This is a genomic window from Opitutia bacterium, assembly GCA_016217545.1.
In the GTDB taxonomy this organism is placed as follows: domain Bacteria; phylum Verrucomicrobiota; class Verrucomicrobiia; order Opitutales; family Opitutaceae; genus Didemnitutus.
Genome location: JACRHT010000012.1, coordinates 288,358 through 343,828 on the forward strand (window position 1 = coordinate 288,358; position 55,471 = coordinate 343,828).

Annotated in this window: 57 protein-coding genes and 1 other RNA gene (2 of these 58 running past the window's edge); 32 read left to right on the top strand and 26 right to left on the bottom strand. The window is 67.5% G+C overall.

Annotation, left to right across the window (positions count from 1 at the left end):
- The 6 genes from HZA32_08215 to HZA32_08240 form a co-directional block, all read left to right on the top strand.
- Positions 1-245, top strand: the 3' end of a protein-coding gene (locus tag HZA32_08215) for an RNA methyltransferase (GenBank protein MBI5424059.1). Its footprint begins 532 nt before the window's first position; only the last 245 of its 777 coding nucleotides appear in the window; its start codon lies beyond the left edge, outside the window; its stop codon occupies positions 243-245.
- Positions 246-306: 61 nt separating this feature from the next.
- Positions 307-705 (top strand): hypothetical protein, encoded by a 399-nt coding sequence (locus tag HZA32_08220; GenBank protein ID MBI5424060.1) that lies wholly within the window; start codon positions 307-309, stop codon positions 703-705.
- Between the two features lie 122 nt (positions 706-827).
- Positions 828-2,093: a TolC family protein gene (locus HZA32_08225; GenBank protein MBI5424061.1), complete on the top strand. Its 1,266-nt coding sequence runs from the start codon at positions 828-830 to the stop codon at positions 2,091-2,093.
- The gene (locus HZA32_08230) at positions 2,090-2,800 is read left to right on the top strand and encodes a hypothetical protein (GenBank protein ID MBI5424062.1); all 711 of its coding nucleotides are present in this window, start codon (positions 2,090-2,092) and stop codon (positions 2,798-2,800) included. The genes HZA32_08225 and HZA32_08230 overlap by 4 nt, the downstream gene beginning before the upstream one ends.
- 19 nt (positions 2,801-2,819) lie before the next feature.
- A complete protein-coding gene (locus tag HZA32_08235; protein MBI5424063.1) occupies positions 2,820-5,972 on the top strand; it encodes an efflux RND transporter permease subunit in 3,153 nt (1,050 codons plus the stop codon).
- Positions 5,969-6,403 carry a hypothetical protein gene (locus HZA32_08240; GenBank protein MBI5424064.1) on the top strand — a complete coding sequence of 145 codons (435 nt, stop codon included), beginning with the start codon at positions 5,969-5,971 and terminating at the stop codon, positions 6,401-6,403. The genes HZA32_08235 and HZA32_08240 overlap by 4 nt, the downstream gene beginning before the upstream one ends.
- Positions 6,404-6,554: 151 nt before the next feature.
- Here the strand turns inward: HZA32_08240 and HZA32_08245 are convergent, their stop codons facing one another.
- The 5 genes from HZA32_08245 to HZA32_08265 form a co-directional block, all read right to left on the bottom strand.
- Positions 6,555-8,360, bottom strand: a complete 1,806-nt coding sequence (locus tag HZA32_08245; GenBank protein ID MBI5424065.1) for a DUF885 domain-containing protein — start codon at positions 8,358-8,360, stop codon at positions 6,555-6,557.
- A gap of 52 nt (positions 8,361-8,412) precedes the next feature.
- A complete protein-coding gene (locus HZA32_08250; protein MBI5424066.1) occupies positions 8,413-9,459 on the bottom strand; it encodes a Gfo/Idh/MocA family oxidoreductase in 1,047 nt (348 codons plus the stop codon).
- Positions 9,456-10,064, bottom strand: coding sequence for a hypothetical protein (locus HZA32_08255; GenBank protein ID MBI5424067.1), 609 nt, complete (start codon positions 10,062-10,064; stop codon positions 9,456-9,458). The genes HZA32_08250 and HZA32_08255 overlap by 4 nt, the downstream gene beginning before the upstream one ends.
- An 8-nt stretch (positions 10,065-10,072) precedes the next feature.
- A complete protein-coding gene (locus tag HZA32_08260) occupies positions 10,073-11,077 on the bottom strand; it encodes an ATP-binding protein (protein MBI5424068.1) in 1,005 nt (334 codons plus the stop codon).
- 83 nt (positions 11,078-11,160) lie between these two features.
- Entirely contained in the window at positions 11,161-11,664 is a 504-nt protein-coding gene (locus HZA32_08265) for a thioredoxin family protein (GenBank protein MBI5424069.1), read from the bottom strand.
- A gap of 191 nt (positions 11,665-11,855) precedes the next feature.
- Here HZA32_08265 and raiA point away from each other — a divergent pair, with 191 nt between their 5' ends.
- Complete coding sequence (gene raiA / locus HZA32_08270) at positions 11,856-12,212, top strand: ribosome-associated translation inhibitor RaiA (protein ID MBI5424070.1); 357 nt, start codon at positions 11,856-11,858, stop codon at positions 12,210-12,212.
- 109 nt (positions 12,213-12,321) lie between these two features.
- Here raiA and HZA32_08275 read toward each other — a convergent pair whose 3' ends face one another.
- From HZA32_08275 to HZA32_08305, 7 genes are all read right to left on the bottom strand, one after another.
- Positions 12,322-13,059 carry a TerC family protein gene (locus tag HZA32_08275; protein MBI5424071.1) on the bottom strand — a complete coding sequence of 246 codons (738 nt, stop codon included), beginning with the start codon at positions 13,057-13,059 and terminating at the stop codon, positions 12,322-12,324.
- A 103-nt stretch (positions 13,060-13,162) separates the two neighbouring features.
- Positions 13,163-13,678 carry a hypothetical protein gene (locus HZA32_08280; GenBank protein MBI5424072.1) on the bottom strand — a complete coding sequence of 172 codons (516 nt, stop codon included), beginning with the start codon at positions 13,676-13,678 and terminating at the stop codon, positions 13,163-13,165.
- A 169-nt stretch (positions 13,679-13,847) separates the two neighbouring features.
- A complete protein-coding gene (locus tag HZA32_08285) occupies positions 13,848-14,396 on the bottom strand; it encodes a hypothetical protein (protein MBI5424073.1) in 549 nt (182 codons plus the stop codon).
- A gap of 17 nt (positions 14,397-14,413) precedes the next feature.
- A complete protein-coding gene (locus tag HZA32_08290) occupies positions 14,414-14,881 on the bottom strand; it encodes a hypothetical protein (GenBank protein MBI5424074.1) in 468 nt (155 codons plus the stop codon).
- A gap of 64 nt (positions 14,882-14,945) precedes the next feature.
- Positions 14,946-15,896 carry an AEC family transporter gene (locus tag HZA32_08295; GenBank protein ID MBI5424075.1) on the bottom strand — a complete coding sequence of 317 codons (951 nt, stop codon included), beginning with the start codon at positions 15,894-15,896 and terminating at the stop codon, positions 14,946-14,948.
- A gap of 228 nt (positions 15,897-16,124) precedes the next feature.
- Positions 16,125-17,354, bottom strand: coding sequence for an NAD(P)/FAD-dependent oxidoreductase (locus tag HZA32_08300; GenBank protein ID MBI5424076.1), 1,230 nt, complete (start codon positions 17,352-17,354; stop codon positions 16,125-16,127).
- A gap of 146 nt (positions 17,355-17,500) precedes the next feature.
- Positions 17,501-17,938, bottom strand: a complete 438-nt coding sequence (locus tag HZA32_08305) for a hypothetical protein (GenBank protein ID MBI5424077.1) — start codon at positions 17,936-17,938, stop codon at positions 17,501-17,503.
- A 179-nt stretch (positions 17,939-18,117) separates the two neighbouring features.
- Here HZA32_08305 and HZA32_08310 point away from each other — a divergent pair, with 179 nt between their 5' ends.
- Positions 18,118-18,492 (top strand): metallopeptidase family protein, encoded by a 375-nt coding sequence (locus HZA32_08310; protein MBI5424078.1) that lies wholly within the window; start codon positions 18,118-18,120, stop codon positions 18,490-18,492.
- A 102-nt stretch (positions 18,493-18,594) separates the two neighbouring features.
- Positions 18,595-19,287 carry a lipid-binding SYLF domain-containing protein gene (locus tag HZA32_08315; GenBank protein ID MBI5424079.1) on the top strand — a complete coding sequence of 231 codons (693 nt, stop codon included), beginning with the start codon at positions 18,595-18,597 and terminating at the stop codon, positions 19,285-19,287.
- Between the two features lie 104 nt (positions 19,288-19,391).
- On the opposite strand, the gene HZA32_08320 is transcribed toward HZA32_08315, so the two are convergent.
- Genes HZA32_08320 through xth form a run of 3 tightly spaced genes read right to left on the bottom strand, consistent with a single transcriptional unit; the run spans position 19,392 to position 21,216 of the window.
- Positions 19,392-19,901 (bottom strand): CinA family protein, encoded by a 510-nt coding sequence (locus HZA32_08320; protein MBI5424080.1) that lies wholly within the window; start codon positions 19,899-19,901, stop codon positions 19,392-19,394.
- A 44-nt stretch (positions 19,902-19,945) separates the two neighbouring features.
- On the bottom strand, positions 19,946-20,461 hold the full coding sequence (locus HZA32_08325; protein ID MBI5424081.1) for an SET domain-containing protein-lysine N-methyltransferase: 516 nt from the start codon (positions 20,459-20,461) through the stop codon (positions 19,946-19,948).
- Positions 20,458-21,216 (bottom strand): exodeoxyribonuclease III, encoded by a 759-nt coding sequence (xth, locus tag HZA32_08330; protein ID MBI5424082.1) that lies wholly within the window; start codon positions 21,214-21,216, stop codon positions 20,458-20,460. The genes HZA32_08325 and xth overlap by 4 nt, the downstream gene beginning before the upstream one ends.
- A gap of 129 nt (positions 21,217-21,345) precedes the next feature.
- On the opposite strand from xth, the gene HZA32_08335 reads away from it, so the two are divergent.
- The gene (locus tag HZA32_08335; GenBank protein MBI5424083.1) at positions 21,346-22,209 is read left to right on the top strand and encodes a hypothetical protein; all 864 of its coding nucleotides are present in this window, start codon (positions 21,346-21,348) and stop codon (positions 22,207-22,209) included.
- A gap of 88 nt (positions 22,210-22,297) precedes the next feature.
- On the opposite strand, the gene HZA32_08340 is transcribed toward HZA32_08335, so the two are convergent.
- A complete protein-coding gene (locus tag HZA32_08340) occupies positions 22,298-22,681 on the bottom strand; it encodes a hypothetical protein (GenBank protein MBI5424084.1) in 384 nt (127 codons plus the stop codon).
- A 381-nt stretch (positions 22,682-23,062) separates the two neighbouring features.
- On the opposite strand from HZA32_08340, the gene HZA32_08345 reads away from it, so the two are divergent.
- On the top strand, positions 23,063-23,356 hold the full coding sequence (locus HZA32_08345) for a DUF167 domain-containing protein (protein ID MBI5424085.1): 294 nt from the start codon (positions 23,063-23,065) through the stop codon (positions 23,354-23,356).
- A gap of 102 nt (positions 23,357-23,458) precedes the next feature.
- On the opposite strand, the gene HZA32_08350 is transcribed toward HZA32_08345, so the two are convergent.
- Positions 23,459-24,532: an alkene reductase gene (locus HZA32_08350; protein MBI5424086.1), complete on the bottom strand. Its 1,074-nt coding sequence runs from the start codon at positions 24,530-24,532 to the stop codon at positions 23,459-23,461.
- A gap of 161 nt (positions 24,533-24,693) precedes the next feature.
- Between HZA32_08350 and HZA32_08355 the strand changes: the two genes are divergently transcribed.
- On the top strand, positions 24,694-26,826 hold the full coding sequence (locus HZA32_08355) for a M48 family metalloprotease (protein MBI5424087.1): 2,133 nt from the start codon (positions 24,694-24,696) through the stop codon (positions 26,824-26,826).
- Here the strand turns inward: HZA32_08355 and HZA32_08360 are convergent.
- Positions 26,813-28,144: an MATE family efflux transporter gene (locus HZA32_08360; protein ID MBI5424088.1), complete on the bottom strand. Its 1,332-nt coding sequence runs from the start codon at positions 28,142-28,144 to the stop codon at positions 26,813-26,815. The genes HZA32_08355 and HZA32_08360 overlap by 14 nt on opposite strands.
- An 88-nt stretch (positions 28,145-28,232) precedes the next feature.
- Here HZA32_08360 and HZA32_08365 point away from each other — a divergent pair, with 88 nt between their 5' ends.
- The 3 genes from HZA32_08365 to HZA32_08375 all read left to right on the top strand — a co-directional run bounded on the left by HZA32_08365 (position 28,233) and on the right by HZA32_08375 (position 29,909).
- On the top strand, positions 28,233-29,099 hold the full coding sequence (locus HZA32_08365; GenBank protein ID MBI5424089.1) for an EamA family transporter: 867 nt from the start codon (positions 28,233-28,235) through the stop codon (positions 29,097-29,099).
- A 20-nt stretch (positions 29,100-29,119) separates the two neighbouring features.
- The gene (locus HZA32_08370; GenBank protein MBI5424090.1) at positions 29,120-29,446 is read left to right on the top strand and encodes a hypothetical protein; all 327 of its coding nucleotides are present in this window, start codon (positions 29,120-29,122) and stop codon (positions 29,444-29,446) included.
- A gap of 106 nt (positions 29,447-29,552) precedes the next feature.
- Positions 29,553-29,909: a hypothetical protein gene (locus HZA32_08375; GenBank protein ID MBI5424091.1), complete on the top strand. Its 357-nt coding sequence runs from the start codon at positions 29,553-29,555 to the stop codon at positions 29,907-29,909.
- Between the two features lie 211 nt (positions 29,910-30,120).
- On the opposite strand, the gene HZA32_08380 is transcribed toward HZA32_08375, so the two are convergent.
- Positions 30,121-32,022, bottom strand: a complete 1,902-nt coding sequence (locus HZA32_08380; protein ID MBI5424092.1) for an acyl-CoA dehydrogenase family protein — start codon at positions 32,020-32,022, stop codon at positions 30,121-30,123.
- 236 nt (positions 32,023-32,258) lie between these two features.
- On the opposite strand from HZA32_08380, the gene HZA32_08385 reads away from it, so the two are divergent.
- The 13 genes from HZA32_08385 to sixA all read left to right on the top strand — a co-directional run bounded on the left by HZA32_08385 (position 32,259) and on the right by sixA (position 46,858).
- On the top strand, positions 32,259-33,137 hold the full coding sequence (locus HZA32_08385; GenBank protein MBI5424093.1) for a DUF2911 domain-containing protein: 879 nt from the start codon (positions 32,259-32,261) through the stop codon (positions 33,135-33,137).
- 147 nt (positions 33,138-33,284) lie between these two features.
- Positions 33,285-35,807 carry a PIG-L family deacetylase gene (locus HZA32_08390; GenBank protein MBI5424094.1) on the top strand — a complete coding sequence of 841 codons (2,523 nt, stop codon included), beginning with the start codon at positions 33,285-33,287 and terminating at the stop codon, positions 35,805-35,807.
- 143 nt (positions 35,808-35,950) lie between these two features.
- The gene (locus HZA32_08395; protein MBI5424095.1) at positions 35,951-36,106 is read left to right on the top strand and encodes a hypothetical protein; all 156 of its coding nucleotides are present in this window, start codon (positions 35,951-35,953) and stop codon (positions 36,104-36,106) included.
- A complete protein-coding gene (locus HZA32_08400) occupies positions 36,103-37,809 on the top strand; it encodes a sodium:solute symporter (GenBank protein MBI5424096.1) in 1,707 nt (568 codons plus the stop codon). Before HZA32_08395 ends, HZA32_08400 begins: the two co-directional genes overlap by 4 nt.
- 19 nt (positions 37,810-37,828) lie before the next feature.
- Positions 37,829-38,605 carry a hypothetical protein gene (locus HZA32_08405; protein MBI5424097.1) on the top strand — a complete coding sequence of 259 codons (777 nt, stop codon included), beginning with the start codon at positions 37,829-37,831 and terminating at the stop codon, positions 38,603-38,605.
- 100 nt (positions 38,606-38,705) lie between these two features.
- Entirely contained in the window at positions 38,706-39,425 is a 720-nt protein-coding gene (locus HZA32_08410) for a PIG-L family deacetylase (protein ID MBI5424098.1), read from the top strand.
- Positions 39,426-39,619: 194 nt separating this feature from the next.
- Positions 39,620-40,753: an N-acetyl-alpha-D-glucosaminyl L-malate synthase BshA gene (gene bshA, locus HZA32_08415; protein ID MBI5424099.1), complete on the top strand. Its 1,134-nt coding sequence runs from the start codon at positions 39,620-39,622 to the stop codon at positions 40,751-40,753.
- Between the two features lie 83 nt (positions 40,754-40,836).
- A complete protein-coding gene (locus HZA32_08420; protein MBI5424100.1) occupies positions 40,837-41,193 on the top strand; it encodes a hypothetical protein in 357 nt (118 codons plus the stop codon).
- A gap of 8 nt (positions 41,194-41,201) precedes the next feature.
- Positions 41,202-42,683 (top strand): polyphosphate:AMP phosphotransferase, encoded by a 1,482-nt coding sequence (gene pap / locus HZA32_08425; GenBank protein MBI5424101.1) that lies wholly within the window; start codon positions 41,202-41,204, stop codon positions 42,681-42,683.
- A gap of 79 nt (positions 42,684-42,762) precedes the next feature.
- Positions 42,763-43,560, top strand: a complete 798-nt coding sequence (locus tag HZA32_08430) for a tetratricopeptide repeat protein (protein ID MBI5424102.1) — start codon at positions 42,763-42,765, stop codon at positions 43,558-43,560.
- Positions 43,561-43,687: 127 nt separating this feature from the next.
- The gene (locus HZA32_08435; protein ID MBI5424103.1) at positions 43,688-44,782 is read left to right on the top strand and encodes an alpha/beta hydrolase; all 1,095 of its coding nucleotides are present in this window, start codon (positions 43,688-43,690) and stop codon (positions 44,780-44,782) included.
- A gap of 2 nt (positions 44,783-44,784) precedes the next feature.
- Positions 44,785-46,392, top strand: coding sequence for a GH3 auxin-responsive promoter family protein (locus HZA32_08440; protein MBI5424104.1), 1,608 nt, complete (start codon positions 44,785-44,787; stop codon positions 46,390-46,392).
- A 4-nt stretch (positions 46,393-46,396) separates the two neighbouring features.
- Positions 46,397-46,858, top strand: coding sequence for a phosphohistidine phosphatase SixA (gene sixA, locus HZA32_08445; GenBank protein MBI5424105.1), 462 nt, complete (start codon positions 46,397-46,399; stop codon positions 46,856-46,858).
- Positions 46,859-46,885: 27 nt separating this feature from the next.
- Here sixA and HZA32_08450 read toward each other — a convergent pair whose 3' ends face one another.
- From HZA32_08450 to HZA32_08465, 4 genes are all read right to left on the bottom strand, one after another.
- Positions 46,886-47,038 carry a hypothetical protein gene (locus HZA32_08450; GenBank protein MBI5424106.1) on the bottom strand — a complete coding sequence of 51 codons (153 nt, stop codon included), beginning with the start codon at positions 47,036-47,038 and terminating at the stop codon, positions 46,886-46,888.
- A 12-nt stretch (positions 47,039-47,050) separates the two neighbouring features.
- Positions 47,051-47,728, bottom strand: a complete 678-nt coding sequence (locus tag HZA32_08455; protein MBI5424107.1) for a hypothetical protein — start codon at positions 47,726-47,728, stop codon at positions 47,051-47,053.
- Positions 47,725-48,114, bottom strand: coding sequence for a hypothetical protein (locus tag HZA32_08460; GenBank protein ID MBI5424108.1), 390 nt, complete (start codon positions 48,112-48,114; stop codon positions 47,725-47,727). The genes HZA32_08455 and HZA32_08460 overlap by 4 nt, the downstream gene beginning before the upstream one ends.
- Positions 48,115-48,206: 92 nt before the next feature.
- Positions 48,207-48,995 (bottom strand): caspase family protein, encoded by a 789-nt coding sequence (locus HZA32_08465; GenBank protein ID MBI5424109.1) that lies wholly within the window; start codon positions 48,993-48,995, stop codon positions 48,207-48,209.
- A gap of 109 nt (positions 48,996-49,104) precedes the next feature.
- Here HZA32_08465 and HZA32_08470 point away from each other — a divergent pair, with 109 nt between their 5' ends.
- Together HZA32_08470 and HZA32_08475 are read left to right on the top strand one after the other, a co-directional pair.
- Positions 49,105-49,737: a sigma-70 family RNA polymerase sigma factor gene (locus HZA32_08470; protein ID MBI5424110.1), complete on the top strand. Its 633-nt coding sequence runs from the start codon at positions 49,105-49,107 to the stop codon at positions 49,735-49,737.
- A gap of 71 nt (positions 49,738-49,808) precedes the next feature.
- The gene (locus HZA32_08475) at positions 49,809-52,796 is read left to right on the top strand and encodes a hypothetical protein (GenBank protein MBI5424111.1); all 2,988 of its coding nucleotides are present in this window, start codon (positions 49,809-49,811) and stop codon (positions 52,794-52,796) included.
- A 144-nt stretch (positions 52,797-52,940) separates the two neighbouring features.
- Here the strand turns inward: HZA32_08475 and HZA32_08480 are convergent, their stop codons facing one another.
- Positions 52,941-53,552: a hypothetical protein gene (locus HZA32_08480; protein ID MBI5424112.1), complete on the bottom strand. Its 612-nt coding sequence runs from the start codon at positions 53,550-53,552 to the stop codon at positions 52,941-52,943.
- A 226-nt stretch (positions 53,553-53,778) separates the two neighbouring features.
- On the opposite strand from HZA32_08480, the gene ssrA reads away from it, so the two are divergent.
- Positions 53,779-54,133, top strand: a transfer-messenger RNA (tmRNA) gene (ssrA, locus tag HZA32_08485).
- Here the strand turns inward: ssrA and HZA32_08490 are convergent.
- Positions 54,122-54,457, bottom strand: coding sequence for a hypothetical protein (locus tag HZA32_08490; protein MBI5424113.1), 336 nt, complete (start codon positions 54,455-54,457; stop codon positions 54,122-54,124). The two genes, ssrA and HZA32_08490, sit on opposite strands and share 12 nt — an antisense overlap.
- A gap of 262 nt (positions 54,458-54,719) precedes the next feature.
- Between HZA32_08490 and HZA32_08495 the strand changes: the two genes are divergently transcribed.
- Positions 54,720-54,920: a hypothetical protein gene (locus HZA32_08495; GenBank protein ID MBI5424114.1), complete on the top strand. Its 201-nt coding sequence runs from the start codon at positions 54,720-54,722 to the stop codon at positions 54,918-54,920.
- 344 nt (positions 54,921-55,264) lie between these two features.
- On the opposite strand, the gene HZA32_08500 is transcribed toward HZA32_08495, so the two are convergent.
- Positions 55,265-55,471: the end of a glycosyltransferase family 4 protein gene (locus tag HZA32_08500; GenBank protein MBI5424115.1), read on the bottom strand. It continues 882 nt past the right edge of the window; the window shows 207 of its 1,089 coding nt (coding positions 883-1,089); its start codon lies off the right edge, out of view — the gene reads right to left on this strand; its stop codon occupies positions 55,265-55,267.

Here is a 55,471-nt window from a genome sequence, read left to right on the forward strand (position 1 = left end):
CGCTCGCCGGCTGCGCTGCGCCCGTGCTGGGCTGCGACCTCGCGGGCGACGACGTGCATGCGTTGCCGCCGCTGCGCGACGCCGTCGTGGTGATCGGCAGCGAAGGCCGTGGACTTTCGCCGGCCGTGGCGGCGTGCGTGACGCGCCGCGTGACGATCCCGAAATTCGGCGGCGCCGAATCGCTCAACGCCGCCGTCGCCGCCGCCATCGTGTGCGACAATCTGCGGCGCGGCGCCCGCGCCTGAGCCGAAAGCGCCAAGCTGCGCGCCTTGACTTTCGCCGGCGCGCGCGAATCTTCCCGCGGCAGTGCGCCGCGTCCGTCAATTCTCGCTCGCCTGTCTCGCCCTCGTCTTGTGGCTGTGGGGCACGCAGCATTGCACGCTCGAAGCCGCGGGCATCCTCGACGGCGTCGGCCTCACGGCGCCGTGCCAATCCGATGAAAGCGGTCATTGCGCGGGCGACGGCTGCGACACGCTCGAGAACGGCGCCTATCGCACCGCAGAGGCGTCGATCTGCGTCCCCGCGCCCGAGGCCGTCGGCCCGGACTGCTGCCTCTGCCTCGCGCTTCTCGCCCCGCGCGCCGAGGATACGGTTTGCTTCGCGACGGCTGAGCCCGTCGTTTCCGACCTGAGCTGGGTGCCCGTGTGGCATTTCGCGCGCCGGATGGCCCCGCCCTCGCGCGCCCCTTCCCTGCGGCTCGCCTGATCCGTTCCGTCGCGAACGGATAGGCTGAACCTCGCGCCCGCGCTGCGGGCTTTCACTTCCACCGCTTGGCTGGGCCGTGCCCGCATGCCGCGGTCCATCCCTCACGTCCCTGCATTCCTTTCATGAAAAACTCTTTTCTCCTGTTCGCTCTCTTCGTCGCGTCCGCCGTCGCGCGCGCCGAATCGACTCCGCCGCGCACGGTCGGCGATCTCGTGACCGAGATTCTCGACCGCAATCCCGAACTCGCGATCTACACCGCCGAGATCGACGCTGCGCGCGCCACCGCCGCCGCGGCCGACACCCGGGACAATCCCGTCCTCTCCCTCGAAACCGGACGCAAGCGCGTGCACGACTCCGCCGGCCTTCTCGCCGGCGAAGGCGCCGTGTGGTCCGCGTCCATCGCACAAACTTTCGAATGGCCCGGCCGCCTCGCGCTGCGCAAGGCCGTCGCCAACCGCCACGTCGCACTCGCCGAGCTCGGCCTCGCGCGTTTCCGCGCCGCCCTCGCGCAACGCGCCCGCGTGCTGACGTTCTCCCTCCACGCCGCCCAGGAACGCGCCGCCGCCACGGCGGAAGTCGCCGCGCGTTACCGGGCACTGCGCGATCTCTTCCTCGCGCGCGATCCCGGCGGCATCACTCCGCTCCTGGAAACACACGTCATCGAAGCGCAGGAGATTGCCCTGCAGCGTCGCGCGACAGACGCGCAACTGGCGCTCCACGCGGCCCTCGCCGAACTGAACCAGTTGCGCGGCCAACCCGCCGACGCCCCGCTCACGATCGCGACCAACCCGCAACACTTCACCGCCGCGCCGGAGACAGACGCTCTGCTCTCCGCCGCGCGGGAGAACAACTTCGAGTTCCGCTCCGCCAAACTCGAACTGGAGCAGCAAGGCTTCGCCGTCTCGCTCGCACGCCACGAGCGCCGCCCGAGCTTCACCGTCAGCCCCTACATCACGCAGGAAAGCGCCGGCGACCGCGAGCGCACCGTGGGCATCGGCCTCTCGCTGCCGTTGCCCGCGAGCCGCCGCGCCACCGCCGGAGTGGCCGCCGCCGAGGCGCGGCGCCGCCAGGCGGAAGCGGCCGTGCTCGTCGCGCAGCGCAACCTTGAGCGCGAGGTCCTCACTGCCGCGCGACGCTACGCCGCCAAGACCGCCGAGGCGGCCGACTGGACGCCCGACGCCGCCAATAAATTTCGCGACGCCGCCGATCTCGCTGATCGCCACTACCGGCTCGGCGCCGTGCCGATCGCGACCTATGTCGAGCTGCAGAATTCCTACCTCGAGGCGATCGACGCGCTTTGCCAGACGCGGCTCGACGCGCTCGAAGCCGCCGGCGCGCTCGAATTGCTCACCGGCACGCCGTTGGTCGACGCGGAGGCCCGCCCGTGAACGCGCCTCTGCGACTCCTGCCGCTCCTCGCTCTGGCCGGCGTTCTCACGCTGTCCGGCTGCGGAAAGAAAGACCACGGCGCCACCGAAACCGCCGAATCCGGCCACGCGCACGACCATGACCACGACCACGAGCACGACGACGATGCCGCCGCCCGCTTCGAGGAAGGACACGGACTCACGCTCGCATCGGAAACCGTCGCCGCCATCGGCCTGACGACCACGCCGGTGGAGCGGCGCGCGCTTTCCGCGACGACCAACGTCACCGCCACGGTTTTCGAGGCCGGATCCGACGCGAAGGCGAGCACGCTCGTGCCTGTCGCGGTCGCCGACGCGTTCGCGTCCGATCCGCGAGTGCTCGCGATTCGCCGCGACACGCTGAACGCGCTCGGCCAAGTCGAACTCATCGTGAGTGTTCCCGGCCACGCTGTCGCCGGTGCGACGCTGGAGCTCACGCTGCGCGCGCCACCGCGCGACACGCTGTGCGTGCCGAGCGGCGCCGTCCTACGCACCGCCACCGGCGTCTTCGTCTATGTGCAGCGCGGCGAACACTGGTCGCGCACCGCGGTGACCACGGGCGCCAACGCGGACGGTTTCACGGCCATCACCGCCGGACTCAGCGCCGGCGACACCATCGCGACGTCCGCCGTCGAACATCTCTGGCTCACCGAACTGCGCCTGACCAAGGGCGGCGGGCACAGCCACTAAAACCCTCTCACCCTTCTCCATGATCGACCGCATTCTGAATTTTTCCCTGCGGCAGCGCGTGTTCGTGCTGCTCGGGGCGCTCGCGCTGCTCGGCGCGGGTCTTTGGGCCGCGTTCCACCTGCCGGTGGACGCCACGCCCGACGTCACCAACGTGCAGGTGCAAGTGAACACCGAGGTCAAAGGCCTCGCGCCCGAGGAAATCGAAAAACTCGTCACCTTCCCGCTCGAGATGGAAATGAGCGGCGTGCCCGGCATGACCGAGCTGCGCTCGCTCTCGAAGACCGGCCTCTCACAGCTCACGCTGGTCTTCGCCGACGGCACCGACATCTACCGCGCGCGCCAGCTCGTCAGCGAACGCCTGCAAAACGCCGCCGAGGAACTGCCCGCCGGGCTCGCGCCCAAGCTCGCGCCGATCACGACCGGCCTCGGCGAGATTTTCTACTACGTCATCGACTACGCTCCCGACGCCGCAGCAAAACCTGCGACGCGCGCCGAGCAATTGATGGAGCTGAAGCTCCTCCACGACTTCGTGGTGAAGCCCGCGCTCCGCACCGTGCCCGGACTCGCCGAGGTCAACGCCTCCGGCGGCTATGAAAAGCAGATCGTCGTGCTACCGCGTCCCGACGCGCTGCTCGCCACCGGCATCACGTTTAACGATCTCGCCGACGTCATCGCGGAGAACGTCGAGAACGCCGGCGGCGGCGCCGTGCAGATCGGTGGCGAGCAGATCGCGATCCGCGCCGACAGCCGCGTGCAAACCGCGGACGAAATCGCGAATCTCCCGCTGAAATTCCGCGGCGCCGCCGCGGCGCCGTTGCTCGTGCGCGATGTCGCCGAAGTCGGCATCGGCTCCAGCCTGCGCACCGGCTCCGCCACGCACAACGGCCGCGAGGCCGTGCTCGGCGCGGCGCTCATGCTCTCCGGCGAGAACTCCCGCATCGTCGCCCGGCGCGTCGCGGAGAAATTGGCCGAGATCAAACCGCGCCTACCCGCGGGCGTGACGCTCGAAACGGTCTATGACCGCACCGATCTCGTCGACCGCACCATCGCCACGGTGGAGAAAAACCTCTTCGAGGGCGCGATCTTCGTCGTCGTCGTGCTCCTCGCGCTGCTCGGCAACTGGCGCGCGGCGCTGATCGTGTCGCTCGCGATCCCGCTGTCGTTCCTCTTCGCGATCACCGGCATGGTGCGCTTCGGCGTTTCGGGCAATCTGATGAGCCTCGGCGCGGTGGACTTCGGCCTGATCATCGACGGCGCCGTGGTGATGGTGGAGAACATCGTGCGCCGTCTCGGCGAGCGCCAGCACGGCGCCGGTCGGCTCCTGAGTTTCAGCGAGCGACTCGAGACGGTGCTCGCCGCGGCAAAGGAAGTCGGTCGGCCGACCTTCTTCGGCGTGTTCATCATCACCATCGTCTACGTCCCGATCCTCAGTCTCACCGGCATCGAGGGGAAAATGTTCCAGCCGATGGCGCTCACGGTGATCTTCGCCCTCGTCGGCGCACTCATTCTGGCACTCACGCTCATGCCCGTGCTCTGCGCCTACCTGCTGCGCGGTCGCATCGCGGAGCACGACAACTTCGCGATTCGCGGCGCCAAGGCCGTCTATCGTCCCGTGCTGGCGTTCGCGTTGCGCGCGCGCTGGTTCGTCGCCGGCGGCGCCGTGGCGCTGTTCGCACTCGCGGTCGTGGTCTTCACGCGCCTCGGCGCGGAGTTTGTGCCGCAACTCGACGAGGGCTCGTTCGCCGCGCACATGATCCGCACGACCAGCATCGGCCTCGATGCCGCCGTCACGATGCAGGAGCAAACCGAGCGCGTGCTGCGCGAGAAATTCCCCCAGATCACGCACACGTTCTCGCGCATCGGCACCGCCGAAGTCGCAACCGACCCGATGGGCGTGAACGTCGCCGACACTTACATCTTCTACCGCCCGCTCGCCGAGTGGCCGAAAGACGAACACGGTCACACCCCGACGAAGGACGAGCTCGCGACGCGCATGGCGCTCGAACTGGGCAAGCGCTTCCCGGCGCAGGCCTACCTGTTTTCCCAGCCGATCGAGATGCGCTTCAACGAAATCCTCGAAGGCACGCGCGCCGACATCGCCGTGAAGGTCTTCGGCGACGACTACACCGAAATCGAACGCATCGCCTCCGAAGCGCGCGAAATCCTCGAGCGCGTGCCCGGCGCGGCCGACGTCGAGTTCGATGCGTTGGGCAAGGCGCCGATGCTGGAAATCAAACTCCGCCGCGACGCCATGACGCGCTACAACGTCCACGCCAGCGAAGTGAACGCGACGGTCGCTGCCGCGCTCGCCGGTCACGAGTCAGGCGTGATCGTCGACGGCAACCGCCGTTACCCGATCGTCGTGCGGTTGCCCGAGCATTTGCGCGCGGCCTTCGACGAGCTGAAGCACCTGCCGCTGCGCTCGCTGCACGCCGAGGGTGTGATCACGCTCGGTCAGGTCGCGGACTTCGTGATCACCGAGAAAGTGAACTCCATCTCGCGCGAGTCCGGCCAGCGCCGCGCCGCGATCATGGTCAACCTGCGCGGGCGCGATGTGGAGAGCTTCGTGAACGAGGCGAAGGCCAAGGTCGCCGCGGAGATCAAGCTTCCGCCGGGCTACACGATCGAATTCGGCGGGCAGTTCAAGAACCTGCAGGAAGCCCGCGCGCGCCTCGCCGTCATCGTGCCGGCCGCACTCGCGGTGATCTTCCTGCTGATCTTTGCCGCCTTCGGCAGCCTGCGGCAGGCGCTGCTGATCTTCACGGGCATCCCGCTCGCGGTGACGGGCGGCGTCTTCGCGCTGTGGGCGCGCGATCTACCGTTCTCGATCTCGGCCGGCATCGGCTTCATCGCGCTCAGCGGTGTGGCCGTGCTCAACGGCCTGATGCTCGTCAGCACGTTCAACCAGCTGTGCGAAGCCGGCCACAGCGTCCACGATGCCGTCGTCGAAGGCGCGCTGACGCGGCTGCGTCCGGTGCTGATGACCGCGCTCGTTGCCTCGCTCGGCTTCCTGCCGATGGCACTCGCCAGCGGCGCGGGCGCCGAAGTGCAGCGCCCGCTGGCAACGGTCGTCATCGGCGGAATCGTCAGCGCCACCTTCCTCACCCTCGTGCTCCTGCCTGCGCTCTACGAGCGGCTCGAGCGCAACCAGGCCCAAGAACCCTCCGCATGAAAACGCTTCGGCTCTCCCTGCTCTCGCTCGGACTCGCGCTGCTGGCCGGCTGCGCCACGCCGTTCCGCGCGCCGTCCGACGTCGCCCACCTGAAACTCGCACGCGCCGATTCCGAGTCCGTGCTGATCGACAAGATCTGGCTCGAACGCGACGCCGGCGCGCTCGTCGTGCGCGGCTACGTGCACCGCAAACTCGACGCCACCACCACCGCTGCCACGCATCTCGACGTGACGCTGCGCGACGGCGCGGGACGCATCCTGCGCACGCAAGCCGCGGGCTTCACGCCGGGCGAGATTCCGCTGCACAACCGGCCGCCGGCAGCCGCGAGTTACCGCGTGCCGCTCGATCCGCTGCCGCCGACCACGGCGCAGGTCGAGGTTCGCGCGCACGACGGCGCGTGCCCGCACTGGCCGCAGCACGGCGCCTCGTAGCCATGCGCACATTCTGACGCTTCAGGTAGCCCGCGACCTCCGGGCGCGCGCGGGTGCATTGAACCCGTCCTCGGAGAGGTCGGGCTACCTGCGATTTCAAAGCAAGACTGTGCGCCGCATCGTGGCGTTTTGGGGCCGGCGCCGGCCGACCCTACTTCTGGCGTGCGATCCAGGCGCGGACGTTTTCCTCGAGGAGGTCCATCGGCAGCGCGCCGTCTTTCAGCACGAGGTCGTGGTAGTCACGCAGGCTGAATTTCGGACCGAGTTCCTTTTTCGCGAGTTCGCGCAGCTCGAGGATCTTCAGCATGCCGACCTTGTAGGCAGTGGCCTGGCCGGGCCAGACGATGTAGCGGTTGGTCTCGGTGAAGATGTCGCGCTCGGGATTCGGCGTGTTCTGCCGGAAGTAGTCCATCACCTGTTCGCGCGTCCAGTGCTTCGCGTGCAGGCCGGTGTCGACCACGAGGCGCACGGCGCGCAGCAGCTCGTCGTAGAGGCGGCCGAAGTCCATCATCGGGTCCTGGTAGAAGCCGAACTCCTTCGGAAAATATTCCGCGTAGAGCGCCCAGCCCTCGGCGTAGGCGGTGTTGCCGCCGAAGCGACGGAAACGCGGGATGCCGTCCAGCTCCTGCGCGATGGCGATCTGCATGTGGTGGCCGGGAATCGCCTCGTGGTGCGCCAGCGTCTCCATCTCGAAGATCGGCACGCCGCGCATGTCGATCGTGTTGACGTAATAGACGCCGGGGCGCGAACCGTCGGGCGCGGGCTCCTCATAGAAGGCGCCGGCCGAGCCTTTTTCGCGGAAAGGCTCGACGACCTTCACGAGGAGCGGAGCCTTCGGCTTCACGCCGAAGAATTCGTCGAGGCGCGCGCGCATGGCGTCGATGATCTCGTTGGCGCGTTTCATGTAGGCGGCTTTGCCCTCGGGCGTGGTCGGATAGTAATACTGGTCGTCGCTGCGGAGGTGCGCGAAGAAGGCCTGCAAATCGCCTTGGAAGCCGACGCGCTGCATGATCGCGCGCATCTCGCCGTGGATGCGCGCCACCTCGCGGAGGCCGAGTTCGTGCACCTGCTCGGGCGTCATGCGCGTGGTCGTCGATTGCCGCAGCATGAAGGCGTAGTATTCGCCGCCGTCGGGCAGCTTCCACACGCCGTCGTCGGTCGTGGCGATTTTCTCGTGTCGCTCGAGCAGCGCGATGAGCTTGGCGTAGGCGGGTTGAACGGATTCGAGGAGCGCCGCGCGCGCCTCGGCGACGAGCTGGTCCTTGGTCGCGGTGTCGGCGTTCTTCAACGCGCCGATCTTCGCCTGCGCGTCTTCCCACAGCGCGCTGGCCTGGGCCGAGCCATCGAAGGGCGCGCCGTGGATCACCTCGCGGCAGGACTCGATGACGAGACCGAAGACGAATTTCGGCGGCATGATGCCTTTGGCCGCGCGCGTCTCGACGTTGGCAGCGAGCTGGTCGAGGAGTTTCGCCATGCCGCGCAGGCGCGCGATGTAGGCGCGCGCGTCGGCGACCGAGTCGACGCGGTGGAAATTGATCAGAAACGCCGGCGCGCCCGAGTGGAGGCCCGACATTTGGTTAAGCGGATAGCCGTGGTAACGCCAGCGCCAGCCCTCGATCGCGTCCTCCGCCTGCCGCACGTAGAGGCGGTAGCTGGTCTTCGTTTGGTCGTCGAGCGACTCGAAATCGACCGAGCGTTTCAGCTCCGCCAGCTGCTGCACGCCGAGCAGGAAATCCTCCAGCGCCTTCTGCTCCGAGAGGTCGTCCCACTGGTCGTAGTTGGTCTTGAGGCCGAGCTGCGTGGCCATCATCGGGCTGCGCGCGACGCCTTCGTCGAAGAAGCGCTCGAACAGCGCGTTGGCCTTGGCCGACTCGGCCTTGATCTGCTCGGGCGTGGGGGCGGCGGTCGCGCTCGTGGCGGTCAGCGCGGCGGCCAGGAGGATCGTGGGGATTCGCATCCCGCGACCGTGTCGCGCGGGGCCGCGCTCGGCAAGCGCGCGTCGACCAACCTCAATCGTAGCTCACGCCGACCTGCGCGAGCCAGTCGTCGAGCACCGCGGCGTTGCCGAGACTGTCGGCGTGCGACATGGCGGGCACTTCCCGCGCGCCGGCGGCGATGGCGGCCGCCACCGCATCGGCTTCGAGCGCGTAGAGTTTTTGCGTCGTCTCCGAGCGGACGACCTCCGGATCGCGCCCGGCGCGGTGCAGCGTGAACGTGTCCGCGCCTTCCCAGCCGCCGGGATGATACGGCGCCGGCACGTCGATCCAGCCGGCTTCGCCGTGGAGGCGCACGGCGACTTCGCGGCGCAGCGTCGTGCCGCAGCAGAGTTCCGCCACGACGTCGCCCGGGAAAGTCGCGACCGCGGTCGCGTAGTCGTCCACACCGGTCGCCGCGAGACGGTGGCCGACGGCCTTGAATTGCTCCGGTTCGGCGAAGTGCCGGCCGAGCGCCGCGCCGGCCATGCGCCGCGAGTAGGAAACCGGGTAGCAACCGATGTCGAGGATGCCGCCGCCGCCGAGCGCCCGATTGAAAAGCCGGTGGGCCGGATCGAACGCGCGGTCGAAGCAGAACGCCGCCCGAATGAGCCGCAACCGGCCGATGGCTCCGTCGGCGAGCAGCGCCGCGATCCGGTCGGTCTGCGGGTGACAGCGATACATGAACGCCTCCATCAGGCACACGCCGCCGGCGCGCGCCGCGGCGATCGCGCGCTGCGTGTCGGCGAGGCGCAGCGTGAGCGGTTTTTCGCACAGGATGTGTTTGCCGGTCGCCGCCGCGCGCTCGACCCACTCGAGATGCGCCGGGTGCGGCGGACTGATGTAGACGGCCTGCACCTCCGGATCGGCGAGCAGCGCGTCGTAGCTGCCGTGGGCGCGCACGCCGCCGAAGTCCGCGGCGAATTTCTCCGCCGCCGCCGGCGTGCGACTGCCGACCGCGACGAGTTCGCCCGTGCGCGAGGCGGGCAGTTGCTCGGCGAATTTGCGGGCGATGCCGCCCGTGGCGATGAGTCCCCAGCGGAGTTTCGCGGGCTGTGCAGATGTGGGCGCCGCCGGGCTCATTCCAGCTCGGAAACAAAGGCCCGCAACGACGCGAACGTGGGCGAGGCCCAGTCGAAGTAGCTCTGGCGGGCAGCGGCACCGACTTGCGGGTTGCCCACCCCGGCGATGGCGAGCAGCGCCTGCATCGTTTCCTTGTCGCCCGCCGCTGGTGCACCTTGGGCGGCCATGCAGGCGGCAAATTGCCCGACGCATCCACGGTGGGCGGCGGTTTCCGCAGAAAGGCACAGAGTTTCGATCATACCGGGAGCGAGATTGTCGGGCAGTATGAAGACGCCGATGGACAGCGCGCCCCCGGTCCATGAGCCCGGCGCGGCCGGCGCAGTGAGCCCCGATTTCTCCAACGCGTGAGCAACGCTCTGAAAGGCGCCCGTCGCATCTGTCTCCGCATCGCGGACGACAGCGAGTCGGCGACCAGTTTGACGGAAGCGCGGATCGGTGCCCACACGAACGATCATGCCGGCGAGCTGGGAAACACCACCGAAGTCCACGATTTGCGTGCCATTGCGCCCGAGATGTCCGAGCAGGCTCTGGAAGAACCATTCGCCGGTCTTCCCTTCTACGAGCAAAACGGAGGGGCGGTCGATGGATTTGAGCAGACCGGCCATGCGCAGGATCAACGGACGTCGATGAGCCCCTTGATGGACGCTTCCAAGGCTTCTTTGCCCAAGGTCTGGACGGACACATCGCCCTCGACTTCGACCATCCGGTGCAGCGCAAAATCGTAATCTAGTGTCTCGGCGTAGGTCTCGTGCGCAGCGACCACGCATTCCCAACTGTGTGTCGTGGCGAACACCTGGATGTTTTCGGATTCGGCGAGTTCGCGGATGCCCTTCCACACGTCGGGCAGGATCTCGTGGTGAATGCCGTTCTCGATCTCGTCAATCAGCAGCACGTTGCTGCCGGAGGCGAGAATCTCGGAGTAGATCGCGAGCAAGCGGTTGAAGCCCTGGCCGAGGTGCACAGCGGGGATTTTCTCGTCGAGACCGAGATCGACGTAGATGAGCGACGCGCCGTGGGGCTTGATCGAGCGGACGGAGAGCAGGCGCGGCTCGAGTTTGCGGAGGAGCTTTTCGAGACGGGCCTCGGCGCCTTTTTTCAGGACGACGCGGTCGTAGTTGGCGGCGTCTTGCTGCGGGTCGCTCGGGCGGGTGGAGAGGGCGGAAACGCGGTGGCCGGAGTCGGGAAGATGAAAGGATGGGACTCCGGAAACCTCCTGTTGCGCGATTTGAAATTCAATGGAACCATTGCTGCTCGCGCGATCGAAAATTCTGAATGTGTCTCTCTCTGGCCACAAAAACTTGGAGCCGAGCAACCCAACCTCATATGGCTCAGAAAATCCGTCCAGTTGCCCTCCAAGGATTGCACCCAAACTGAGATTCTTGTCCGGCAACAACCACCGCCAGAAATTCTCGTTGGCGTTTCCCAACTCACCGCCCATGCGGAAAATATTCGGCAGATTGCTGAACTTGTTCTGCCCATCCAGCAGCAGCATGATCGCCTCGAGCAGCGCGGTCTTGCCGGTGTTATTTCGGCCGGAAATGAGATTCACCCGCTTGAGTTGCGGGATATCGAGTGAGCGGAAGCGCTTGAAATTCTCGATGCGGAGCGACCGGAGCATGGCGCGGGATTGTCACGATAGGCCGAGCGAAGTAAATGGCGGAAACCGCGAGTGGTCCCTTCATCGCGCTACGCTCGGATAGCTCAGCGGTCCCATTTTTCGTTCGTGTCGTTCACGAGCGTCTGCAGCACGTCGAAGCGAACTTCGCCGTAGTTGAGCGCGTAACGGAGCTTGCCGGCGCGGAACACCCACGTCGTCGGCAGCCACGTGACGGGCAAACCGAGAAAGGTGTTCATGCGCTCCGGACCGGATTTGGACGTCGCGTTGGGATGAGTGAGCAGCGTGAGGTTCGGCTGCGCGCCGAGTCCGCCGGCGGCGAGCGCGGGCGCGGGGTCTTTGCCGCGACTCCACACGTTGAGGAAGACGAACTTCACGCTGGGGTTCGCACCGATGAATTTCGCCCAGCCATCCGGCACCATCTCCGCGCGGCAATTCGGGCACCACGGGGCCCAAAAATGCACGACGGTGACCTGCGGCCCGGCCACGATCTCGCCGACTTCCTTCTCGAGCGGCGGCGACGGAGCGGTTTCGGCGCGGAGCAGCGCGGCCACGGAGAGGAACAGGCAGGTGATCAGGGGGCGGATCATGCGGCCAAGATGCGCGAGCGGCCCGTTTCCGCCAGCGTCGAGTTAAGCCCGAATTTGCCACAAACCCCGACTAGCAGAGGCTCCGCTTTTCGGCATCAGCGAGCCTTGAATCACCGGGCGACCTTGTAATTTCGTGCCCGTGCGAACGTGAGTAGTGTCTAATCCCTTCACTCCCCCCCAACCCAAAAATCATGAACGACAAAATCCACGTTCGCGGAATCCACCTCACGCTCACCCCCGCCCTCACCCAGGCGATGCACGAAAAGGCCGAGCGTCTCCTTCGCCACAACTCGCACATCATCCGCATCCGGCTCGACCTCGAGTTTCACGATACGAAGACGCCCGAGCAACGCTTCATCGCGAAGGCCCAGGTGGAAATCGACGGCCCGGATCTGGTCGCCTCCGCCACGAGCGAGGACGGCTACAAGTCCGTCGACCTGCTCGTCGACAAGCTCGACAAACTCCTGCGCGAGCGTCACGCGAAGCGCGTCCATGTCCGCAACGACGCCGGCCGCCAGGCGCCCGACGTGTTGCACGGCAAGGTCTGAGCGCACCGCAGCGAGCGGTGCTCGCCCGAAAAAACGAAGCGCGGCCCACGGCCGCGCTTTTTGTTTGGCTGGCTGCCTACGCCTCCAGCGGTGAGACTCGCCGCGCACCTCAGCGATACGGCTGATGCAGCGCGACCGGCTGCGCCTTCTTGCGCAGCTTGAGGTTCAACATCTCCACGCCGAACGAGAACGCCATGGCGAAATAGACGTAGCCCTTCGGGATGTGGAAGCCCATGCCCTCGGCGATGAGCGTCGTGCCGATCAACAGCAGGAACGACAGCGCGAGGATCTTCAGCGTCGGATGCTTGTTCACGAAATCGCTGATCGAGCCCGCCGCGAGCAGCATCACGCCCATCGCGAGAATGACCGCCGCGATCATGACCGTGAGGTGCTGCGCCATGCCCACGGCCGTGATGACCGAGTCGAGCGAGAACACGACGTCGAGCAGCATGATCTGCACGATCACCTTGGCGAATGAGGCCGCGACCTTGGCGGACGCGTGGCCTTCCTCGCCCTCGAGCTTCTCATGGATCTCGTGCGTGCTTTTGAAAATCAGGAACAGGCCGCCGATGATCAAAATCAGGTCGCGGCCCGAAATGCCGTGTCCCAACAGACTGAAAAGCGGATTCGTGAGCTTCGCGATCCAGGCGATGCTCGCGAGCAGGGCGATGCGGGTGAGGAGCGCGAGGCTCAAGCCGAGCTTGCGCGCCTTCGGCTGTTGCTCGACCGGCAATTTGCCGGCGAGGATCGAGATGAAGATTACGTTGTCGATACCGAGCACGATCTCGAGCCCGGTCAAGGTGAGCAGGCTGATCCACGCCTGCGGGTCGCTGAGCCATTCGAACATAGTGCCGGCGAGTCAGCCGCACGGCACCCCGCGCGTCAACGCGACACCCGGCGGAAGGATCGACTCGTTCGCCGCCGGCGCCAGCGCCCGCCGCCGCGAGGCCTCAGGCTTTCGGCGCGCGCAGAGCCGACACGATCAGCGCCAGCGCGACCACGATGAGCGCGTAGGGCCAGAAATGCTGCATGTTCCGCAGGAATTCGCGCATCTCCGGGCCGCCGCCCACGACGAGGCCGGCGAAGATCAGGCCGCCGGCCGGGAACACGGTCCAGCCGTTGCGGGTTTTCGGCCCGAAGATCAGCACCGATAGCAGCGAAATCAGCAGGAAGCCGCCCGCGAGCGAGAACAGGAATGCCGCCGGGCCGTAGCTCGCCTGCAGCCAGGCGCCGATGCCCACGCCCAGCAACACGCCGCCCGGGACCAGCAGCCCGCATTTGCGCGAGAGAGCCGCCCAGAGGATGAAGGCCACGCCGAGGAACGGCACGAACGCGCGGCCCGCGAAACCCGGCGGCAGATACGGCGCCGCGAGCGCGGCCAGCGCCACCGCGAGCAACACGCCGCCGGCCACCAAGCGACCGCGGCGGATTTCACCGGAGGAGGAAGTCGGAGCGCTTTCGTTCATGGTGCCTCAGCCTACACAGCCACGCGCATCCCGACCAGTGTCGAAAGTCATGGCCGAAGTCACGGCCCCCCTCCGGACACTGCATGTTCCAGCCGACCACACACCAAGGCGCCGCGGCACCACACCCGACGCAGGGGCATGGTCCCTTCAGGATGAGCGCGCTCCCAACCTATCCGCGCACTAACACCAAAGCGGCCGCCATCGCCGGCCCGAAATCCGTGCGCGAGCCGCTGAAATTAGTCACAAAAAAGTGCCTCGGACGCACCACCGGTCCCACATTGTTTTCCAGCTGAAGCCCTAGCACCGATTCCGTCGAAGGTTTGATCAGCGAAATCCGACCCACATAGCGCACTGCACTCGGATTGTTTTCCACCGGCTGAGCTGTCAGACGAACCACCAAGGTGCCTAGCTCAGATTCTTCCTGAAGATCCAACCCCGCTGCCAGCTGCTGCTCACTCCACGTTTTCAGCACCACGACAAACGGCTTCTCGCCGCGCAACAGCGAGACGAAGAGCAACCGGACTTCACCCGCCTTGCGATGCTCGCGGATCGAACGAAGGAACGGACCGACCGCCGCGGCGATATCTTTCTCTTCGAACATACCGAGGGTTTCCGCGGCACGGGGATCGTTGCTCGGGGCATCCGTCGGCACGCCTTGAAGTGCCGAGGCTAACGCCATCGTCAGGACGGTGCAAATCACAGCATGGGTCGTTTTCATATGGAAAGAATGGGAGGCTATTCCGGAGGGATTGGGATCTCTGAGCCACCGCTACTGACGACATTTAGCACAAATCCCCACAGGGCTGGTGCCACTTCGGTTCCGCTCGACATAAGGCTGCCACGCACCGAATTCGTGGTCGTGCCGGAATCCGAATGGGTCGTCTTGACCGTCTCTTGGATGGTTTTTGTCTGACCAGCTTGCAGCGCTACCTGTTGAGAACTCGCGCTAGTCACCGTGTGGCCGGTTTCGCTGCGTGTGACTTGCACTCGGATGGAGACCCATTGTTGAGTTTGCGTATTGTTCGTGACGGTGAAGCTAACGGTGTGATTGAGCACTACACCGTCTGCGCCCGTGGTGGCCTGCACGATCAACGTGGCGCCCATTGTGTTGTTTGTTTGCTGCGCGGACACTTGCGCCACGGACTGCGCAGTGAAGGCTAACGAGGCGACAACCAGACTGAGCTTGAGCACCACGAATTTCACCGGCTGAAACTATCCGTGCTTTCATCATCAAACTCGCAGAAAAACCACCTAAATTCAGGTGGTCCTATTGCACGCCGACCCACGCCAGCCCGGTCTGAATCCAGAAGGGAATCGTGAACAGCCCCACCGCCGTCGTTCCGAGCACGATCTGCACCGCGACGAGCGGCTGCCCGCCGTAGACCCGCGCAATGATGATCGGAATCACCGCCGAGGGCATGGCCGCCTGGATGACGAGGATGCGCTTCAGCTCCGGCGAAAACGGCCCGAACTTCGCCACCGCGAAAAACAACAGCGGCAAGACCAGCAAGCGCACCGCCGCCGCGCCGAGCAGCACGCGCGGCGCGACGAGCTTCCCCAGCTCGCCCACGTGCGGCTGGATGCTGACGCCGGTCATGATCAACCCGAGCGGAATCATGATCAACCCGACCGCGTGCACCGCGCTCATCACCGGCCCCGGGATCAGCGGACCGAGACCCGTGAGATTCACCGTGAGCGCCGTGAGCAACGCGAACAGCGGCACGTTCAGAATCCGCCGCCAACCCTCGCGCAAGCCGAGGCCGCTCACGATCAGCACGCCACCCGTCCAGATCGCGGCCTCCACGCCCATGTTGTGCGTCAGCAGCAAGCCGCGCGCTTCGCCGCCCCACATCGCATCGACGATCGGCAGCGGCAGGTAACCGTAGTTCGCCAGCCCCGCCGTGATCGCGAACGTGCGCAATCCGGTGCCGACGTGCAGGCCGATCGCCCGCGCTGCGAGCAGCGCGAGGCCGAAGCTCGCCAGCGTCAGGGCAAAACCCGCAAGCGGCGCGAGCAGGAGATTGCCCGGCTCGCGCAGCGCGGCGTTGCCCACGACCGAATCGAAAATCAGGCACGGCGTCGCGACCTTGATCACGAGGTTGAACAAACTCTCCTCCGCCTCCGCCTTCACCCACCCTGCGCGCCGCAGCCCGATGCCGAGCAACACGACCAGGAACACCGGCAGCACGGTCGCGAAAAGTTGGGCGTAGCTGGTCATGGCGGAGGACTGAGGACGGAATACTGGAGGACAGAGAACGAGGGATGGGAATTCAATCGCGCTGTGCGTGCAGTAGCCGAAAGCGGTTCGTCGGTAAGGCGAGACCGCTGGGCTCGCCGCGGGCGCGGCATCACGTTCTCGGCGGACCCAGCGGTCCCGCCCTACCTCACGCAACGCCGCTCCGTGCTCGGGGCTCCGTCCTCAGTTCTCGGTCCTCCGTCCTCCGATTCACTCCGCCATCGCGCGGCCGGCGAGCCAGCCGGTGGTCCACGCGGCTTGGAAATTAAAACCGCCCGTCACGCCGTCGATGTCGAGCATCTCGCCGGCGAAATGCAGGCCGGGCACGAGGCGGCTCTCCATGCGCTTGAAATCCACCTCGCTCAACTTCACGCCGCCGCAGGTGACGAACTCGTCCTTGAACAAACTTTTCCCCTTCACCGCGAATTCCGCCTCGGTGACCTGCGCCGCGAGCGCGCGCAGCGCGGGATTGCCGACGGTGGTCCACGGCGCGTTGGCCGCGATGCCAGCCGCAACGACGAGCCGTTCCCACAGGCGCAGCGGCACGCCGAGCGGGCTCCACGTCGTGACCTGCTTGCGCGGCTCGGCGCCGCGCGCGCGCTCGAGCTCGGCGCGTGCGGTCTCGGCGTTGAACTTCGGCGCCCAGTTCACGCGCAACGCGAACTGGTATTCGCGCTCCGCGAGCAGCCGCGCGCCCCAAGCGGAAACCTTCAGCACCGCCGGACCGCTCAGGCCCCAATGCGTCACGAGCATCGGCCCGCGTTCCTTCAGCGCCGTGCCTGCGACCGCGGTGGCGGCGTCCTCGACCGACACGCCGGCGAGATCCTTCAGGCGCGGATCGTCGATGTGGAACGTGAACAGCGATGGCACGGGCGTCTCGAGGTGGTGACCGAACGACTGCGCGATCGCGAAGCCGGCGTTTGATTTGTTGCCGCCGGTGGCGAGCAGCAGGCGATCGGTCGTCATCTCTTCGCCCGTGGTCAGCTCGAGGTGAAATCCGCCGCTGGTCGGCACGCGCAGCGCGCTCTTCACTCCGCATTGCGTGCGCACGACGACACCCGCCTTGCGCGCGGCGCCGAGCAGCGCGTCGATGATCGTCTGCGAGTTGTCCGTGACCGGAAACATGCGGCCGTCGTCCTCGGCCTTCAGCGTGACGCCGCGCGCGGCGAACCACTCGACGGTATCGCGCGGCTGGAAGCGGCTGAAGGCGCCGGTCAGCTCGCGGCCGCCACGCGGGTAGCGCTTCGCGAGTTCGCGTGGCTCGAAGCAGTGGTGCGTGACGTTGCAGCGGCCGCCGCCGGAAATCTTCACCTTGGCGAGCGTGTGCGCCGTGGCCTCGTAGAGCGTGACGCGGCAAGCAGGATTCGCCTCGGCGCACGCGATGGCGCCGAAGAACCCGGCTGCGCCGCCGCCGACCACGCTGACCTGCCGCTCGTTCATGGGGCCGGCAGCGTGCGGAGCGCCGGCCGGGTTGTCCAAGGCGAAAAAAAAAGAGGCGCCGCGACCCACCCCTGGATCGCGGCGCCCACTGCACACACTAGCAAACCTACCGCATGTTTCGCGTGTTGGTAGGAAGCGGGAAAAACTTACTTGCCCTCGGGCGGCGGCGGCGGGCCGTCGTGGTCGGGGCCACCGTGACCTTTGCGATCCTTCATGCGCTCCTTCATTTTCTCGCGCATGGCCTGCGCCTTGGTGCGCTGTTCGGGCGTGAGGACGGCATCGACCTTGGCTTCGCGCTCCTTGTTCAGCGCCTGCGCCTTCTCGTGCTTCTGGTCGCGGGAGAGATTTTGGTCTTCGCGGACCGCTTCAAGCTGCGGGCGATACGACTCGTTGATGGCTTTGATCTGCTTCTCCTGGTCTTCCGAGAGACCGAGTTCCTTGGCCATCCGCGCGCCGAACATTTCGCCGCGCGGCGGGCGATCTCCGCGGGGACGTTTCGTGCCGTCTTGCGCGTTGAGGCTGGGAACGAGGGTGGCGACCGCGAGAGCCGCGGCGAATAACAGAACTTCGGTGGAACGTTTCATGAGTTTGGGTTCGTTGAATTGGGCTACAGCGGCAAAGACGCGCGCGGCGCCGAGTCGTTTCAGCAGCCGGCATTTTTTCGGCCGGAAAATTCGCGCTGTCCGCGTAACCGCACGCGCCCGCCCAGCGTAGCCCGCCCTCCACCATTGCGCCGGCGAGCGTTCGACGCTTCATTGTCGGGGTGCAATTTCCCGCCCTCGTCCGCATCGCCCAAGAGACCGTGGCCGCCGCGCAGCGCCGGCTGCCGGCCGAGGTGCGGAACGTCGCGGCTGCGGTGCCGGTGTGCTACGAAACCGTGCCGAACGACGCCATCCTCGCCGAGGGTTGGGAGCCGGATATCCTGGGGCTTTTCGTTGGCCACGAGCACGGCGGGGAGTTGCGCGACGACCATGCGCCCCTGCCGCCGCAAATCCTGCTCTTTCTCGAAAATCTCTGGGACTATGCCGAGGGCGACACCGGTATCTTTCGCGACGAGGTGCGCCTGACCTACCTGCACGAACTGGGGCACTATTTGGGCTGGGACGAGGAGGAGGTCGCGCAGCGCGGCCTGGAATAGTGCTTTCACTCGGGAACACCGCCCAATCTTCGCTTTCATTCCTTCTGCGATTATGTTTAACCCTCCGTCGTCCGGCCGCATAGGCCGCCCCGACCAAGCAACATGAAGAAGCTCCTCAACGCCTTTGTCCTCCTGGCCACGCTCGCCGCCGCCGTCGGCGCCCACGCCGTCACGATCAAGCGCGAGACGCTCATCGAGCGCCTCGATACGTGCGAGGCCATCCTCCAAGACCTGCAATCGAGCACGAAGACCGCCATCCCGGCCGACATCCTGCGTCGCGCGCAAGGCATCGTGATCGTCAACCAAGTGCAGGCCGGCCTGCTCCTCGGCATCAAGGACGGCTACGCGGTCGCCCTCGTGCGCCGCCCGAATGGCAAGTGGTCGATCCCCGTTTTCCTCCGCGCGGGCGAAGCCTCGTTCGGCTTCCAGGCCGGCGTGAAGGCCGTCAACACCGTCATGGTGCTCCTCGATGACGCTACCGCTCGCCTGCTCCTCAAGAGCCGCTTCAACTTCGGTGCCGAGGCCAAGGCCATGGCCGGCGTCCGCGGCGGCGAGCGCGAGGCGGTGAACAAGCAGCTGGTCGAGGGCGCCAACGTCCTCGTTTACTCGCTCCAAGAAGGCTACTACCTCGGCGCGGCCGTGAAGACCGGCTTTATGCAGCCCAACGACGAGGCGAACCGGATTTTCTACAACACGAACAATCGCCTGCCCGAGCTGCTCTTCTCCGACTGGACCACGCCGCCGGCCGAGACGCGGTTCATCATGGACTACGTGGCGCGCCTCACGAGCCGCTGAGCGCCGCGAGCATCCCGAACAATTTCAAACCCGCCGGACCACCGGCGGGTTTTTTGTTGGGTGCGTCCCGGGAGGTGCGATCGGCGCAATCATCTCTCGCCCGGTTACTTCGCCGCGTCGAGCGACTCCAAGTAGGCCACGAGCATGCCGACGACCGACTCGGCGATCTTCTGCTGCGCCTCCACGCGCGACGCGCCGATCAACTCCACCGTGCCGGACACCGCCGCCACCTTGCCGCCCCGCTTCACGTGCACGAGCGCCCACCACGCCATCGGATGCTTGATCCGGTGCTTGGCCGACGGCTCGGCGTAGCCGGTCGTCGCCACCGCGAGGTCGGCATCGAACAACTGGCACGCCCCGATCGCCATCTCCACGGCGACCTGTTGCGAAACGCAGTTAACGGCCTTCGCGTGCCGACGCGTCACGCCCAGCTGCCGCACTTTCTCGTCCAGCGTGTAGGCCGTGATGCCGCCCACGAAATAATCCGACGCCCCGCTCACGCTCGTGATCAGCGCCTGCACGTTGCCGCCGGTGAGGCTCTCCGCCGCCGCGAGCTTCAGGCGGGGCTTCTTCGCGAGCAATTTCTTCAGCTGTTCCGCACGAGCGATGTTCATGCGCTTCACGGTGGCATCGCCGCACCGCGACGCAACCGCGCGCTTCAAGCCTTTGGCGCCCGCCGCAGCCGCCAGCGCTGCGCTCGCGAGACGATGAAGCCCGCGCACTCCGCGGCGCCACAGCGACACGGGTGCCGCCGCGCTTCGGCGAGCGCGAAACCGTAGTCGTAGGTCAGCTCCTCGCCGGGCGCGAGATCGCGGCGCGCCACGATCCAGATGCGGCGGCCGTCGGACTGCGCCTCGCAATTCGGCGCGCACGAGTGGTTGATGCGCCGCGCGGGATTGCCCGGCACGTCGCCGTCGAGATCGAAGACGCGGTTGAGCTCGAAAATATAGACGCACGCATCCGCCGCCCCGGCCTCGGCGCGGGCGCGACGGCGTTCCTCGCGGCGCGCCGCCTCGGCTTTCGTGATGCGCTCGCCGACGTATTCGAGCAACCGCTCGCCCTGCGGGATGAAATCGCGCGCGAACACGCCGACGCCGTGCAGCGCCGAGCGTTCGAACCGGAGCGCCGCCGGCAGTTTTGCGCGCGGCGCGCTCTTTCCGCCCCGCGACTTCACGCCAGCTCCAACCCCACCGGACAATGGTCGCTGCCCAGCACGAGCGGCTCGATCCACGCGCGCTTCAGGCGCTTTTGCAGCTGGGTCGAGGCGACGAAGTAGTCGACGCGCCACCCGATGTTCCGCGCGCGGCAGTTCATCATCTGGCTCCACCACGTGTAGTGATCGGGCCCCTGCTCGAACTCGCGGAACGTGTCCACGAAGCCCGAAGCGAGCAGCGCGGTGAAGTTCGTCCGCTCCTCGTCGGTGAAGCCGGCGTTGCGACGGTTGCTCTTCGGGTTCTTCAGGTCGATCTCCTGGTGCGCGACGTTGAGGTCGCCGCAGAACACGACGGGCTTTTTCTTCTCGAGCTTCTTGAGAAATTTCAGGAACGCCGGATCCCACTCCTTGGTGCGGTAGTCGAGCCGCGTGAGCCCGCGCTGCGAATTCGGCTGGTAGACATTGACGAGGAAAAAGTCCGCATACTCCGCCGTGATCACGCGCCCCTCCTGGTCGTGCTCGTCGAGGCCGATGCCCTCGCTGATCTTCAGCGGCGCCTCGCGCGAGAAGACCACCGTGCCCGAGTAGCCCTTTTTCAGCGCCGAGTTCCAGTGCGCCTGGTAACCGGCCGGCCAGGCGACGTGCTGCACATCGCCGGGATGCGCCTTGGTTTCCTGAAGACAAATGATGTCGGCCCGCGACGCTTCCATCCACTCCAACAACCCCTTCTTCATGGCCGCACGCACGCCGTTCACGTTCCAAGAAAGCAATTTCATGCCGCTAGGCTCGCGACCGTCGCGCGCCGCGCAAACCGTTTCCCGCCGCGCGGCGCGGTTTTTCGGCTGCCCCCGCGGAAAAATCCGGTAACTGTGCCGCCGCCGCCCGTGTTCTCGGATTCATCCACGATGCCTCCTCGCCGCCTGCTCCCCGCCCTCGTCGTGTTCGCGCTGGCCGCGCCCGCGCTGTTCGCGGCCCAGCCGCCGAACGAGATCACCGTTTCCGCCGCCAACTACGCGCACACCCCGCCCGACGTGCTGGAAAAAATGTTCCGCCGGCCCGCCGACCTCACCGAGGCGCCGCCGCCGCCCGCAGGCGAGCGCCCGCTGCAACACTACCAGTTTCTCCGCGGTGAGGTGTTCGAGGCCGACCTCAGCTACGAGGAAGTCTGCAAGCTCCTCGTCCCCGCGCTCGCGACCAAGAACCTCCGCAACACCTTCGACCTGACAAAGGTCGATCTCGTGCTCCGCCTCAGCTTCGGCGGCCGCCGCTGGCGCGATCCGTTCGTGCGCGAAGGAAATCTCGAGTGGAAACACGGCCTCGTCCCGCGCAAACGCGGCAGCTCGCTCGCCGCCGCGACCGCGTGGGATGATCGCGCCGGAGGCGACGAGGGCGCGTTGCGCCAGACCGAGCAGACGCTGACCGAAATGTATCCCAACGGCGATGCCGAGGGCATGGCCGACCGCCTCATCGGCGGCATGCCGACCGACGACTACTTCCTCGTCGTGGTCGATGCGTTCGAAGTCGCGACCCTGAAGGCGAAGGGCAACAGCGCACCGCGCGCGTGGACCACGTTCATCGCCGTGCCTCAGCGCGGGCACGCGAAATTTTCCGCCATCGCCGCGCAGATGATCGCGAAGGCCGCGCCATATTTCGGCGAGACGCTGCCGGGCAAGGCGCGCTTCCTCGACCGCGACGCCAAGGTCACGCCCGGCGAGCTGCGCGTCGTCGAGGAAAACGTCCCTGCGCCCGCACCGGAGCCGAAGAAATAATTCCGCCGCCGCGCCGCGCGGCCGATCTTCCGGGCCCCAAAAACAAACAGGCCGCCTCCGGTGAGGGAGGCGGCCTGGGGGAAGGGTATCAGCGCTGCGCAACCGAAGACGCAGCGTCCGCGCTTTCGACGCGGATCGGCAGGATCACGCGAGTGCGCACCACGGCACCGTCACGCGTCAGCGGCTTGAACTTCCACTGCGCCACGGCGCTCGCGAGCTGCTTCACCAAATCGCGATCGGCATCCGCAGGAGCATAAATCTCCTTCGGCGTGCCGTCCGCTTCGATGATGAAGCTCAAACGCACGGCAGCGCCTTCGAAGCTCGGGTCGATCACCGGTTTCACAACCGAGATCGGCACGGGCACATCGGCGCGTCCCACGTAGGACTCGACGTAAGCCTGTTCGTTCGACTTCGCCCAAGCGAAACCGGCGAGCAGGCTGCTAACGAGGATCAGTTTGATCACGTTTTTCATGGTAGGGTGTCTTTCGTTGTTTTGTTTTTTCTCTGTTCAACTGCACCCGGCGGCGCCGGGTGTTTGCGCCACGCCAGCCGCTCCGGCCGCTCGTGCGCGAAAGCCGCGTTTTGGGGACGCGGGGTAGTGATAACACCATGACTCTGACTCCTCGACTGACTGCCAAAGAACTGCCCGCCTAAATGCAGCCGCCGTGCCAACCCCAGGTGACGAAAGGGTCTCACGTCACTGCGAAATTTCGCGCGTTCACTATGACATTTTTTCGCCTCAATTCGGGGAAACCCCCACTGCGCGCGGACTTAGTCTCGTTGCGCACCCGCCGCCTCGCGGCGCGAAGCGGAGCTTGCGGCCAGCGCTGACGCGCTCCACGACTCGAACGCGATGGCCGCTCCCGCGCCCCGCCCTTCGCCACCGAGCTGCACGCTCGAAATCAAAGCCGTGCCCAACGCGCCACGCAGCGCCGTCGTCGGCTGGCTCGGCGACGCGCTCAAGGTGAAAGTCCACGCGCCCGCCCTCGAAGGCCGCGCCAACGAGGAACTCTGCGAATTCCTCGCCGACACGCTGCAAGTGCCGCGACGCGCCGTGACGCTCCTGCGCGGCGACAAGTCGCGCCAGAAGGTCGTGCGCATCGACGGCCTCGACCTCGCCGAAACGAAGCGCCGGCTCCACGTTTGAACCGGCGCGCCCCGCCGAACGCGTCGACTTTGAGGCGCCAGCATCCACGCAAGGTAGCCCGCGACCTCCGGGCGCGGGTCGACACTCCGTAGCGGCGCGATTTCAGCGCGCGAGCGCCAGCGCGGGATAGTCGTTGTAGCCCTTCGAACCCGGAGCGTAGAGCGTCGCCATGTCGACGGAGTTGAGCGGCGCGCTCGCGGCGAAACGCGCGGGCAGATCCGGGTTCGCGATGAACGGCATGCCGAACGCCACCGCGTCCGCGAGACCGGCCTTCACGTCCGCCTCCGCCGCATCGCGCGTGTAACCGCCGTTGCGAATGAGCACGCCGGAGTAGTGCTTCCGCGCGATGCGCGCGAGCTCGACCTCGGCGGGCGCGTCGTGTTTCGCCGCGCGCAAGTGCAGGAACGCCACGCCGCGCTGCTGCAGGCCGCGTGCGACGTATTCGACGAGCGCCGGCGCATTGCTGTCCGCCATGTCGTTGAAACCCACGAGCGGCGAAATGCGCACGCCGACGCGCGCCGCGCCGAGCACGCCGATCGCGGCGTCGACGATTTCGAAGAGGAAACGCGCGCGATTCTCTAGCGAGCCGCCGTAGCGATCGGTGCGGTCGTTCACGCCATCGCGCAGGAATTGGTCGATCAGGTAGCCGTGCGCGCCGTGGATTTCCACGAAGTCGAACCCCGCCGCCTGCGCGCGCACCGCGCCCTGGCGGAACAGCTCGACGTAGTGCGCGATCTCGTCCGTGCGCAGCGCGCGCGGCGCGGGATACGCCTGCTTGCCGCTGGGCGTGTGGATCACGTCGTCGCGGATCGGCTTGTTCGACGACGAGACGGGCTGCTGCCCGTGGTTCAAATCCTGGTGCGTCGCGCGGCCCGGATGCCAGAGCTGCAACGCCATGCGCCCGCCGGCCGCATGCACCGCGTCGGTCACTTTCTTCCAACCCGCCGCATGCGCGTCGCTGTAGATGCCCGGCTCGAGGCCGAAGGCGCGCGCGTTGGGATCGACCATCGTGGCCTCCGCGATGAGCAGGCCGCCGGCGGCGCGCTGGCGGTAGTGTTCGACGATGAGGTCGGATGCGACGTGGTTCTCGTCGGCGCGCACGCGCGTGAGCGGCGCCATGAAGATGCGGTTCGGGACGGTGACGTCACCGAGGCGGAGCGGGGAAAATAGTTGCATGGCGAACTAAATGCCCAACTTCGCCGAAAAAACAAATCGCGGCGCGCGGTTATGACAATTTCGCGGCCAAACGCAGCTGAAGCGTTCACCGCGCCGGACCTCGCGCTTGAACCTCGCGCCGCGCTCGTCTTGGCTGTCCGCGCGCTTGGGCCAGCGCATGCATGTCTCCTGTCACCGTCTTTTCTCCGACGGGCGAGGCGCTGCCGCCCGCCACATCGATCGGTCAACATTTCACCGGCGAGTTTCCGCCCGCCCGGCTCTCCCTCGCGTATCGCGTCGCGCTCGTCGCCACCGCCGCCGCGATGGTGTTGCTGCCGCTCGTCTATCTGGCCGTCGCCGCCGGCGCGGCGTGGGGCGTGTGGTGGTGGCTCGGCGCGGGCCTGGAAGTCTTCAAACACAGCACCAGCATCTGGAGCCTCCTGCTCTACCTCACGCCCGCGATCACCGGCGGCATCACGGTCGTTTTTCTCTTCAAGCCGTTCTTCGCACCGCGCGAGAAGTCGAGCGAACCGGTCGCGGTCGACCTCGCGCAGGAGCCTGTGCTCCGCGAGTTCCTCGCGCAAATTTGCCGGCGCACCGGCGTGGCGATGCCGGCGTCGGTCCACCTCAACGCCACCGTCAACGCCTCCGCATCGTTCCGTCGCGGCTGGCTCAGCCTCGGACGGCGCGACCTCGCGCTCACGCTCGGCACGCCACTGATTCGCGGACTCACCGTGCGTCAGCTGGGCGGCGTCATCGCGCACGAGTTCGGGCATTTCGCCCAGCGCACGGGCATGTTTTCCCAATTCCTGATCCGCACGATCAACGACTGGTTTGCGCACGTCGTGTTCGGCCGCGACCGCTGGGACGCTTGGCTGATCGAAAACTCCGAGAACAACGACTGGCGCGTCGCCGCGCCGTTGTGGTGCGCGCGCGGCGGCGTCTGGGGCAGCCGAAAGATCCTCCACGGCCTGCTCTACGTCGCGCACGCGCTGAGCTGCTGGCTCTCGCGCCAGATGGAGTTCGACGCCGACTACTACGCCGCGCACCTCCAAGGCGCCGAATCGTTCGCGACCACCGCCAACGCCATCTCGCTGCTCGCCATCGCGGAGCAACGCGCCAACGAGGACATCAACGTCTGGTGGCGCGACAAACGAGCCGTCACCGATTTCGCGCGAGTCGTCAGCCTGCGCCGCTCCGGCCTGCCGACGGAACTCGAAGCCGCCTTCGCGAAAGCCCAAACCGAGGAAAAAACCCGCTGGCACGACACGCACCCGTGCATGCGCGACCGCATCGCCCGTGCCCGCACGCTCGGCACCGCCGGCGTCCTCGAGCACGACGGCGCGGCAACGGAGCTGTTCCGCGATTTCGCCGCGAGCAGCCGCGAAGTGACCGCCGCGCTCTACCGCCACTCCGTCGGCGATCAACTGGACAAGGCCACGCCGCTCTCGGACGACGAGATCGCGCAACGCATCGCGGGCGACGATGCGCGCGCCGCCGCTCTGCATCGCCTCACCGGCAGCGCGATCGCGCTCGATCGTCCCGTCCTGCTCACGCTCGCCGAGATCGCCCCCGGCGCCGCCGGCCCCCACCCGACCCGCGCGGAACACGCGAAATGGTTCGCCGACGAAGCCGAGCGTCTGCGCCGCGCGCTCGAGGCCGACGCCCAAGCCTACGAGCGTCTCCACGAACTCGCCGGCGCGCGCCGCTTCATCGATTGCGGCATCGGCGTGAAACCCGCCACCTTCCGCCTGAGGGCTTCGACGCAAATCGCGCTCGACGAAGCGCAGGCCGAAACCCTCCGCATCCGCCTCGAGCACGACGGACTCCTGACCGAGGCCGCCAACCGCGTGCGCCAGCGCCTGTGCACCTTCGGCCGCCTCGCGCACGAGCACGCCCCGCGGCCCGAGGCGGAGCGCCTCCGCGTCCTGCTCGAAACGTTCGCCAGCCTCTCGCCGCTCTACACCAAGCTCCCGCAGCTCCTCCAGCTCCAGTCGATCGTCCGGCTTTTCGCCGTGAACCAAGCCGCGCTCGCGAAGGACACTCGCTTCGTCATCGCCTACGACGGCGTCTGCACCGAAGCCCGCAAAGCGCTCGCCGACGCACTGGCGCTCGCCGCGAACATCGACGATCCGCTGGCGGAAAAGGACACGCCGCGCACCGTCGCCGACCGCCTGCGCAATGCCACGACCGAGACCGACAACCTCACCGTCCTCACCGCCCAGCTCGGCGCCGCGATTCGCTACTATTTCCAACTGCTGAGCGAGTGCGCCGCGCTCGCCGAGGCGCTCGAACCCGAAGTCAACGCGTCGTGAGCCGGTGGAAGCGCCCGCCGAGCGCCACCGCCGCGCAGGCCAGCCCGAACGCCAGCCCCATCCACACGCCGATCGGCCCCAGCGTCGTGTGGAACGCCAGTCCGTAGCCGAGCGGCAGCGCGACCACCCAATACGCGACGAACGTCAGCGCCGTGGGCACGCGCACATCCGTGAGACCGCGCAGCGCACCGGCGCCGATGACCTGCGCGCCGTCGAACAGCTGGAAGATCGCCGCCACGATGAGCAACCGGGCCGCGAGCTCCGCCACGTCCGTCGCGGTCGTGAACGCCGCGGCGATCCACGGTCCGGCCAGCGCGAAGATCAGGGCAAATGTGCCCATCACGACCGCGCCCGTGGCCAGCGACCCGAAGCCGATCGCCCGCACCGCGCCCTGCCGTCCCTCGCCGCGCGCCTGGCTGATGCGCAGGCTCGTCGCCGTCGAGAGACCGAGCGGAAACATGAACGTCAGCGCCGCGCACCCGAGCGCGACTTGATGCGCCGCGAGCGGCACCGTGCCGAGCCAGCCCATCATCAACGCCGCCATCGCAAACGCGCTGCCCTCGAACAGCAGCATCCCGCCCGCCGGCACGCCGAGCTTCAGCAACTCCCCGAAACGCCCGCGCTCCCAACCGCCGCCCGCCGCCGCGCGCACACTCGCGAAAACCGCCGCGCGTTCCATCCACGCGTAGATCGCAATCGCCGCGACGACGCGTGCGAGCAAGGTCGCCACTCCCGAGCCGACCAAGCCGAGCGCGGGCGCGCCGAGATGCCCGAACACCAGCATCCAATTCAACAGCGCGTTCAACCCGACGTCGGCGAGCATGAGCCCCATCGGCACCCACGGCTGATTGAGCGACTCGCAGAATTGCCGCTGCACCTGAAAAACCAGCGCGGGCAGGAACGACGCCCCGATAAGCAAAAAATACGGCCGCACGATCGCGATCACCTCGGGCGGCTGGCCGAAACGGTGCAGCTGTGTCGACAAGACCAACATCAGCACAAACGCCCCGCTCCCGACCGCGAACGCCAGCGCGCGCCCGTGCCGCAGCCACGCCGCGCAGCCCGCCTCGTGGCCCGCGCCGTGATCGCGCGCCGCGAACACGCCCGCACCGAGCAACAGGCCAATGCCCACCACGTAGAAAATGCTGAACGCGCCGTGCGTGAACGCCGCCGCCGCCAGCTCCACCGGACCGAGGCGTCCGATGAACGCATTGTCCGTGACGCCGATCAGCATCTGGCTCACCTGCCCCACGACGATCGGGAACGCCAACGCGAGCGTCGCACGCAGTTCGCGAAAGATGTCGGCCGGCGTTGTCATGGAGAACCGCGGAGAGTTGGCCGCGCCCGCCGCGCCGCAAGGCGTTTTGTTATCGTCGGCGCGCTGTGCCGTGTCTGAATCTCGCCCCGTGTCCGCGCTCGCTCTCGCCCTCATCCTCGCCGCCGCCACCGCGCACGCGACGTGGAACCTGGCGGCGAAGCGCTCGGGTGGCGGGCTGCCGTTCGTGTGGGGAGCCGGCCTGCTGTCGTTCGCGTTCTACGCGCCCGCCATCTTCGCCTACGCGCAATGGCGTCCGCTCACGCTGCCCGCCGGCGCGTGGCTCGTCATCCTCGGCAGCGGACTCATCAAGACGATCTACGCGCTGATGCTGCAACACGCCTACCGGCACGGCGATTTCTCGCTCGTGTATCCGCTCGCGCGCGGCACCGGGCCGCTGTTCTCGACGTGCGCCGCCATCGTGTTTTTCGGCGAACGCCCCAGCGCCCTCGCGCTCGGCGGCGGTGCGCTGATCGTCGCGAGCGTGTTCTACCTCACCGGCGGCGCCAAACTGCTGCACTCCGACCGCGCGCACCTGCGGCAGGGCCTGCTCTACGGCTTCGTCTGCGGCTGCTGCATCGCGAGCTACACGATCTGGGACCAGCGCGCCGTCGCGCATCTGCACCTCGCGCCGCCGCTCTACGACGGCGGCACGCAACTCGTCATGTGTGTGGTGCTCGCGCCGTTCGCACTGCGCCGGCTGCCCGAGGTCGCGGCGGGTTGGCGCGAACATCGCCGCGAAGCGCTGACGGTCGCGTTCCTCGCGCCCGCCGCCTACGTGCTCGTGCTGTTCGCGATGACGTTCACGCCCGTCAGCTACGTCGCGCCGGCGCGCGAGATCAGCATCGTCATCGGCGCCTTCCTCGGCGCGCACGTGCTGAAGGAGGGCGACGCCCGGCGGCGCCTCATCGCCGCGGGCGGCATGGTCGCGGGCGTGATTGCTCTGGCGCTCGGGTGAGCCGCGCGTAACTTTCCGCCGTGCGCCGCTCCAAGGAAATCGTCGTGTTGCTCGTCCTGCTCGTGGGCGTGATGGCGTTCGTGCTGTGGTTCGTCCGCGCGCGCCGCGCCGAGTTGAAGAGCAAGCCCGCCGCGGAGAAATTCGTCGGACCGGTCGCCGCGCCGAACCCGCCGGTCGACCTCGCAAAGCACGACGCGAAGACCATCGATTTCTCCAGCGGCAAACCGATCGTGAAGGACACGGCGGCCGACCAAGCCGCGTTGCAGCAGGGCCTGAAGGACATCGAGGAAGCGACGCGCAGCGTGACCTTCGACCCACCGAAGCAGGAAGAGCCCAAGAAGCCCTGAGGTCGCGCCCTCAGGGTGCGGCGCTGCGTTGTAAGCAGCCCGTAAATTTCGGGCTTGGCCGCGGGCCCCGCTGGAAATTCCCGCACGGGTTCCGGAAAGTCCGGACGTGTATGCGACGTTGAAGTCCAAGGTTTTCGTGAGCGGCGTCCTGGTGCTCGCGGTGGTCGTCAGTTCCGTCGCGTTCCGCCCCGCGGAGCGCGCCATCGAGCTGCCGAACGTGCGCACGCGAACCGCGGACGACCGGCGCGAGTCGCTCGCAGCCTTGAAGGAGGCGTGGGACAACCGGGTGCTCGAGAACTCTCCCGCGAACGCGCGCGAGGAGCGGATGTTTCTCAACCGGCTCGCCTACTTCGTCCGCGCCACGCACGGACGCGAAACCTACGGCGCGGCCTGCCAGTTCTGGAACCGCGCGTATCACGACCACGCGTCGCGCTACTCGGACTTCATCGAGGATCTGGAGTGAGCGCCGACGGCCGAAGTTGTTACCTAGTATTGAGAATTTCCTGAAACAGTGACGAAGCGTGCGGTAGGGCGGGACCGCTGGGCCCGCCGAAACGCGCTCGCGGCGCGCCCGGCGGTCGCGCCCTACCTGTTCTGCCGCCCTCGTCACTTCTTCGGGATATCGTCATCAGGTGAAAACTCCGCCCGCGATCCGCCGCGCTGCCCGCCGCGCCTCAGAGGATGCCGCGCTCGGCCCAGAGGTGTTCGCCGGCGAGGATCTGTTGCGTCAGCTCGTAGCCGTGCTGGTCGGCGTTGTGCGCGATGCCGTCGAAATTCTGGCGGATGCGCACGCGCGCCTGCGCGACGAAGTCGTCGACCAGCGGCAGGATTTTTTCCGCGGGCTCGCCGTCGCCGAGGAGTTTTTGCGCGTAGGTGCACGTCGCCGCGATGGCGAACGCGTCCGCGCCGACGTCGGCCAGCCGCCCGAGCAACACCTGCCGCTTCTCGAGCTTCGCGCCGAACTTCACCATCTGGTGGAAGAGCGTGCGCGCCAGCCGCCGCGAGATTCCGGCCATTTCGCCGAAATGCGCCGCGAGCCGCGGATGCATGCCGTCCGGCGCGCCGCCGTCGAACGGCAGCCACTGGCGCGGATACCACCACGCGTAGAATCCCGCGGCCTTCGCCGCGCTCGCGAGCCGCTCGCTCCACGGACGCTCGGAGTTGAGCGCGACGCCGGCGATCTTCAGGTGCGGATCGAGCGCTTCGCGCATGATGAAGAGGCGGAGAATTTCCGAGGAGCCCTCGAAGATCGTCGTGACGCGCGTGTCGCGCATCATGCGCTCGACGGGATACGGCATTTCGCCACGCGCGAGGAGCGACTCGACCGTCTCGTAGCCGCGGCCGCCACGCACCTGCATGAGGTCGTCGACGCAGGCCCAGGCTTTTTCCGTGCCCCACATCTTGCACATCGCGGCCTCGAGGCGGATGTCGGCCTTCTTGTCGCGGTCGACGATGCGCGAGGTCGTCACGAGCATCGCCTCCATCGCGAACGCGTGCGCGGCGATGCGGCGGATTTTTTCCGCGACGGCCGCGTGCTGCCCGATCGGCACGCCCCACTGAATGCGCGTGCGGCCCCACTCGCGCGCGATCTGGAGGCAACGCTTGGCGGTGCCGATGCTGGCCGCGGGAATGGAGAGCCGGCCGGCGTTGAGCGTGGTGAGCGCGACCTTCAGGCCGCGGCCCTCGCCGCCGACGATGTTGGCGCGCGGCACGCGGACGTTGGTGAAGCGCAACACGCCGTTGTAGATCGCGCGGTGCCCCATGAACTGGCTGCGGTGCACGACCTCGACGCCGGGCGCGTTGGCCTCGACGACGAAGGTCGTGATCTGCGTGCGCGGCTTGCCGTCGACGAGCTTCGGCGGCGTCTGCGCGGCGACGATGAGCAGGCCGGCGCGCGTGCCGTTCGAGCACCAGAGTTTTTCGCCGTTGAGCAGGAACGCCTCGCCGTCGTCGGTGGGCGTGGCCTTGGTGGTCATGCGCGCCGGATCGGACCCGACGCCGCCCTCAGTCAACGCGAAGGCCGAAATCTCGCCGCGCGCGACACGCGGGAGGAATTTCTGTTTTTGTTCCTCGGTGCCGAACAGCACGACGGGCTGCGCCACGCCGACGCTCTGGTGGATCGAGAGGTGCGCGAAGGTGTTCACGCAGTGGCTCGCGATGAGCTGGCAGGCGCGGCAGTAGGTCGTCTGCGAGAAGCCGAGGCCGCCGTAGCGCTGCGGGACCTTGATGCCGTAGGCGCCGAGGCGCGCGAGGCCGGCGAGGACGTCGTCGGGGATTTCGCCGGTGCGGTCGATGGCGTCGGGGTCGACGTGCGCGCGGAGGAACGCCGCGAGCTCGGCGAGGAACTGGTCCGCGCGCGCCTTCTCGTCGGCGTCGACCTCGGTGACCGGGAAAATTTTCGCCGGCCGCCAGCGGCCCATGAACAGGTGCGCGACGAAGCTCAGGTCGTCGTGGGTTTCGCGCGCGGCCTCGGTGACTTGGAGCGCGGCGCGCTGGCCCTCGTTCATCTTCGACATGTCGATGACGGAGCGCGGATCTTCGGATTTGGGGACAGCTTCCTGCGTGGGAGTGGACATCGGACGGCGCCGCGCGAGGGCGGCGTGGGGGGTTCGTTTGGGTCCAACTACGACCCGGAAAAACCGCCAGTCAACCGGCCGGGTGCCCGCTTGACCGGGTAACACTTGGCCGAGGGGTGGTGTGAGCATTCTTAATCGCGGGAATACCGGAGCCGCCTCGCGGCTCTTCCCCGTGCCGGGCGCTTGTTCTTTTCCCAACGTTGCTTAGCGTGCCCGTCCGTAGATTTTTTCACCCCATGAAATCCAAAATCCTCCCGCTCCTCGCCGTCGGTCTCGCGCTCGCCGGCTGTCTCCACGCCCAGACGCCCGCGGCGCCCAAGCTCACCCTCCCGCAGGCCAGCCCGCCCGCCACGCTCAAGCAGCAGGTCGGCGTCACCGACATCGAGATCAGCTACAACCGTCCGAGCATGAAGGGCCGGAAAATCTTCGGCGGCCTCGTCCCCTTCGGCGAGATCTGGCGCACCGGCGCGAACACCGCGACGAAGATCACCTTCAGCACGCCGGTGAAGTTCGGCGGCGCCGACGTCCCCGCCGGCACCTACGAGCTCTTCACCATTCCCGGCGAACACGAGTGGACCGTCATCGTCCACAAGAACATGTCCCAATGGGGCTCCTACGCCTACGACGCGAAGAACGACGTCGCGCGCGTCACCGCCAAGGCCACCAAGACCACGTGGGCCGTCGAGACATTCTCCATCTGGCTCAACGATCTCCGCGACACCTCCGCCGACCTGAACCTCACTTGGGAAAACACCAACGTTTCCATCCCGATCACGATCGACACCGTCGGCATGCTCGCGCCGAAGATCGAAGCCGCCATCAAGGCGCAGGAGAAGCCGAACGCGATGCTGCTGTTCACCTCCGCCATGTTCTTCTACGAGAACAACCACAACCTGCCGCAAGCGCTCGAGTGGATGAACGCCGCCACCGCCGCCCGCCCCGGCCAGATGTGGATGATCTATCGCAAGGGCCTCATTCTCGAAAAAATGGGCGACAAAGCCGCCGCCAAGGCCGCCGCCGAGGAGTCCCTCGCCATCACCGAGAAGGAAAAGCCGGGTGAACTCCGCGAGGAATACCTCCGCCTGAACAAGGCGCTGCTCGAACGCGTCAAGTAACGCGCTCACCCGCGCGCCGCGTTCGCCCACGAACGCGGCGTTTTCGGTAGGGGCCGTTGCCCTCAACGGCCCTGCGCGCGAGGGCGCTTGAGGGCAAGCGCCCCTACCATCCTCCTTTCGCCGCCCGTTCCTGCTCCCGCTGCCGTAATGCTCTCCCGTCGCCTCCCGCTCGCCCTCGCCAGCCTCGTCCTGCCCGTCACCGCTCTCGCCGACCCCGCGCCCGAGCCGCTCGCCCCCGCCGCCATCGCGCAGGAACTCCGCGCGCTGCGCACCGTCGGCACCGTGCTGCACGTCGGCGCGCACCCCGACGACGAGAACACCGAACTCATCACCTACCTCGCGCGCGGCCGCGGTTTCCGCACCGCGTATCTCTCCCTCACGCGCGGCGACGGCGGACAAAACGAACTCGGCCGCGACTTCGACGAGAAACTCGGCGTCCTCCGCACCCACGAACTCCTCGCCGCCCGCCGCATCGACACCGGCCGCCAGTTTTTCACCCGCGCCATCGACTTCGGCTACTCGAAGACGCCCGAGGAAACTCTCGCCTTCTGGGACAAGCAGGAGGTCCTCGGCGACGTCGTGCGCGTCATCCGCCAATTCCGCCCCGACGTCATCGTCACGCGCTTTCCCGTGCCGCCCGGCAGCGGCGGCCACGGTCACCACACCGCCTCCGCGATGCTCGCCGTCGAAGCCTTCAAGCTCGCCGGCGATCCGTCCGCCTACCCTGAGCAACTCGCGCAAGGCCTCGCGCCGTGGCAGCCGCGCCGCGTGCTCTGGAACGTCTTCCGCTTCGGTGGCAACGCCAGCGCACCGCTCCCGCTCCCCGGCACGCCGTTCAGCGAGGACATCGCCGGCACCGACGCCGCCAGCGGCCGGGAGTTCGGTCAAATCGCCGCGCTCTCCCGCTCGCAGCACAAGACGCAGGGCCTCGGCGGCTTCGCGCTCCGCCCGCGCACCGGCCCGAACGGCCAGAGCTTTCTCCTCCTCGCCGGCGAACCCGCCACGAGCGACCTGATGGACGGCGTCGACACGACCTGGAAACGCTACCCCGGCGGCGCAGCCATCGACGCCGCACTGGAAAAGATCATCGCCGACTTCAAAACCGACGCGCCCGCGACATCGCTGCCGGCGCTCGTGAAACTTAAGCGACAAATAGAGCAGCTCCCATGGAATCCAGTCGTCGAGGACAAGCTCTCACAGCTTAACCGACTCGTTTTTTCGTGCGTCGGGCTGCGCGTAAGAACCACAGCCTCCCGCCCGGAGTTCACTCCGGGAGAGAACCTCGAGCTGACAGCACAGTTTCAAGTTGCCTCCGATAGTATCTCAGTGAGCTACCGAGGATGGCGGGGCACTGGAGGACGTCACTTTCTCCGCGCAGTTGATTCGATGCCCCATCTTCAGGCCGGAGTTCCGTTCAACGACCAACTTTCGGTAACGCTTCTCGAAACGGCGTCGATGTCTCAGCCCTACTGGCTACGGGAATCGGGTAAAGCCGGTATCGCCTCAGTTACAGACCCGTTGCTGATTGGCCTGCCGGAGAATCCTCCCGCCATCTCAATCGCCTATGTTTTCGAGATCGGTGGTGAAGAGTTCTATTTTTCGGATGAACCCGTCTTCGTCACCCGCGACGAAAAAGGTGAGCATCGCCGTCGCCTCGACATCGTCGCACCTGTTTCGCTCGCATTTGGATCCGAAATTTTCTTCGTCGGGCCAAGCATTGCGAAGCCGGTCAGCATCACCGTTACCGCCGCCCGCTCCGGCCGCGGCACGCTACGCCTCCGCGCGCCCGCGGGCTGGCGCGTCGCGCCGGCCGAGCAAGCCTTCGCTTTTGACCAACCGGGAGCGAAAGCCGCATTCACCTTCACCCTCACCGCGCCCGCGACCGGCGGCGCTGGTCGCATCACCGCCGAAACCGAGATCGACGGCCACGTCTACTCGAGCAAGCGCGAGGAACTCCGCTACGAGCACTTGCCGCCTCTCCTCCTGCAGCCTCCCGCCAGCGTGCGCGTGGCGAGCTTCGACCTCGCGCTCCGCGGCAAGAACATCGGTTACCTGCCCGGCGCGGGCGATTATGTCGCCGAGTGCCTCGAGCAGATGGGCTGCACCGTGCGCCGCCTCACCGGCTCCGATCTCACCCCGGAAAAACTCGCCGGCCTCGACGCCGTCGTGATCGGCGTCCGCGCGTTCAACGAGCGCGCCGACCTGAAGGACCACCTCGCCGGACTCTTCGCTTGGGTCGAGCAAGGCGGCACCGTCATCGCGCAATACAACCGCCCCAACGGTCTCGCCGCGCCCACGCTCGCGCCCTACGCGCTCTCCATCGAAGGCCCGGCCCCCGCGCTCCGCGTGACCGACGAACGCGCCCCCATCACCGCACTCGCCGAGCATCCCGCACTCACGCGTCCGAACCTGATCACCGCCGCCGATTGGGACGGCTGGGTGCAGGAGCGCGGCGCGTATTTCCCCTCGAAGTGGGACGAGACGCACTTCACGCCGCTGCTCGCGATGAGCGACCCGGGCGAACCGCCGTTGAAGAGCAGCCTGCTCGTCGCGCGCCACGGCAAGGGCCACTACGTCTACACCGGCCTCGCGTTCTTCCGTCAACTCCCCGCCGGCGTCCCCGGCGCGTGGCGCCTGTTCGCCAACCTGGTTTCACTGAAGAGCGAGTGACACCTATGCCGCGAACGCCTGTTTTTTTGACCACGGATCACACGGATGAAAACGGATTCGACGAACAACTTCGGCGCGATCCGCGCAGCGTGATCCGTTCCAATCCGTGAAATCCGTGGTCAAATAGAACTCTCGCCCTCGCCATGCGCCCCGCACCTGAAAAAACTCCCACGCCCGATGCCGACCGCGACACCGGCCTGCCGGGCCTGCGCACGTGGCGTAGCGTGTATCTTTTTGTGTTCGTCGTGTTCATCGCGATCGTCGTCGCGCTCACGGTTTTTTCGCACGCCTTCGCATGAACGCCCTCGACTGGATCGTCCTGCTCGGCGCCATCCTCGGCATCGCTGCTTACGGCACCTGGCGCACGCGCCACACCGACCACCTCGACACCTATCTCAAAGGCAGCCGTGCCACCGGCTGGTTCACCATCGGTCTCTCGGTCGCCGCCACCCAAGCCAGCACCATCACCTACCTCTCGCTACCAGGCCAGGCTTACGAGAACGGCATCGCCTTCATCCAAAATTATTTCGGCCTCCCGCTCGCCCTCATCCTCGTCTGCGCGGTCTTCCTGCCGATCTACCGCAAGCTCGGCGTCTACACCGCCTACGAATACCTCGGTAAACGCTTCGACCAGAAAACACGTCTGCTTGGCGCGGGCCTATTCCTCCTCCAACGCGGCATCCAGGCCGGCATCACGATCTACGCGCCCGCCATCATCCTCGCCACCGTGCTCGGCTGGCGGCTCGACCTCACCATCGTTTTCACCGGCCTCGTCGCGATCATCTATACCGTCACGGGCGGCAGCGCTGCGGTGAACCTCACCCAAAAGCTCCAGATGGCAGTCATCTTCGGCGGCATGGTCACGGCCTTCATCGTGCTCCTCGTCAAACTCCCCGCCGACGCGCTCCCGATCGCCGGCGCCATGGGCAAGCTCGACGCCGTGAACTACACGCCCGACCTGAAGCTCCGCTATACAATCTGGAGCGGCCTGCTCGGCGGATTCTTCCTGTCGCTCTCTTATTTCGGCACCGACCAATCGCAGGTCCAGCGCTACCTCGCAGGTGCGAGCGTGCGCGAAGGTCGGCTCGGACTGATGTTCAACGCCGTCCTGAAGATCCCGATGCAGTTCTTCATCGTGCTGCTCGGCGCGTTGCTCTTTGTCTTCTACCAATTCCAACCGGACACCCCCGCCGTCTTCAACCAGACGCAATGGCAGCGCCAGGTCGCTGGATCCGAAGGCGCCCGCTTCCGCGCACTTGAGGAGAAACACTCCGCGCTCCACGCCGAGCAGCAGGCGAAGATCCGCGCTTGGGCCACCGTCCGCGAGTCCGGCAACGCCCGCGCCGAGACCGCGGCGCGCGCCGAGCTCATCGCTGCGCAGCGCGCCACCGTCGCCGCCCGCAACGAGGCCCGCGCCACCCTCCAAGCCGCCGACCCCGCGGCGAAGCGCACGAAGGACTCCGATTTCGTCTTCATCACCTTTATCCTCACCCAGCTCCCGCACGGAGTCATCGGTCTGCTCCTCGCGGTCATGTTCGCCTCCGCGCTCTCTTCGAAGGCCAGCGAACTGAACGCGCTCGGCACCACAACCACCATCGACGTCTGGCGCTACTTCCGGCCGCTCGCCGAACACGATGAGTCACGCAATGTGCGCAACGCGAAACGATTCACCGCCCTCTGGGGCGTCGTCGCCATCGGTTTCGCCCTCTTCGTCAGCTTCCAAGAGGACCTCATCGAGAGTCTGAACATCGTCGCTTCCATCTTTTATCCCGCGTTGCTCGGCGTTTTCCTCGTCGCCTTCTTCGTCAAGTGGGTCAAGGGCTCCGCTGCTTTCTGGGGCATGGTCGCTGCGCAGCTCGCCATCTTCGGCCTCTATTTCGCGGGCAAAATCTGGCCAGCCCACGAAATCGGCTATCTCTGGCTAAACCCTATTGGCTGCGCTGCCTGTGTGCTCTTCAGTCTCTTCTTCCAAACCGTGCTCCCCGCGACTCGGAAGACTTGAACCACCCTGTGATTTCCTGATGAGCGCTCCCGTCATCTGCTTCGGCCAGCAACCCTGCGGCATTTTCCCGCGGCGCTTCCTCCACGCGAAATTCGTCACCGCGCGCCGCCTCCAGCAGGAGATCGGCGGCGAGATCGTGTTCTTCTACCACGACAGCGACCACGACCCGCGCGAGACCCAGACGACGCTGCGCCACCACAAGACCGACGCGCCGCACACGGTGAACTTCGCGTTCACAAACAAGCTCCAGCGCAAGTTTTCCCCGCTCTTCCTCAAACGCATCCCGGAAAACTGGCCGGCCAACACCGCGCGCGAACTCGGCGCCTACGTAACGCCGCGCGCGCTCGAAGCCTTCCGCGCCGTGCGCGCCGACAACGTCGCTGACTTCTGCCTCGAGATGTATCGCGCGCAGGGCCTGCTCGACGGCGTGCGCGTCGTCCGCTCCGGCGACCGCGCCGTGCGCGAGGCGGCGTGCGACATCACGGAGTGTTTCGTGGACGTGCCGCACCAAGGCGAAACCGTCCGCGCGCGCCTGCTCGACGGCGCGCTGAAGCTCCACGAAGGCGGCAACAGCTACGTCACGCTCCCCGCGCAGCCCTTCGCGAAAGCCCAAATCAGCCCCACGCGCGACTCCCGCCTCCGCTGGATGCAAAGCGTCATTCACTGCACGCACTACATCTGCGGCGCCGGCGAACAGGCCTACCTCAACGTCGCCGACGCGCCCGAGATCACCTTCGTCCCCCGCGACCCGATCGACCGCTCCGACGAGGCCTGGCCCGAATTTCCCTCCCCATGATTGTCATTGCGAGGAGCCGCAGGCGACGCGGCAATCCAGCTCGATGGATCGCCGCGCCCCGCGTTGCGGGCCTCGCGATGACAGTCCACATTCCTGCCCCATGAACCTCACCACCGCTCCCCTCCTCGCCTTCGGCGCGCACCCAGATGACATCGAGTTCGGCGCCGGCGGCATCATTGCCCGCGAGACGCAGGCGGGACGCCCCGCGCATTTCGTCGTCTGCTCGCGTGGCGAGGCCGGCACGAACGGCACGCCCGCCGAGCGCACCAAGGAGGCGGAGAAAGCCGCGAAGCTCCTCGGCGCGAAGGCCGAGTTCATCGACCTCGACGGCGACTCGCACCTCGACGTGCGCAACGCCCACGCCCTGAAACTCGCCGCCATCATCCGCACGGTCCGCCCCGGCATCGTCCTCGCGCCCACGCCCGAGCAGAATCAGCACCCGGACCACTGGCGCCTCGGCCAACTCGTGCGCGACGCCACGCGCATCGCGCGCTACGGCGGCGTCGCCGAGTTGAAGAGCCAGACGCCGCACGCGGTCGGGCAACTTTTCTTCTACGCGCTCGGCCCCAGCGCCGAGCCGCGCGACGTTTCGCCGGTCGTGATCGATATCTCCGACAAGCCGATCATGACCGCGTGGACCAAAGCCATGGAGGCGCACGCCTCGCAGATGAAAACGCGCAACTACGTCGAGTTGCAACTCGCCCGCGCGCGCGTCCACGGCCTCAACGCCGGCGTCGCGCACGCCCAGCTGCTGTGGCCCAACGACCCACTCGTGTTCCACTCGCTCACCGACATCTCGCGCGGCGCGCGGCGGTTCTGATCCCAGAGTTGGAACCACGAATGGACACGAATAGACACGAATGAAACCAACCCAAGCGTGCGTGAGGGACCACCGATGAGCCGAGACAGGAAACGGACGCGACGCGGCGGTCTCTGCGCGAACCCGTGTTCACTCGTGGTTCGTGGGGTTTTCTATTCGTGTGAATTCGTGTCCATTCGTGGTTAAAAACCTGCATGCCTAACCGCCCGCTGAAACTCGCGATCACCTGCTACCCGTCCGTCGGCGGGAGCGGCATCCTCGCCTCCGAGCTCGGCGAGGAACTCGCGGCGCGCGGCCACGAAATCCATTTCATCAGCTACGAGCAGCCGTTCCGCATGCCGACGGGGCCGCGGGTATTTTTCCACCCGGTCGCGGTCAACAGCTACGACCTCTTCAAATACCCCGACTACACGCTGCCGCTCTCGGTCAAGATGGCCGAGGTCGCCCGCTCGCACGCGCTCGACCTCCTGCACGTCCACTACGCGGTGCCGCACGCCACCGCCGCCGTGCTCGCGCGCGCCATGCTGCACGAGGAGCACCGGCTGCGCATCATCACGACGCTGCACGGCACCGACACGACGCTGCTCGGCCGCGATCCCGGCTACGGTCCGGCGATCAAGCACGCCCTCGAAAACTCGGACGCGATCACCACCGTCTCCGAGTTCATGCGCACCGAGACGGTGCGGCTCCTCGGCGTCCAGCGCCCGATCGAAGTCATCCACAATTTCTTCGAGCCGCACGCTTGCTCGCACCGCCGCGACGAAGTTCGCCGCGAACTCGGCCTCGCACCCGACGAGGCGATGTTGCTGCACCTTTCGAATCTCCGCCCGCTCAAGCGCATCGACCTGATGCTCGACACCGTCGCGCTGCTCGCCCCGCGCCTGCCCTTCAAGCTCGTGATCCTTGCTGGCGCCGACAGCACGCGGCTCGCCGACGAAGTGCGCCGCCGGGGCTTGCGCGATCGCGTCGTGATCCGCGAACGCGTCAACGCCATCGAGGACTACCTGCAAGCCGCCGACCTCGGCCTGTTCACCTCGGAGATGGAAAGTTTCTGCCTCAGCATCCTCGAGCTGATGACCGTCGGCGTGCCCAGCGCGGCGTTCGCCGTGGGCGGCATCCCCGAAGTGACACGCGACGGCGAGACCGGCGCGCTCGCGCCGTTCGGCGACACCGTCGCCCTCGCCGCGAAAATCGAGGCTCTCCTCCGCGGCCCCGCGCAACGCGCCGCGCTCGGCGCCGCCGGCCGCATCCGCGCCCGCGAAAAATTCTCCGCCGCCGCGATCGTCCCGCGCTACGAAGCACTCTATCGTCGCGTCGCGCGCGGCTAGAGCCAGCGCACCTGCAAATGTAACATTGGCGCCGTTGCGACTCGTCGGGCAGACGCCACGCTGGGGGACGCCACCCGCTTCCCATGCCCGCCCAATCTCCCCGCCCCGCCGAAGCCAAGCTCTCGGCGAAGATCGCCGCCGCGGAAAAACAAGCCGCCGCCGCCAAGCAAGCCGCCAGTGACGCGAAGGCCGCCGCCAAAGCCGCGCGCAAACAATACAAGCAGGCAAAAAAAGCCGCCAAGGCGGCGAAGAAATCCCTGAAGGCCCTCCGCCTCGAGTGGCGCACGCAGCGCACCCGCCGCCCCGCCAAGCGCAAGCCCACCAAGGCCGCCGCCGCGAAACCCGCCCCGCCCGTCGCACCGCCGCCCGCCGCCGCGGCACCGGAGACGCCCGTGATTCCCGAGTCCAGCGTTGCTCCTTCCGCGCCGCCCGCCAACTAAGGGATGACATGGCGTCATCCGGCCGGAAGCAGAAACTCAACCGCAGCCAATACAAGGCTCGCGCCTCCGCGCTGCGCGAGCAGCTCGTGCAGCTCCAGCTGACGATCAAGCACGTTCCGTTCAAGGTCCTCCTCATCGTGGCCGGTCCCGAAGGCGCCGGCCGCGGCACGTTGCTCCAAACCCTCGCCGAATGGCTCGACCCCCGCGGCGTCGAGACGTTCTCGTGGCACCCGCCGACCGCCAACGAGGAAGCCCATCCGCACCAATGGCGCCTCTGGCGCGACCTCCCCGCGATGGGCCGCATCGGACTCTACGCGGGCTCCTGGTATACGGAGACGCTGCGCGAGGAAGCGCGCAACAAACGCGCGCTCGCCCACGTCGCCGCCGAAGCCGAACGCATCCGCGATTTCGAAAAACTCCTCGTCGACGGCGGCACCCTCATCGTCAAGGTCTGGCTCCATCTCTCCGAGGACGCCCAAGGCCGCCGCCTCCGCACCCTGCGCGCCGATCCCCTCACCGCGTGGCGCGTGACGGACGAGGACTGGCACCATCACCGCATCTACCGCCGGCTGGAAAAAACCGCCGCGCTCATCCGCCGCAAAACCAACCAGCCCGGCGCCCGCTGGACGACGATCGACGCGGAGGACGAACGCCAGCGCGACCTCGACGTCGGCCAGCTGCTGCTCGAACGCGTCGCCGCCCACCAGCGCGCCATCGCGGCGCTGCCGCCCGCCAGCGCGCCGAAAAAACTGCACCCGGTTCGCCCCGCCGGCCTGCGTCGCCTGCAAAAGCTCCGGCTCGATCAGGAAATGTCCGAGTCGGGCTACGACGGCCTGCGCGACAAGTGGCTCGCGCGCCTCGGTCTCGCCCTGCGCTCCGCCTTCGCGGCCCGCCGCGCCGTGGTCTTCGTGTTCGAAGGCTGGGACGCCGCCGGCAAGGGCGGCGCGATCCGCCGCCTCACCAGCGCCGCCGATCCGCGCGACTACCGCGTCATCCCGGTCGCCAAACCTACCGCCGAGGAAAAACACGCGCACTACCTCTGGCGCTTCTGGCGCGACGTCCCGCGCGACGGACGCTGCGCCGTGTTCGACCGCTCGTGGTATGGCCGCGTGCTCGTCGAGCGCATCGAGGGCTTCTGCCGCGAGGACGAGTGGCGCCGCGCCTTCGCCGAGATCAACGCCTTCGAAAAGGAACTCACCGACCACGGCGTGATCGTGATCAAATTCTGGCTGCACATCTCGCACGCCGAGCAGCTCCGCCGTTTCCGCGAACGCGAGGCCACGCCGCACAAGCGCCACAAGATGAACGCCGAGGACTGGCGCAACCGCCGCCAGCGCGACGCCTACGAGATCGCCGTCGGCGACATGCTCGCGCTCACCGACCGCCGCACGGCGCCGTGGCACATTATTCCCGCCGACGACAAGCGCTTCGCCCGCATCGAGGTGCTCAGCACCGCCGCGAAGCAGCTCGAGGCCGCGCTCGCCGGCTGAGGCTCCGCCGCCCGTCACGCAAACGTCACCCCGCCGCGCTCGACTCGGCGCCGGCCCGCCGTTTCGGCTGGTTGCGCCGATGAAGCGACTCGCGCTCCCCTTTCTCCTCGCCGCCGCGCTGCACGCCGCCGAGCCCGCCGCACTCGCCCACGCCACCGCCCTCTACGCGGCCGGCCGCTACGCCGAGGCGACCGCCTCGTTCGAGGAAATCGCGCGGCACGAGCCCGCCGCCCCCGCGGTGCTCTACCATCTCGGCAAACTCGTCCTCCACCGCCGCGACTACCCGCGCGCAGTCGAGCTGCTCGCGCGCGCCGCGCAGGCTGCGCCCAACGACGCGGCGATCGCGCTCTGGCTTGGCAACGCCCACGCGTGGTCCGCCTCCGTCGCCGAGAGCCTCGGTCCGCGCGTGAGCCACGGCCGCCAGGCGCTCGCGCACTACCGCCGCGCGGTCGAACTCGATCCCTCCAGCGTGCCCGCGCGCTTCAGCCTGATGAATTTCTACCGCCACGTGCCCGCGCTGCTGGGCGGCGGCCTGAACCGCGCCTGCGCGCAGGCCGCGGAAATCGATCGCCTCGATCCCGTCGCCGGCGCGCACGCCCGCGCGTTGCTCGCCTTTCATCAACAGAATTTCGACGCGGCGCGCGCGACGCTCCAGCAACTCCTCGCGAAAAAACCCGCCCACTACGCGGCCAATTTCCTGCTCGGCCGCCTCGCCGTCGCCTCGGGCCGGCATCGCGACGAAGGGCGCGCGGCCCTCGAACGCTGCCTCCAGCTCACGCCCACGGAGAACGACGAACCGCACGACGAGGCGCGCGCGCTGCTCGCGCAACTCGACCGTCCCACGCTCGCGGCGGCCGCCCTCACCGCGACGCGCTGAAGGGACGCGTGCGGCGCATTTTTGCCGGAATTGCGGCGATTCGGTGACGGCCGCGTGAAACCGCGGTGACGCGCACGCTTTGGCTTTGCGCGGCGCGGCGCCGCCGTCCGTAGGCTGCTCGCGGCCCATGAACGCCTCCCGTTTTTTCCCGACGTTCCCCACCCTCGCGCGTCTGTCGCAACAAACCACCGCCCCTTTCCAGGCTCTCGTGCGCACGACCGGCTACCGCCTGCGTCCGCCCCGCGCCGTGGAACACACCCCGCGTGTCACCACGCGGCAAGCGCGCCTGCTCGCCTCGGGCGTCGTCGGCCCGCAAGCCTGCGCGCAAATCCGCGTCGAGGAGCGGAGCGGTTCGTTGCCCACCATCGTCGTCGGCGGCTTCGTGCCGGACGCGACCGAGGCGTTCTATCTCCTGCGCGGCGGGCTGCTGAAATTCGGCAGCGTGTTCTATCTCAACTATCCGCGCCGCGCCTTTTCGACCGACCTCTTCATCGCGCAACTCGAGGATCTGATCGCGGAGATCGTCGCCACGCGCGGCGTCCGCCCGGCCTTGATCGCCGTCAGCTTCGGCGCCGGCCTCGTCCTCGAGCTGCTGCGCCGCGCCGCCGAGCGGGGCGAGCCGCCGCCGCTCGCCGGGCTCACCCTCGTCAGCCCCGTCGCCTGCACCGCCGACTTGATCGATATCGGCGCGCCGAAGCCCACGACGCTGCTCGGCCGCGTGCTGCTGCCGTATCTGCGCGGGACGGCCGCGCCCGACGGCGCGATCGTGGAAAAATCCCGCACCGTTTTCCTGCGCATGTTCGAGTCCGGCGCGCAAAACCGCTCCGCGCTGCGCTTCCTGCTCACGCGCGTCGAGACGCAGCGCCTGCGCGATGCGGTCGTCGGCACGATCAACGCGATCGACGCCGCCGGGGCGTTCGAGCGCGTGCGCGCGCTCAACCAGTTGCCGGCGCCCGCCGCGCCGCGCGTCCTCTTCGCCGGCCCCGCCCTCGTGCTCTACGCCGAAAAGGAGAGTTCCGTGCTCCAGGAAAACGCGCCGACGTGGCTCGAGCTCAGCCAGCGCACCACCGCGTGGCTGCCGCAGGGACGCTGCGTCGTCGTGACCAATCACGCCGACCATCCGGTGCAGCACGCGTCGCTCATCTTCCACTCGCGCAACTTCGAGCCGCACCTCGCGCAACTCTACCGGACCATCCGCCAACGCCCCGCCCACGCCGCGTGACCATGACCACCGCGCTCTCCCGCCCCGTTTCCTCCCTTTCCGGCAAACTCGCCGGCGCCATCGGCCGCCGCCTCGCCGTGCGCACCGCGCACCGGCTCGCGGCGCAAGGCGACGGCACCGCCGCGCAGGAATCCGTCTTTGCACGGCTCGTGCCCGCGCTGGCGCCGACGGCGTTCGGCCGCGAACACGGCCTTGAGGCCGGCCTGCCCTACGAGCATTTCCGCGCCCGCATCGAGCCGCGCGGCTACGAAGGATTCGCGCCCTACATCGAGCGGATGAAGCGAGGAGAGGCCGACATCCTGCACCCGGGCCGCTGCGCGCACTTCGCGGTGTCGTCGGGCACGACCGCGGGTCCCTCGAAATGGCTGCCGGTCAACGCCGCCATGCTCGCGCACTTTCGCGATGCCGGGCTCGACTCGCTGTTCTTCTACGCCTTGCGCACGGGCCGCGGCAGCGTCTTCCGCGGCCGCCACCTGTTCCTCGGCGGCAGCACGGGGCTGATGCCGGTGCCCGGCGTCACGCCGCCGATCCATTCCGGCGACCTCAGCGGCATCACGGCGCTGAACCTGCCGTGGTGGGCCGAACACCAGCTCTACGAACCGGGCCGCGAGATCGCGCGGCTGGAAAACTGGCCGGAAAAGGTCCGCGCCATCGCCGAGCGCACGTGGAACCGCGACATCACTCTCGTCGCCGGCATCCCGAGCTGGCTGCTCGTGCTCGCCACCGCCGTGCGCGAAACCGCCGCGCGCCGCGGCGGCCGCCGGCCCGAGACGCTCGCGGAACTCTGGCCCAATCTCGAATGCCTCATCCACGGCGGCGTGCCAGTGGAGCCGTTCGCGGAGGAACTGCGCCGCGCCTTCGGCGACGGCGTCCGCCGCCACGAAGTCTACCCGGCGTCCGAGGGTTTCATCGCCGCGCAGGATACCGAGAGCAGCGGCCTGCGCCTGCTCGCGGACCACGGGATTTTCTACGAGTTCGTCCCCTTCGCCGACTACGACGAGAGCGACCCGGTGCGCACCGCCGCGCGCGCGGTGCCGCTGGCGGGCGTGCGGCCCGGCGTGGACTACGTGCTGCTCATGACGACGCCCGCCGGCCTCGTGCGCTACGCGATCGGCGACCTCGTGCGCTTCGTCAGCCTCGAGCCGCCGCGCCTCGTCTACGTCGGCCGGACCAAGCTCCAGCTCAGCGCGTTCGGCGAGCACGTCATCGAAAAGGAAATCACCGACGCGCTGGCGGCCGCCTGCCGCGCGCACGGCGTGTCGGTGGAAAATTTCCACGTCGCCCCGCTCTTCCCCGCGGCGGGCACGCGCGCCGTCGGCCGCCACGAATGGTGGATCGAGTTTCGCGGCCCGGCGCCCGAAGCGGTGGAGCTGGAGCGCTTCGCCGCTGCGCTCGATCGCGAGCTCCTGGCCCTCAACGACGACTACGCCGGCAAGCGCCACGGCGGCGGACTCGACACGCCGCGCGTCCGCCCCGTCTCTGCGGGCGGCTTCGAGCGCTGGCTGAAGCGCGCCGGGAAATGGGGCGGTCAGCACAAGACGCCGCGCTGTCGCTCCGACCGCCAGGTCGCCGACGCACTCGCGCTCGCCGTGGATTTTCCCCAGCAATGAATTCATGCACGTCTACCTGATTCGCCACGCCCACGCCGAGGACGGCAAACCCGACGCCGCGCGTCCGTTGAGCGCCAAGGGCCGGAAGCAGATCCGCAAGCTCGCGCGCCTGCTGCGCGCGGCCGGAGCGATCGAGGCGGCGGAGTGGTGGCACAGCCCGCTCGTGCGCGCGCGCGACACGGCGGCGCTGCTCGCGAAACAACTCGGGCACGCCGCGCCCCGCACGGAAGTCAGCGGACTGAAACCGGATGACGACCCGACTCTCACCGCGCGCAAGCTCGGCGACGCGCGCAAGCCGGTCGTCGTCGTCGGCCACGACCCGCATCTCAGCGCGCTCGCCTCGCTGTTGGTGGTGGGCAGGGCCGAGCCGCCGCGCTTCCGCATGAAGAAAGCCGCGGCGCTGCGCCTCGATCGCAGCAGCGGCGGGTGGACCGTCCGCTGGCTGGTTTCGCCGGAGTTGCTGTAAACTCCGGGCGGTGCGTGTGGCGGGCTCCTACGAGACGAACAGGAGCACCAGCTGGATTGTGCCGGGGGCGATGAAGGCGGAGGCGAGACGACGGCCGGCGGCCGCCTGCGTTTGGACGCACGCCTCGAAGTTGGTGACGAAGTTTCCGTCGAACGTGATTTGGGTGACGTGGGTATTCATGGTGGGAAGAGGTTAGTTGAACGACTCGAGCCGCTTCTTGATCTCGGCGTCCTTTTCGAGCGCCGCGCGCATGTTCGCCACTTGCGCCGCGGTGGGTTCGGCGCGCACGAAGTCCTGGTAACTGTCGAAGCCCAGCGATTTCGCCGCTTGGTCGAATGTCTCGGTTTTGCCGCTCGGCTTCATCTGGTTGTAGGCCTTGTGCAGGGGCAGCGCGTCCTTCGCCTGCCCCGCGTCGAACTTGGGAATGGTCCCCAGCGCGCCCTGCACCGCCTTCGCGGCATTCTCATCGATCGAGCCGTCGGGCTTCTTCGCAAACAGCACCGCCGCGCCGCCCTGCTGCACGGCCGTCCGGCCGACGGCGAGGCGCTGATAGATGCCGCCGATCGCGTCCTTGGCTCCACCGCGACTGTAGTTGAGCTCCATCAGCACGTCGGTCGTGTCCTGCGCGCCGCCCGTCTTTTCGCTCGCGCCGCGATTTGTCGGCACGAACGCGATCTCGGCGCGGCTGTAGCCGAATTTCAGTTGGGGCGTGGTGTCGGCGGGAGCCTGGCCGATTTGGAGTCCGATCAGGGTGCCCGAGCCGGCGACGACTTGGTTCTCGTTGTGGACGCAGCCGGCAAGAAACGCGCCGGCGGTCGCGAGGGGAAGCACGCGGAACAGTCCGCGGAGGGAGGAGGGGATGGTTTTCATGGTGGGTGTGGCAAATCGCGCGACGTGGACGGATCGACGGAGATGGTCAGCTTTCCGTCCTTGTCCTCCTTGATCTCGAAGCGCCCCTCGGCATCCGCTGGCACGGATGTGATGCGGTAGTCGACGTAGCCCACGCCGGCGCGCAGCGTCGGTTGCGTCGCGAGGCTCACGCCCACGCCGCGCTCGCGCACCACGCGGGCGCGGGCCGCGTCCGGCGCGCGCACCGTGACGACGCCGAAGCCGATGATCAGGTAGCGCTCCCGCGACTGCGGCACGACGGCGCCCGCGGTCGAGACGCCGTCACGCGTTTGGCAACCGGCCAGCAGCAGGGAAACGAGGAAGAGACAGAGCGCGGAGTGCACGGGGCGGATCATGTCGAGGGACATGATCTCTCACGGCTCCGCGCCGCCGTTTCTTTCAACAAAGCGCCGTCCGGGTTCCGGCTCGTTCCGAACCGCCGGTGGATCGCAGGCCGGCGTCAGTAGGGTTTGAAAATCCCCGCGCGCAAGGCCCGCGGCGGTCCGCGAAATTCGGGATGCTGCCGGGAGCCGGGCGCCTCGAACAATTGCGCGAGGTGCTGGCCCAGCGCCTCATTGCTGGTGACCGCATTCTGCGCCAAGGCCTCGACCAGCCGGGCGGTGAACAGGCCGCGATTGTTTAGCGAGTAGTCGGCCTGTTCGCCGTCCCGGCAGGCGCTGAAAACCATCGTGCGCCTACCCGCGACACGCCGGCGAAACCAGAACGAGACGCGTCGGAAAAAACGCCGCGTTCGCCACCACCAACGCCTCGCCAGTGGCAGGAAGCCGTCGGGCATGGTGCCGGAGTGGCAGGCATCGAACACGCAGTAGATCGACACGCCCGCGCGAGCCTGCTTGAGCCAGGTGGCGAGTTCGTCGTCGCGGATCGCCGCCGCGAGCGGACCGGCGTCGTGGGGATAGATGAACTCGTTCGCCCCGTCCGGTTCGTCCGTGTCCGGATCTGCGACCGAATCGCCGTGCCCGCTGTAAGCGATCAGGCACACGTCGCCGGGTTCCGCGTCTAGAATCAACCGGGCAATCGCGGTGGTGATCGCGCAGCGCGTCGCCTGCTGATTCAGCAGGCACGTGCAGGTGAATCCGCGGCGCACCAGCTCCGGCGCCAACAGCACGGGATTGACGTCTGCGCCCGGCAGGTCGCCGATCCCGGGACCGGCATACTTGGACACGCCAATCAGCAAGGCTCGGCGCTGCGGCGGCCGCGAAGACGGGGAAACGGAGGGGCGATTCATGGGAGGGTAACGGCGCCGCACAGATCGATCTTTCAGCGTCGCGACGTTCTTTAAGCGAAAGATTGGCGTGGGCGAGCGCGTTACCGTAGCTATCTTCCGCCGCCGTCCCATGGAGCCCGAATCCAACCCGCCTTCCACGCTGCGCACGCGCCCGACGCTGCTGTTCCGCCTGCGCGACTGGCACGACGAGGCGAGCTGGACCGAATTCTACCGCCTCTACTACCAGTTCGTCTTCGGCTTCGCGCGCCGCGCCGGCCTCTCGCACGCCGACGCCGAGGAGGTCGCGCAGGATGTCTTCAAACGCGTCGCCGAGACGGTGCACGAATTCGAGGCCGATCCCGCGCGCGGCTCGTTCCGCGGCTGGCTGCTCAATCTCACCCGCTGGCGCATCACCGACAAATTCCGCGCCCGCAAGCCGCACGAGCGCCAGCCCGGCGCGCCGCTCTTCGACGAGTCCGACCGCACCGCCACCATCGAGCGCGTGCCCGACGGCGCCGACGTGCAGCGCGCGTGGGACGAGGAATGGCAACGCCACGTCTTCGACGCCGCGCTGGCGCGGCTCGCGCGCCGCGTGCCCGCAAAACATTTCCAGATCTTCGACCTCTACAAGCGCCAGGATTGGCCCGTGTTGAAGGTCGCGCGCGAACTCGGCGTCAACGTCGCGGCCGTCTACCTCATCAGCCACCGTCTCACCAAGCAGCTGAAGCTCGAGGTCGAGACGCTCAAGGCGCGCCTCGCCTGAGCGCGGCGCCCGCGCTGATGCAAGCCGGGGATGGACTCCGCCTCTCCAACCCGGCAAAAGCGCTCCCGGCAATGTCCCCCGCTGCCACGCCCACGCCGCGCATTCCCGACTATGAGCTGATCCGGCTCATCGGCGGCGGGAGCTACGGCGACGTCTGGCTGGCGCGCGGCATCACCGGCGCGTTTCGCGCCGTGAAGATCGTGTGGCGCGACCGCTTCCCCGACCTGCGACCGTTCGCGCGCGAGTTCGAGGGCATCACGCGCTTCGCCGCCGTGTCGTTGCGCGAGCCGTCCCAACTCGCGCTGCTCCACGCCGGCCGCGACGACTCCGCCGGGATGTTCTACTACGTCATGGAGCTGGCGGACGACACCGAGCAGGGTCGCGCCGTCGATCCCGCCCGCTACCGGCCGCTGACGCTGCGCGAGGTCTTCGCCCAACGCGGCCGCCTGCCCGCCGCGGAGGTCGTCGGTCTCGGCGTCGCGCTCGCCCGCGCCCTCGCGAGCCTGCACGCCGCCGGGCTCGTCCATCGCGACGTGAAACCGTCGAACGTGATCTTCGTCGGCGGCGTGCCGAAACTCGCGGACGTCGGACTCGTCACCGCCGCGAGCACCGAGCAGATCACCTTCGTCGGCACCGAGGGCTTCGTCCCGCCGGAAGGACCCGGCGCGCCGGCCGCCGACGTCTACAGCCTCGGCAAGCTCCTCTACGAACTCTCGACCGGTCTCGATCGGAACGATTTCCCGCGCCTGCCGGCGGAGCTGGGCGAGTGGACGGACCGCCGCGAATTTCTCGAGCTCAACGAAGTGCTGCTGCGCGCCTGCGAAGGCGATGCGCGCCGGCGTTTCACCGATGCGGGCGCGCTGCTCGACGAGTTGCTGCTGTTGCAGGCCGGCAAATCCGTGCGCCGGCTCCGGCGCGCCGAGCGGCGCCTCTCCCGCGCGCTGCGCGTCGCCGCCGCGCTCGCCGTCATCGCCGCGTTCGCCGGCACCGGCGCGTGGGTCGAGCGCCGGCGCGCCAACGTGGAGACGATGCGCCGCGCCGCGGCCGAGGCCGAGCGCGACGCGCTCGCCCGCCGCACGGTCTACGCAGCCACCCTCGCGCGCGCCCAGCGTGCGCTGGAACAGGATTACTACGGACAAGCGCGACGTTTCCTCGCCACGAGCCGCCCGCAAAACGCCGGGCCGGATCTCCGCGGCTTCGAATGGCGCGCGCTCGACCACGACGCGCTGGGCGACGAGGCGCGGCTGCTCCGCAGCGGCGGCGCGGCGGGCCTGACTGCGCGCAGCTCGCCGCGCGGCCGGTGGTGGGGCGTCAGCACGCGGGAGCCGAGCTTGTTGTTGTGGGACGCCGGCACCGGAGAGGAGCGGAAGAAGATCGCGGGCGTCCAGCTGTTCAGCGGTTTCTCCGCGGACGAAGAATGGGCGCTCGGCATCGACGACCGCTCGCGGCTGAGCCGTTGGCGCGTGGGCGACGGGCGGATCGAGTCGGCCGCCAGCGTCGGCACGCACTGGCCGATCGGGTGGACGGACGGCGCGCGCGCCGTCGCGCTCGTCCAACGTCCGCAGCAACGGCCGCACATGTTGCGCTGCTGGGATTTCGCGGCGGGCAAGGTTGCGTGGGAAGGCGCGGTGCCGCTCACGGACGACGGCACCGGCGGGGACTTTTATGGCGCGACCCTGACCGCGGACGGACGCCACTGCGCGTTGGCGCTGTTGAGCGGCCGCGCGAGCGACGCGCGCTGGCACGTGTTGGTGCTGGCGCTGCCGGACCTGCGCGTGCGCTGGAAACGCGCGCTTGAGGATCGTCCGCTGGCGTTGGCGCTCTCGCCGGATGGCGCGCACCTGTTCCTGGCGCTGGGCAACAGCCGGACGGTCTCCGCGTTCGCGGTCGATGCGCCGGACGGGAGCGCGCCCGAGTGGGAATTCCGCATGCCCTTCGCGCAACCGGAGGCGCTGGCGCTCGACGGCGCGGGAAGGCTGGCCGTCGGCGGGCGCCGTTCGAGCGTGTGCCTGATCGACGCCGGCACCGGCAAAGTCGTCGCGACGCGGCGCGGACACGAGAGCGACGTGCGCAGCGCGGCGTTCCATCCGATCAACCGCACGTTGCTCACCACCGGGAGCGGCGGGGACGTCCGTTGGTGGTCGGATCAACCGGGTCGGCCGGGCCGCACGCTGGCGGGTTTCGCGGCGCCGGCCGGCGGCGGGCGCGCGCTTTGTCTCTCGCCGGACGGCCGCTGGCTGGCCGCGACCGCGCCCGGCGCGCGCGCGCGGCTGGTGGCGCTCGACGGCAGCGGAGGCGATCGCGAGGTGGAAGGTGTCGTCGCCCCGCTCGCCTTTTCCGCCGACGGAAAATCCTGCTGGTTGGCGACGCGGCGCGGCACGCTGGAATTGGAGCCGGTGGTCGCCGGGAGCGACGCCGGGCGGCGGAGCGTGGCGCTGCCGTTCGTGCCGATCGCCGCGGCGATTTCCGCCGACGGGAAGCGCTTCGCGGCGGTGGACAAGGAAGCGCGGCTCGCGCTCGGGCCCCTCGACAACCCGGCGGCGGTGCGCGCTTTTTCCGCGCGCCACGGCTACCCGTGGTGGGTGGCCATTTCCCCGCAGGGCGACCTCGTCGCCACCGGCGGACGCGACGGCGTCACGCGGCTGTGGTCGGCCGAGAGCGGCGAGTTGGTGCGCGAGTTGCGGCCGGCGAACGCGGCGGTGAACGGCGCGTTTTCGCCGGACGGAAAATTGCTGGCGCTGGTGGAGGAATCGGGCGTGGCCGAGTGGCAGGATGTGCGCGGGCAGGCGCCGGCGCGGACATTGCTCACGAGCAGCGGCGTGTTGCAGGGGGTGGCGTTCCATCCGCGCGAGCCGCGTTTGCTGCTCGGCGGCCGCGATGGCGCGCTCCACGTCGTCGACTTGGAGCGCGCGTTGGAACTCGTGGAGTTGCGCGCCGGCTCAGGCCAGGAAACGGCCGCCACGCTGGCGCGGGTTGCGATCAGTCGCGACGGCCAGCATCTCGCCGGCTATCTCGAGGATGGCTCAATCCGGCTCTGGCACGCGCCGCGCGGAGATTAGCGCGCGTCTTCAAATGGTCATGGCGAGGCGTCCCGCCGAGCGGGACGCCGAAGCTACCGAGCGGAGCGACAGCATGACATCCAGCTGGATCGCCACGGGCCGCTCTGCGGGCCTCGCGATGACAAGGCATTGGGAAGACGCGTCTTAGTTCTCCATGCCGACCGGCGGATTCGGAGGCGGGCCGCCGTCCTCGAGCTGGGCTTTGAGGCCTGGCGGATAGAGGTCGTAAAACACTTCGAGGCGGCACTCGGCGGCAGCGAACTCCAGTTCGTAGAGATGATCGAACTCGATCAGGCCGGTCTTCGGGTTCTTGTGGGGATTGGACGGCCGGATGAGATAGAATCCGTTGGCCTGCTTCGGCGCGACCGGGCCGGCGGCGGCTATTTCGGTGATAGTCGCGTTGGCGTCGTCGCAGCAGACGCGCAACCAGAGGAACTTCACGCGGTGCTGGGCGCCGATGTCGTGCAAGTCGTATTTGCCGGCGCCGGGAATGGTGCCGACCTGCCAGACGTGGCGCCGCGAGACGGGCCGGCGGTTTTGCTCGGGAGTGTAGCACTCCCACACGATGTTTTCCCAGCCCGCCATGGTGACATGGAGGGTGTGGGTGGAACACCGGTTGTAGCCGAGCGGCGGTTTGCCGCACTCCTGATACTGGGCTTCGTTCGGGAATTCAGGGTCGGCAAGCGGGGCGGCGACGGCCGGCGCAGCGGCTGCCGCACCACCGGATTTCTTCGCGGGGCGTGGGTTCTTTTTCATGGGAGGGTTGGGAGGGTTTTGCCGGGAGAATTCGAAAGGGCGTCATTCCCGGCCAAGGCGCGAAACGGGGGCGGCAGCGTGCTTCTTTCAGAAAAAGCGAATTTCGGCGACGTCTTTGGCGACTCGGATTTGAGCCGCCGCTTGCGTTTCGGCCGGCGTATGATTCGGTAATCGGTTCTGTTCTTTGACGGCGCATCGATACCAGTCGCCCGTCATTCCCAATTTTGGGGGTGTTCCGGATTCGACCCTTGGTTGGAGTGCGCAGCTGCCGGTCGAGAGCCGAAGGCCTCTCGCAAATCTCCCTTCGAAAAAAACAAACGGCACCTACGAAGAAATGCCCCTGGCGGCCTAATGGCCGCCTCGTTCCTACTCTGACTCCTGCTAAGGGATAGGAACGTCGACAGCAGGAATAGCGGGTTTGGCCGTCGTGACGGACCCGCCGTATCTTCGACCCACGGCTGGCTGAGGGACGAGCGCGGCTCAACGCGCGCCCGAGGCGAGATTCAAATCTGAGCCTACACCGGTAGATGCGGCGCGCGAAGGCCCGGGGCACAGGGGTTCAACTCCCCTCACCTCCACCATTTCTCACGAGCGTGAGCTAACTCGTTATCGGCAAAACCCGCTCCGACCGTTTGGGCCAATGAACCCCACGGTTTTAGGAAAGAAACGGTTAAGGTTTGAGCGCGCAAAACCGGGTTCGAGCCGGTTTTTTCGAGAACTCGGCGCATTTCGGGCCAGTCTTCCAGAAACACCGTATTTCCAACGGCGTTAGCGGAATTTATCCAATTTCGCAGCGGTTCGAGCCGCACCGCTTTAGTCCCTTCCAGAGAGGCCAGTTTGGCCTCTAATTCGACCTTCTTCTCGACCAGCGGATTCTTCAACTCACGAAGCTCAGGGAGCTGCATTTTGCCGTCCAAGAAGGCCGAATTGAGGTCGCCAATCTGCTACTGAATCACCCGCAGCCGTGGGCACAGTTCTTCGATCTGCGCCTTGCTGGCAGCCAAGCCCTCGCTCTTCAGGCAATCTCATCGACCCCGCGAAAGTGGTTCAGATCGTTAAGGGCAACACCACACGGCCGAGGTCGCAGCCTTCTTCGGCAAACCCGACGCAACCGCAATGCTCTCTGATGGTCGCCGATCCCTCGCATACAACTACAGCGCCACGAACATGAACGTGAAGGTGAACCCCTTGGCGGCCATGTTCCCCCTCAAGCCGGGCTCGATGGGAAAGACTGCCGGCACGACCCGCACGCAGAGCCTACAGGTATACGTCTCGAAAGATGGCGTAGTCGAAGACTTCGAATTCAACGATAACACCCGCGACGTGCAGGGCGACTCGATGGGCAACGCTCACTCCACAACCCGCTAAGCCCGAACGCCGTTCGCTTCACTAAATTGCTTTCTGTTTTCGGGCTTGTTTTGACCTCGTTCGAAGAATCAAAAACGGAAACCCCGCAGGCTACGGCCTGAGCGAGGTCCAATAGGCTCTGACACCGAGGGCACCTTCTTAGCCGGCCACACTGTGTTGTTGCCGGCGTTGAACCGGGCTCGAAACCAGCGAAGGCACGACTAGGCAATCGGACCGTCGGTTTCCGGGCTTCAACATCTCGCCCGCCAAACGGTTATCGTGGCAAAAAGCCGGAAAACTCTGCGCCGCTAGTCACGTCTAATCCTACGACGCGGATCTGGACCGGCACAGCCACTCCGGTTGTTTCAACTGGCGGTGTAAAACTCAAGGGCGCGCCTTGCAGCGACTGCGGGATCGCAAAGCGTGCTGACGCGCCGATGCAAAGCGCGCCCTCGCGCTTCGGTTTCAGAAAGCCGCTGTAGCAGCGTCCTCAAATGCCCGGCCAAACCTTCATGGTCATCTGGCGCGAACAGCAACCCGTCCGGTCCGAGCAGCTCTGGGATTCCGCCCGA

Excerpts from the sequence above, each read along its gene's own strand:
- HZA32_08225 (MBI5424061.1), top strand. The coding sequence starts at position 828 with ATGAAAAACTCTTTTCTCCTGTTCGCTCTCTTCGTCGCGTCCGCCGTC.
- HZA32_08235 (MBI5424063.1), top strand. The coding sequence starts at position 2,820 with ATGATCGACCGCATTCTGAATTTTTCCCTGCGGCAGCGCGTGTTCGTG.
- HZA32_08240 (MBI5424064.1), top strand. The coding sequence starts at position 5,969 with ATGAAAACGCTTCGGCTCTCCCTGCTCTCGCTCGGACTCGCGCTGCTG.
- HZA32_08245 (MBI5424065.1), bottom strand. The coding sequence starts at position 8,360 with ATGCGAATCCCCACGATCCTCCTGGCCGCCGCGCTGACCGCCACGAGC.
- HZA32_08250 (MBI5424066.1), bottom strand. The coding sequence starts at position 9,459 with ATGAGCCCGGCGGCGCCCACATCTGCACAGCCCGCGAAACTCCGCTGG.
- HZA32_08255 (MBI5424067.1), bottom strand. The coding sequence starts at position 10,064 with ATGGCCGGTCTGCTCAAATCCATCGACCGCCCCTCCGTTTTGCTCGTA.
- HZA32_08260 (MBI5424068.1), bottom strand. The coding sequence starts at position 11,077 with ATGCTCCGGTCGCTCCGCATCGAGAATTTCAAGCGCTTCCGCTCACTC.
- HZA32_08265 (MBI5424069.1), bottom strand. The coding sequence starts at position 11,664 with ATGATCCGCCCCCTGATCACCTGCCTGTTCCTCTCCGTGGCCGCGCTG.
- raiA (MBI5424070.1), top strand. The coding sequence starts at position 11,856 with ATGAACGACAAAATCCACGTTCGCGGAATCCACCTCACGCTCACCCCC.
- HZA32_08275 (MBI5424071.1), bottom strand. The coding sequence starts at position 13,059 with ATGTTCGAATGGCTCAGCGACCCGCAGGCGTGGATCAGCCTGCTCACC.
- HZA32_08280 (MBI5424072.1), bottom strand. The coding sequence starts at position 13,678 with ATGAACGAAAGCGCTCCGACTTCCTCCTCCGGTGAAATCCGCCGCGGT.
- HZA32_08285 (MBI5424073.1), bottom strand. The coding sequence starts at position 14,396 with ATGAAAACGACCCATGCTGTGATTTGCACCGTCCTGACGATGGCGTTA.
- HZA32_08295 (MBI5424075.1), bottom strand. The coding sequence starts at position 15,896 with ATGACCAGCTACGCCCAACTTTTCGCGACCGTGCTGCCGGTGTTCCTG.
- HZA32_08300 (MBI5424076.1), bottom strand. The coding sequence starts at position 17,354 with ATGAACGAGCGGCAGGTCAGCGTGGTCGGCGGCGGCGCAGCCGGGTTC.
- HZA32_08305 (MBI5424077.1), bottom strand. The coding sequence starts at position 17,938 with ATGAAACGTTCCACCGAAGTTCTGTTATTCGCCGCGGCTCTCGCGGTC.
- HZA32_08315 (MBI5424079.1), top strand. The coding sequence starts at position 18,595 with ATGAAGAAGCTCCTCAACGCCTTTGTCCTCCTGGCCACGCTCGCCGCC.
- HZA32_08320 (MBI5424080.1), bottom strand. The coding sequence starts at position 19,901 with ATGAACATCGCTCGTGCGGAACAGCTGAAGAAATTGCTCGCGAAGAAG.
- xth (MBI5424082.1), bottom strand. The coding sequence starts at position 21,216 with ATGAAATTGCTTTCTTGGAACGTGAACGGCGTGCGTGCGGCCATGAAG.
- HZA32_08335 (MBI5424083.1), top strand. The coding sequence starts at position 21,346 with ATGCCTCCTCGCCGCCTGCTCCCCGCCCTCGTCGTGTTCGCGCTGGCC.
- HZA32_08340 (MBI5424084.1), bottom strand. The coding sequence starts at position 22,681 with ATGAAAAACGTGATCAAACTGATCCTCGTTAGCAGCCTGCTCGCCGGT.
- HZA32_08345 (MBI5424085.1), top strand. The coding sequence starts at position 23,063 with ATGGCCGCTCCCGCGCCCCGCCCTTCGCCACCGAGCTGCACGCTCGAA.
- HZA32_08350 (MBI5424086.1), bottom strand. The coding sequence starts at position 24,532 with ATGCAACTATTTTCCCCGCTCCGCCTCGGTGACGTCACCGTCCCGAAC.
- HZA32_08355 (MBI5424087.1), top strand. The coding sequence starts at position 24,694 with ATGTCTCCTGTCACCGTCTTTTCTCCGACGGGCGAGGCGCTGCCGCCC.
- HZA32_08360 (MBI5424088.1), bottom strand. The coding sequence starts at position 28,144 with ATGACAACGCCGGCCGACATCTTTCGCGAACTGCGTGCGACGCTCGCG.
- HZA32_08380 (MBI5424092.1), bottom strand. The coding sequence starts at position 32,022 with ATGTCCACTCCCACGCAGGAAGCTGTCCCCAAATCCGAAGATCCGCGC.
- HZA32_08385 (MBI5424093.1), top strand. The coding sequence starts at position 32,259 with ATGAAATCCAAAATCCTCCCGCTCCTCGCCGTCGGTCTCGCGCTCGCC.
- HZA32_08390 (MBI5424094.1), top strand. The coding sequence starts at position 33,285 with ATGCTCTCCCGTCGCCTCCCGCTCGCCCTCGCCAGCCTCGTCCTGCCC.
- HZA32_08395 (MBI5424095.1), top strand. The coding sequence starts at position 35,951 with ATGCGCCCCGCACCTGAAAAAACTCCCACGCCCGATGCCGACCGCGAC.
- HZA32_08400 (MBI5424096.1), top strand. The coding sequence starts at position 36,103 with ATGAACGCCCTCGACTGGATCGTCCTGCTCGGCGCCATCCTCGGCATC.
- HZA32_08405 (MBI5424097.1), top strand. The coding sequence starts at position 37,829 with ATGAGCGCTCCCGTCATCTGCTTCGGCCAGCAACCCTGCGGCATTTTC.
- HZA32_08410 (MBI5424098.1), top strand. The coding sequence starts at position 38,706 with ATGAACCTCACCACCGCTCCCCTCCTCGCCTTCGGCGCGCACCCAGAT.
- bshA (MBI5424099.1), top strand. The coding sequence starts at position 39,620 with ATGCCTAACCGCCCGCTGAAACTCGCGATCACCTGCTACCCGTCCGTC.
- HZA32_08420 (MBI5424100.1), top strand. The coding sequence starts at position 40,837 with ATGCCCGCCCAATCTCCCCGCCCCGCCGAAGCCAAGCTCTCGGCGAAG.
- pap (MBI5424101.1), top strand. The coding sequence starts at position 41,202 with ATGGCGTCATCCGGCCGGAAGCAGAAACTCAACCGCAGCCAATACAAG.
- HZA32_08430 (MBI5424102.1), top strand. The coding sequence starts at position 42,763 with ATGAAGCGACTCGCGCTCCCCTTTCTCCTCGCCGCCGCGCTGCACGCC.
- HZA32_08435 (MBI5424103.1), top strand. The coding sequence starts at position 43,688 with ATGAACGCCTCCCGTTTTTTCCCGACGTTCCCCACCCTCGCGCGTCTG.
- HZA32_08440 (MBI5424104.1), top strand. The coding sequence starts at position 44,785 with ATGACCACCGCGCTCTCCCGCCCCGTTTCCTCCCTTTCCGGCAAACTC.
- sixA (MBI5424105.1), top strand. The coding sequence starts at position 46,397 with ATGCACGTCTACCTGATTCGCCACGCCCACGCCGAGGACGGCAAACCC.
- HZA32_08450 (MBI5424106.1), bottom strand. The coding sequence starts at position 47,038 with ATGAATACCCACGTCACCCAAATCACGTTCGACGGAAACTTCGTCACC.
- HZA32_08455 (MBI5424107.1), bottom strand. The coding sequence starts at position 47,728 with ATGAAAACCATCCCCTCCTCCCTCCGCGGACTGTTCCGCGTGCTTCCC.
- HZA32_08460 (MBI5424108.1), bottom strand. The coding sequence starts at position 48,114 with ATGTCCCTCGACATGATCCGCCCCGTGCACTCCGCGCTCTGTCTCTTC.
- HZA32_08465 (MBI5424109.1), bottom strand. The coding sequence starts at position 48,995 with ATGAATCGCCCCTCCGTTTCCCCGTCTTCGCGGCCGCCGCAGCGCCGA.
- HZA32_08470 (MBI5424110.1), top strand. The coding sequence starts at position 49,105 with ATGGAGCCCGAATCCAACCCGCCTTCCACGCTGCGCACGCGCCCGACG.
- HZA32_08475 (MBI5424111.1), top strand. The coding sequence starts at position 49,809 with ATGTCCCCCGCTGCCACGCCCACGCCGCGCATTCCCGACTATGAGCTG.
- HZA32_08480 (MBI5424112.1), bottom strand. The coding sequence starts at position 53,552 with ATGAAAAAGAACCCACGCCCCGCGAAGAAATCCGGTGGTGCGGCAGCC.
- HZA32_08490 (MBI5424113.1), bottom strand. The coding sequence starts at position 54,457 with ATGCAGCTCCCTGAGCTTCGTGAGTTGAAGAATCCGCTGGTCGAGAAG.
- HZA32_08495 (MBI5424114.1), top strand. The coding sequence starts at position 54,720 with ATGAACGTGAAGGTGAACCCCTTGGCGGCCATGTTCCCCCTCAAGCCG.